This window comes from Saccharothrix obliqua (genome assembly GCF_019375475.1).
Lineage (GTDB): Bacteria > Actinomycetota > Actinomycetes > Mycobacteriales > Pseudonocardiaceae > Actinosynnema > Actinosynnema obliqua.
Map to the genome: position 1 here is coordinate 1 of NZ_JAHXGQ010000023.1, position 40,373 is coordinate 40,373.

34 protein-coding genes and 1 pseudogene are annotated in these 40,373 nt (G+C 73.9%); 22 read left to right on the forward strand and 13 right to left on the reverse strand.

Annotated features, from left to right (window positions below; all coding sequences use genetic code 11):
• Positions 1-354: pseudogene (locus KZQ38_RS35330) on the reverse strand (hypothetical protein); the annotation flags it as partial.
• Positions 355-654: 300 nt separating this feature from the next.
• Here KZQ38_RS35330 and KZQ38_RS35335 point away from each other — a divergent pair.
• Entirely contained in the window at positions 655-1,281 is a 627-nt protein-coding gene (locus tag KZQ38_RS35335) for a hypothetical protein (protein WP_219448390.1), read from the forward strand.
• 352 nt (positions 1,282-1,633) lie between these two features.
• A complete protein-coding gene (locus tag KZQ38_RS35340) occupies positions 1,634-1,852 on the forward strand; it encodes a DUF6343 family protein (RefSeq protein WP_219448391.1) in 219 nt (72 codons plus the stop codon).
• Here the strand turns inward: KZQ38_RS35340 and KZQ38_RS35345 are convergent.
• From KZQ38_RS35345 to KZQ38_RS35355, 3 genes are all read right to left on the reverse strand, one after another.
• A complete protein-coding gene (locus KZQ38_RS35345) occupies positions 1,849-2,523 on the reverse strand; it encodes a DUF6766 family protein (protein ID WP_219448392.1) in 675 nt (224 codons plus the stop codon). The genes KZQ38_RS35340 and KZQ38_RS35345 overlap by 4 nt on opposite strands.
• 82 nt (positions 2,524-2,605) lie before the next feature.
• Positions 2,606-2,962: a hypothetical protein gene (locus KZQ38_RS35350; protein ID WP_219448393.1), complete on the reverse strand. Its 357-nt coding sequence runs from the start codon at positions 2,960-2,962 to the stop codon at positions 2,606-2,608.
• Positions 2,959-4,131: a zinc-dependent alcohol dehydrogenase gene (locus KZQ38_RS35355; protein WP_219448394.1), complete on the reverse strand. Its 1,173-nt coding sequence runs from the start codon at positions 4,129-4,131 to the stop codon at positions 2,959-2,961. Before KZQ38_RS35355 ends, KZQ38_RS35350 begins: the two co-directional genes overlap by 4 nt.
• A gap of 121 nt (positions 4,132-4,252) precedes the next feature.
• Here KZQ38_RS35355 and KZQ38_RS35360 point away from each other — a divergent pair, with 121 nt between their 5' ends.
• Genes KZQ38_RS35360 through KZQ38_RS35370 form a run of 3 tightly spaced genes read left to right on the forward strand, consistent with a single transcriptional unit; the run spans position 4,253 to position 7,795 of the window.
• Complete coding sequence (locus KZQ38_RS35360; protein ID WP_308258742.1) at positions 4,253-5,437, forward strand: cytochrome P450; 1,185 nt, start codon at positions 4,253-4,255, stop codon at positions 5,435-5,437.
• Positions 5,438-5,472: 35 nt separating this feature from the next.
• Positions 5,473-6,939, forward strand: a complete 1,467-nt coding sequence (locus KZQ38_RS37405) for an aminotransferase class I/II-fold pyridoxal phosphate-dependent enzyme (protein ID WP_219448396.1) — start codon at positions 5,473-5,475, stop codon at positions 6,937-6,939.
• A 28-nt stretch (positions 6,940-6,967) separates the two neighbouring features.
• Complete coding sequence (locus KZQ38_RS35370) at positions 6,968-7,795, forward strand: SDR family oxidoreductase (RefSeq protein ID WP_219448397.1); 828 nt, start codon at positions 6,968-6,970, stop codon at positions 7,793-7,795.
• Positions 7,796-7,801: 6 nt separating this feature from the next.
• Here KZQ38_RS35370 and KZQ38_RS35375 read toward each other — a convergent pair whose 3' ends face one another.
• Both KZQ38_RS35375 and KZQ38_RS37410 read right to left on the reverse strand, forming a co-directional pair.
• Positions 7,802-8,512, reverse strand: coding sequence for a Crp/Fnr family transcriptional regulator (locus KZQ38_RS35375; protein WP_219448398.1), 711 nt, complete (start codon positions 8,510-8,512; stop codon positions 7,802-7,804).
• Between the two features lie 123 nt (positions 8,513-8,635).
• Positions 8,636-9,298, reverse strand: a complete 663-nt coding sequence (locus KZQ38_RS37410) for a TetR/AcrR family transcriptional regulator (protein WP_219448399.1) — start codon at positions 9,296-9,298, stop codon at positions 8,636-8,638.
• 261 nt (positions 9,299-9,559) lie between these two features.
• On the opposite strand from KZQ38_RS37410, the gene KZQ38_RS35385 reads away from it, so the two are divergent.
• Complete coding sequence (locus KZQ38_RS35385; RefSeq protein ID WP_219448400.1) at positions 9,560-10,759, forward strand: cytochrome P450; 1,200 nt, start codon at positions 9,560-9,562, stop codon at positions 10,757-10,759.
• Positions 10,760-11,005: 246 nt separating this feature from the next.
• On the opposite strand, the gene KZQ38_RS35390 is transcribed toward KZQ38_RS35385, so the two are convergent.
• From KZQ38_RS35390 to KZQ38_RS35400, 3 genes are all read right to left on the reverse strand, one after another.
• Positions 11,006-12,607, reverse strand: coding sequence for an alpha/beta hydrolase (locus tag KZQ38_RS35390; protein WP_308258739.1), 1,602 nt, complete (start codon positions 12,605-12,607; stop codon positions 11,006-11,008).
• A 191-nt stretch (positions 12,608-12,798) separates the two neighbouring features.
• Entirely contained in the window at positions 12,799-13,791 is a 993-nt protein-coding gene (locus tag KZQ38_RS35395) for an ABC transporter ATP-binding protein (protein ID WP_219448401.1), read from the reverse strand.
• Positions 13,778-14,773 carry an ABC transporter ATP-binding protein gene (locus KZQ38_RS35400; protein ID WP_308258740.1) on the reverse strand — a complete coding sequence of 332 codons (996 nt, stop codon included), beginning with the start codon at positions 14,771-14,773 and terminating at the stop codon, positions 13,778-13,780. The genes KZQ38_RS35395 and KZQ38_RS35400 overlap by 14 nt, the downstream gene beginning before the upstream one ends.
• A gap of 66 nt (positions 14,774-14,839) precedes the next feature.
• Here KZQ38_RS35400 and KZQ38_RS35405 point away from each other — a divergent pair, with 66 nt between their 5' ends.
• From KZQ38_RS35405 to KZQ38_RS35435, 7 genes are read left to right on the forward strand one after another with little or no spacing between them, the layout of a single operon-like run.
• A complete protein-coding gene (locus KZQ38_RS35405; protein ID WP_257902967.1) occupies positions 14,840-16,165 on the forward strand; it encodes a dipeptidase in 1,326 nt (441 codons plus the stop codon).
• The gene (locus KZQ38_RS35410; protein WP_219448402.1) at positions 16,165-17,754 is read left to right on the forward strand and encodes an ABC transporter substrate-binding protein; all 1,590 of its coding nucleotides are present in this window, start codon (positions 16,165-16,167) and stop codon (positions 17,752-17,754) included. The genes KZQ38_RS35405 and KZQ38_RS35410 overlap by 1 nt, the downstream gene beginning before the upstream one ends.
• Before the next feature lie 4 nt (positions 17,755-17,758).
• Positions 17,759-18,727, forward strand: a complete 969-nt coding sequence (locus KZQ38_RS35415) for an ABC transporter permease (RefSeq protein ID WP_219448403.1) — start codon at positions 17,759-17,761, stop codon at positions 18,725-18,727.
• Entirely contained in the window at positions 18,724-19,590 is an 867-nt protein-coding gene (locus tag KZQ38_RS35420; RefSeq protein WP_219448404.1) for an ABC transporter permease, read from the forward strand. The genes KZQ38_RS35415 and KZQ38_RS35420 overlap by 4 nt, the downstream gene beginning before the upstream one ends.
• A gap of 4 nt (positions 19,591-19,594) precedes the next feature.
• On the forward strand, positions 19,595-20,758 hold the full coding sequence (locus tag KZQ38_RS35425; protein WP_219448405.1) for a M24 family metallopeptidase: 1,164 nt from the start codon (positions 19,595-19,597) through the stop codon (positions 20,756-20,758).
• 3 nt (positions 20,759-20,761) lie between these two features.
• A complete protein-coding gene (locus KZQ38_RS35430; RefSeq protein ID WP_219448406.1) occupies positions 20,762-21,610 on the forward strand; it encodes an alpha/beta fold hydrolase in 849 nt (282 codons plus the stop codon).
• Positions 21,610-22,599 carry an Lrp/AsnC family transcriptional regulator gene (locus KZQ38_RS35435; protein ID WP_219448407.1) on the forward strand — a complete coding sequence of 330 codons (990 nt, stop codon included), beginning with the start codon at positions 21,610-21,612 and terminating at the stop codon, positions 22,597-22,599. Before KZQ38_RS35430 ends, KZQ38_RS35435 begins: the two co-directional genes overlap by 1 nt.
• A 102-nt stretch (positions 22,600-22,701) precedes the next feature.
• Here KZQ38_RS35435 and KZQ38_RS35440 read toward each other — a convergent pair whose 3' ends face one another.
• The 3 genes from KZQ38_RS35440 to KZQ38_RS35450 form a co-directional block, all read right to left on the reverse strand.
• Entirely contained in the window at positions 22,702-23,304 is a 603-nt protein-coding gene (locus KZQ38_RS35440; protein ID WP_219448408.1) for a class I SAM-dependent methyltransferase, read from the reverse strand.
• Positions 23,305-23,321: 17 nt separating this feature from the next.
• Complete coding sequence (locus KZQ38_RS37415; RefSeq protein WP_219448409.1) at positions 23,322-24,689, reverse strand: metallopeptidase TldD-related protein; 1,368 nt, start codon at positions 24,687-24,689, stop codon at positions 23,322-23,324.
• Between the two features lie 127 nt (positions 24,690-24,816).
• Positions 24,817-26,322: a TldD/PmbA family protein gene (locus tag KZQ38_RS35450; protein WP_219448410.1), complete on the reverse strand. Its 1,506-nt coding sequence runs from the start codon at positions 26,320-26,322 to the stop codon at positions 24,817-24,819.
• A 66-nt stretch (positions 26,323-26,388) separates the two neighbouring features.
• Here KZQ38_RS35450 and KZQ38_RS35455 point away from each other — a divergent pair, with 66 nt between their 5' ends.
• Positions 26,389-27,000, forward strand: a complete 612-nt coding sequence (locus tag KZQ38_RS35455; RefSeq protein ID WP_219448411.1) for a hypothetical protein — start codon at positions 26,389-26,391, stop codon at positions 26,998-27,000.
• Here the strand turns inward: KZQ38_RS35455 and KZQ38_RS35460 are convergent.
• Positions 26,973-28,187 (reverse strand): class I SAM-dependent methyltransferase, encoded by a 1,215-nt coding sequence (locus tag KZQ38_RS35460; RefSeq protein WP_219448412.1) that lies wholly within the window; start codon positions 28,185-28,187, stop codon positions 26,973-26,975. The two genes, KZQ38_RS35455 and KZQ38_RS35460, sit on opposite strands and share 28 nt — an antisense overlap.
• A 158-nt stretch (positions 28,188-28,345) precedes the next feature.
• Between KZQ38_RS35460 and add the strand changes: the two genes are divergently transcribed.
• The 8 genes from add to KZQ38_RS35500 all read left to right on the forward strand — a co-directional run bounded on the left by add (position 28,346) and on the right by KZQ38_RS35500 (position 40,296).
• Complete coding sequence (add, locus tag KZQ38_RS35465; RefSeq protein WP_219448413.1) at positions 28,346-29,470, forward strand: adenosine deaminase; 1,125 nt, start codon at positions 28,346-28,348, stop codon at positions 29,468-29,470.
• 377 nt (positions 29,471-29,847) lie between these two features.
• Positions 29,848-30,729 (forward strand): DUF1702 family protein, encoded by an 882-nt coding sequence (locus KZQ38_RS35470; RefSeq protein ID WP_219448414.1) that lies wholly within the window; start codon positions 29,848-29,850, stop codon positions 30,727-30,729.
• Between the two features lie 15 nt (positions 30,730-30,744).
• Entirely contained in the window at positions 30,745-32,643 is a 1,899-nt protein-coding gene (locus KZQ38_RS35475) for an ASPIC/UnbV domain-containing protein (RefSeq protein WP_219448415.1), read from the forward strand.
• Entirely contained in the window at positions 32,640-33,593 is a 954-nt protein-coding gene (locus KZQ38_RS35480) for an enediyne biosynthesis protein UnbU (protein ID WP_219448416.1), read from the forward strand. The genes KZQ38_RS35475 and KZQ38_RS35480 overlap by 4 nt, the downstream gene beginning before the upstream one ends.
• The gene (locus tag KZQ38_RS35485; RefSeq protein ID WP_219448417.1) at positions 33,590-39,052 is read left to right on the forward strand and encodes a type I polyketide synthase; all 5,463 of its coding nucleotides are present in this window, start codon (positions 33,590-33,592) and stop codon (positions 39,050-39,052) included. The genes KZQ38_RS35480 and KZQ38_RS35485 overlap by 4 nt, the downstream gene beginning before the upstream one ends.
• A 1-nt stretch (position 39,053) precedes the next feature.
• Entirely contained in the window at positions 39,054-39,479 is a 426-nt protein-coding gene (locus KZQ38_RS35490) for an acyl-CoA thioesterase (RefSeq protein ID WP_219448418.1), read from the forward strand.
• Positions 39,476-40,012 carry a hypothetical protein gene (locus tag KZQ38_RS35495; protein ID WP_219448419.1) on the forward strand — a complete coding sequence of 179 codons (537 nt, stop codon included), beginning with the start codon at positions 39,476-39,478 and terminating at the stop codon, positions 40,010-40,012. Before KZQ38_RS35490 ends, KZQ38_RS35495 begins: the two co-directional genes overlap by 4 nt.
• Complete coding sequence (locus KZQ38_RS35500) at positions 40,009-40,296, forward strand: winged helix-turn-helix transcriptional regulator (protein ID WP_219448420.1); 288 nt, start codon at positions 40,009-40,011, stop codon at positions 40,294-40,296. The genes KZQ38_RS35495 and KZQ38_RS35500 overlap by 4 nt, the downstream gene beginning before the upstream one ends.
• The last annotated feature ends 77 nt before the right edge of the window (positions 40,297-40,373 follow it).

The following is a 40,373-nucleotide window of genomic DNA, read 5'->3' on the forward strand; positions in this document are numbered from 1 at the left end:
CCCGAAGGTGCCGATGACGGTGCCGCTGCCGTTGAGCTTCCAGACGGAGACCTCGCCGGTGAATGCGTTGTACAGCACCAGGTCGTTGTGGCCGTCGCCGTTCATGTCGCCGTTGCCGACGATCTTCCAGTCGCGGGCGCAACCCGATGCCGCGTCGCAGCGGCCGGTCAACCCCAGGGTGCCGATGATCCTCCCGTAGCCGTCCGACCTCCAGACGGAGACCTCGCCCGAGGTCGCGTTGTACAGCACCACGTCCGCGGTGCCGGCGGCGGCGGTCGCCTGTCCGACGTGCGTGGTGAGCGAAGCGATCACAATCGCGCAGCCGGCGACGAAGACGCGTGCCAACCGACCCATCAGCCCTCCTCGATCCCGGTGGGTGTCCGTCGAAGAATCCTGGCGAAATCGCACGTTACTCGGGTGGAAACGGTTCTCCGTGCCGCCGAACAACGCATTCCACCGCGTCCGGAGGTTGGCGCAGAATGCTTCTACCTGCGGAGATAGTCCCGAACTATGGGCGTATTGTCGCTGCGACTTGGACGACCGCACGGGTGTCGCCGGACACTGGGTCGGCGCGACCGGCGCGCGTGCCGAACGTCGCGACGAAATCGCGCATTCCGCCGCTTGGAATCCGGTACCCGGTGAAGGGGGAAGTGGATGAGGAATGCGTTCACGGCGCGCGGTCGGCTCGGCGCGCTGCTCGCGGCGCTCGCGGTGGTCGTGCTGGCGTCATCGGCGTCCCAGGCGTTGGCGACCGGCCCGGAGCCCGCCGCGGGGACCATCACCGGCTGCTACGACGCGGCCGGGACGTTGCGCGTGGCGGACGTCCGGGCCGGCCGGTCGTGCGCGCCGACGGAGACCAGCGTGACCTGGAACGCCATGGCGATCAGCGCGATCCGGTGGATCTCGGGCAACGTCGTGCCGCTGCCCCGCGGTGCGGGGGAGCGGGCGCTCGTCGCGAGCCACCCGGACAACCGGCGGCTGCCCGCCGGGTCGTGGATCGTCGGCGCCGACGTGTTGATCGCGAACGGCCTGGAGCCGCCCACGTCGTTCCGGTGCTGGTTGCAGACCCGGGCCACCCGCTGGAACATCGGCGGGCAGCTCCAGGACTGGGGCGGCGCGGGCGGCTGGCACCGGACCCTCACCGTGCGTGGTCTGGTGAACCTCACGGAGCCGGACTGGGTCGACGTGTACTGCTCGCACGACCAGGCCGTGCCGTCCGGAGGCGTGTTCCAGGCGGAGAGTGTGGACCTGATCGCGCACAAGGTCGACTCGGTCTTCTGAGCCCCGCACGCCCTGCTTCGCCGCCGACGCCACGAACCGCTCCCAACGCCGGCGGCGAAGCAGCCCACCCACCGCGGTCCGGCGGTGGGCAGCCGGCCTGACCAGGCGTCCGGCAGGGGAGCGGCCCGCCCGCCCCGGGCAGCCGGGGGTGGCGGTAGTCCGCCCTAGACCCGGGCGATGACCAGCCCCGCCCTGGTACCGGCAGCGAGAGTCCTCGCCGGAGCCACCCATCGCGCTGGAGGAGCGGGCACCGGCCGCGCTCATATTCCTCTGTCTGATCAATTATTTCAGTGTTGATCAAAACGAACCGTCGACCGGGTGTGCCGTCAAGCGGCACGGGTAGTCCAAAAGCATGAGCAACGAGCTGCCACCACCCGCGCCACCCCGCAGCGCGTTGACGTTGCGCCTGTGGCTGGCCGGCTTCGGTGTGGTGTTCAACGGCGTGGCGGCCGTGCTGCTGTTCCGCGCGGACCTGCCGGTGTTGGGTGTCCTGCTGGCCGTGGTCGCCGTCGCGGCGGCCGTTGATCTGGCCTGGGTGGCGCACCGCAAGCGGCGGGGGGATCCGGGTTAGCCGGAATCGGCGGTGGTGTCGTGGGGCGCGCCGACCGGTTTGGACTCGGGCGAGCCGCGTTGGCGCAGGTACACGCTGAAGACCGCCATCGAGCCGATGGCCAGGAACTCGGACTGCCAGTTCTGGAGCGACCGGTTCCAGAAGTCGGCGGACACCAGGTACTCCGGCCACGTCACCGGGTCCTGGAAGTCGGCGAGCTGCGCGGCGTTGTGGGCGCTGTGCCCCGCGATGGACTGCGCGAGCCACGACCCGAGGAACAACGCCAGCATCACCAGGCCCAGCGAGTTCGAGTACCACGACGTCCGCCAACCGCCGACGCGTGCCCACTTGGGCGAGTCCGGTCCGGCGTGGGCGCCGAGCCGCTGCCGCTCGTCGGACTCCGCGCCGATCCGGTCGACCGGTTTGGACTCGTTGGAGCCGCGCTGGACCAGCCAGACCGTGGCGATGATGAACAGGAAGAACTGGAGGTACTCGGACTGCCAGTTCTCGGCGACGTCGACCGCGAAGTCGGACGACAGCACGTAGGCCCACAGCCCGATCGGGTCGCCGCCGTCGGTCAGCCTGCGCTCGTTGAGGGCGGCGTTGCCGGAGAACGCCTGGCCGACCAGGGATGCCAGGAACAGCAGGCCGAACACGAGGCCCAGGCCGTTGTCGCGCAGGAACGCCTTCACCGGCCCATCGCCCCGATGACGCTGAAGGCGATCAGCATCCCCACGACGCCGACCAGGTAGGCGTAGAACACCCCGCGCCGCATCACGGGCCTCCGACCTCGCACTCGTAGGGCCGGTCGGGCACCGGGCGGCAGCCCGCCGCCGCGACGCGCCAGCCGGTGTTCAGCTCACGCAGGAACAGGGTGTCCCCGGTGGTGCGCACGAGGGCGGCGTCACCCCACACGGCCACGTCGACGACCGCGCCGGTGGGGACGCCGAGCGCGGTGCAGTCGACGTCCTCCCGGGCGCGGTCGGTGAGCAGCGCGCAGGCGTGGTCGGAGCCGGTGGCCGCGGCGGTCTCGAACTCCTCGGCGGCGTGCCGCGCGGTGTCGGCGGCGCCGGAGCCGCACGCGCTGGTGAGCACCGCGGCGAGCAGCAGCACCGGCCCGCCGGCCCTCATGGCTTGAGCAGCACTTTCACGGCGTTGTCCTGCTTGCGCTGGAAGATCTCGTAGGCGTGCGGCGCGTCGGTGAGGGGCAGGTGGTGGGTGGCGAAGTCCTCGGTGCCGAGCGGGTCGGCGTCGCCGAGGAGGGGGAGGATTTCGGGCACCCACCGCAGGACGTTGGCCTGGCCCATGCGGAGTTGGATCTGCTTGTCGAACAGGGTGAGCATGGGCAGCGGATCGGCCATGCCGCCGTAGACGCCGCTGATCGAGATGGTGCCGCCGCGGCGCACGATGTCGATGGCCAGCCGCAGCGCGTGGAGGCGGTCGACGCCCGCGGTGCGCATGAACGGCGCGGCGATGGCGTCGGGGAGCATCCCGACGGCCTGGTGGGCGAGCTTGGCGAAGGGCGCGCCGTGGGCTTCCATGCCGACGGCGTCGATGACGGCGTCGGGTCCGCGCCCGTCGGTGAGGTCGCGGATGTGGTCGGCGAGGTGGTTGTCGTCGAGGTCGAAGGTGCGGACGCCGCGGGCGCGGGCCCGGTCGCGGCGTTCGGGGACGGGGTCGACGCCGATGACGGTCTTGGCGCCCCGGTGGAGGGCGATGCGCGCGGCCATGTCGCCGATGGGGCCGAGGCCGAGCACGACGAGGGTGTCGGCGGGCCCCGCGTACTCGACGGCCTGCCAGGCGGTGGGCAGGACGTCGGAGAGGTAGACGAACCGGTCGTCGGACGGGCCGTCGGGGACCTTGATGGGGAGGGTGTTGCCGAACGGGACGTGCAGGTACTCGGCCTGCCCGCCGGGCACGCCCCCGTAGAGCCGGGTGTACCCGAAGAGGGCCGCGCCCGTGCCCTGCTCGCGGACCTGGGTGGTCTCGCACTGGGAGTGCAGGCCCTGGCCGCACATGTAGCAGGTGCCGCAGGAGACGTTGAACGGGATGACGACGCGGTCACCGGGGCGGAGTTCGGAGACGTCGGGACCGACGTCCTCGACGACGCCCATGGCCTCGTGGCCGAGGATGTCGCCCCGGCTGATGAAGGGTCCGAGCACCTCGTACAGGTGGAGGTCGGAGCCGCAGATGCCGGAGGACGTCACGCGCACGACGATGTCGGTGGGGTCCTTGAGGACGGGGTCGGGCACGGTGTCCACGCGGACGTCGCGCTTGCCGTGCCAGGTGACGGCCTTCATCAGGTGGTTCTCCTCTCGTCGGGAGAGGCGTTCCCGGTTGGCCGGGTGTCAAACCGGTTGGGGTGGCGACCGGCGGGTATTCCAGCTCATGCCTGTTGCGACGAGGGTTGACACGGTCCGGGTGTTGGCGAAGGTGCTGCTGCCGACGTTGGCGAAGGGCGTCATCGTGCGGCGGCCCGCGATGACGGCGCTGGCGGAGCGGTTCCAGGTGGACGCGTCCGCTGTGGACGTGATGCGGTCCTTGTCGGAGCGGTACGGCCCGGAGCCGCTGCGGTTGCGGGTGACGGGGCGCAGCGTGGCGTTGGTGCTCGACCCGGGTGACGTGGAGCGGTTGCTGGCGGAGTCGCCGGAGCCGTTCGCGTTGGCGACGCGGGAGAAGCGGGCCGCGTTGGAGCACTTCCAGCCGCACGGTTCGCTGATCTCGCGCGGTGCGGTGCGTGACCGGCGGCGTGCGTTCAACGAGGTGGTGCTGCGGCCGGAGCGGGTGGACGCGGCGGCGGTGGCGCGGGACGAGGTCGACCTGCTGGTGCGGCACGCGGCGAGCACGGGCGTGTTGGACTGGGACGCGTTCGCGCCGGTGTGGTGGCGGATCGCGCGCCGGGTGGTGCTGGGTTCCGGCGCGCGGGCCGACGAGCGGTTGACCGATGACCTGAAGACGTTGCGGGGCAACGCGAACTGGGCTTACCTGCACCCGCGGCGCGAGCGGGTGCGTGAGCGGTTCGAGCGGCGGTTGCGGGAGCACGTGGCGCGGGCGGAGCCGGGGAGCCTGGTGGCGCGCGGTGGTTCGGTGGACGAGTTCGTGGGGCAGGTGCCGCACTGGCTGTTCGCGTTCGACGCGGCGGGGATCGTGACGATGCGGGCGTTGGCGATGGGCGGTTCGGGTGCGGCGGGCATCCTGGAGTCGGCGCGGCTGTGGCCGACGACGCCGGTGATCCTGCGGGAGAGCACGGCGTTGACGTCGTGGCACGGGACGTGGTTGCCGAGCGGGACGACGTTCGTGGTGTTCACGCCGTACTTCCACCGTGACCCGGTGCGGTTGCCGCACGCGGACCGGTACGCGCCGGAGATCTGGCCGCACCCGGGTGATCCGGCGATCGTGCCGTTCAGCGGTGGTCCGGGTGTGTGCCCGGGGCGGGACCTGGTACTGACGACCGCGGGCGCGGTGTTGGACGGGATCCGGTCGGCGTTGGCGTACGAGCCGCTGTCCGAACCGCTGCCGGCGACGTTGGACCACTTCCGGTTGTCGTTGGCGGTGTCGTTGCGCAGTGCCGCGGAGGCCACTCGTGGGGGCGTCACGCGGTTGTAGGGTTTCGGTCGTTCGACGGGGTGGCATACGGGGCCATGGACCACTCACGAGCCCCGGTTTTGGATGCCCTTCAGGAGTACCGGAAGCGTGATCACCTGTCGTTCACCCCGCCCGGCCACAAGCAGGGCCGCGGTGTCGACCCGCGGGTGCTGGACGTGCTCGGCGAGGACGTGTTCCGCTCCGACGTGCTCATGATGAACGGTTTGGACGACCGGACCATGAGCGGTGGCGTGCTGTCCGATGCGGAGCGGTTGATGGCCGACGCGGTGGACGCCGACCAGGCGTTCTTCTCCACGTGCGGCAGCTCGCTGTCGGTGAAGACGTGCATCATCACGGTGGCCCGGCCGGGGGAGAAACTGCTGGTGTCCCGCAACGCCCACAAGTCGGTGGTGGCGGGGTTGATCATCAGCGGCGTGGACCCGGTGTGGGTGCACCCGCGGTGGGACGCGGAGTGGGAGTGGGCGTACCTGCCGGGGCCGGAGGCGGTGGCGGAGGGCTTCGCGCGGGCGCCGGGGGCACGCGGGATGCTGTTGATCACGCCGACGGACTACGGGACGTGCGCGGCGATCTCCGACGTGGCGGACGTGTGCCACGAGCACGGCGTGCCGCTGATCGTGGACGAGGCGTGGGGCGCGCACCTGCCGTTCCACCCGGGGTTGCCGTCGTGGGCGATGGACGCGGGTGCGGACCTGTGCGTGACCAGCGTGCACAAGATGGGCGCGGGCCTGGAGCAGGGTTCGGTGTACCACCTGCGGGGTGACCGGGTGGACCCGGGCGTGCTGTCCATGCGCGCCGACCTGCTGGACACCACCAGCCCGTCGTCGCTGGTGTACGCGGGCCTGGACGGTTGGCGCAGGCAGATGGTGGAGCACGGGCACGGCCTGCTGGACCGGGCGCTGGGGTTGACCGCGGTGGCGCGGGAGCGGTTGGGCGGTGTGCTGCGGGTGGTGGGCCGGGACGACGTGGTGGGCCCGCGCAAGGCCGACGACCACGATCCGCTCAAGGTGGTGATGGACGTGTCGGCACTGGGCTTCTCCGGGTACTCGGCGAGCGAGTGGCTGCGGTCGCGGCACCACGTGGACGTGGGGCTGGCGGACCACCGGCGGATCGCCGCCCAGATCACCGTGGCCGACGACGAGGGGACCGTGGACCGGCTGGTGACGGCCGTGGCGGACCTGGTGGCGCACGCGGCGGAGCTGCCGCGGTCCCGTCCGGTGGACATCCCCGCACCGGGTGAACTGGAGCTGGAGCAGGCGGTGCTGCCGAGGGCCGCGTTCTTCGCCGACGCCGAGCACGTGCCCGCGGCGGAAGCGGTGGGCCGGATCTGCGCGGAGACGATCAGCCCGTACCCGCCGGGCGTGCCCGCGGCGTTGCCGGGCGAGGTGATCACCCGGCCGGTGGTCGACTACCTGCGCAGCGGTCGGGCGGCGGGCATGTTCCTGCCGGACCCGACGGACGGTGACCTGGACACGATCCGGGTGGTCGCGCGCGGCGCGGTGTGACGGCCGCCGGCGGGGGTAACCGGGTGCCATGACCACCGCACCGCTTCCCGAAGAGCGCGTCGGCGCGCCGCAGCGCGCCATCGTGACCGGTTCCGACTCCGGCATCGGCCGGGCGATCGCCGTGGCCCTCGCCGGTGGCGGGGTGGACGTCGGCATCACCTACCACTCGGACGAGGCGGGCGCGGAGCGCACGGCCGCGCAGGTCCGCGACCAGGGCGGGGTGCGCGCGGTGGTGCGCCGCCTGGACCTGACCGACCTGCCGGGCGCGGCGGCGGTGGTGGACGAGCTGGCCGACGAGCTGGGCGGCGTCGACGTGCTGGTGAACTGCGCGGGCACGGGCACCCGGCAGAAGGCGCTGGAGATGGACTTCTCGACGTGGCGGGACGTGCTGTCGGTCGACCTGGACGGCGCGTTCCTGTGCTCGCAGCGCGCGGCGCGGCGGATGATCGCGGCCGGGAAGGGCGGGCGGATCATCAACATCACGTCGGTGCACGAGCACGCGCCGCGGGTGGGCGCCGCGCCGTACTGCGCCGCGAAGGCGGGGTTGGGCGCGTTGACGAAGGTGCTCGCCATGGAGCTGGCGGAGCACGCCATCACGGTGAACTCGGTGGCGCCGGGTGAGATCTCGACGCCGATGACGGGGCAGGGCGACGTGGACCCGCGGGACGAGCACCGGCCCGGCTACCCGCTGGGCCGGCCCGGTCACGCGGAGGAGGTCGCCTCCGTGGTGGCGTTCCTGGCGACGCCCGCCGCCGGTTACGTGACCGGGTCGTCGTACGTGGTGGACGGCGGGATGCTGTTGATGGGTCCGCAGCTCAGCGGCGTCCACGGGGACGACGCGTGGCGGGAGCCCTGACCGGGGTCAGGTGCGGCCGAGGGCGAGTTCGAAGGCCGCGGCGTCGAACTCGCGCAGGCGTTCCAGGTCGGGCACCAGCACGTCCCGCCGGACGCCGGTGACCACGAGGCCCGCCTTGCGCAGGTCGCGGAACGACTTCTCGGCGGTGCGGGGTTTCATGCCCGCGATGGAGGCCAGCTCGACCTTGGTCAGCGGGAAGCCGAGGACCCAGCCGTTGCGCTCCTGCCTGCCGTGCTCGCGGACGAGTTCGGCGAGGACGCGGGCCACGCGCGTGGCGGCGGGGCTGGGCATCTCGCGGCGGCGCTCGTTGGCCCACCGCAGGCGGGCCTGGCCGATGTTGACCAGCTCCACCAGGACGTCGGTGTGGCGGCTGAGGAACGCCGACAGCTCGTGCCGGTTGATGAAGCGGGCCTCGACCTCGCCGCAGGAGATGACGGTGGCGGACCTGGGCTTGCCGTCCAGGGCGGCCATCTCGCCGACGAGGTCGCCCGCCGCCTTCAGGCCGAGCAGGGCGGTCTCGCCGGCCTCGTCCACCACCTGCACCTTGACCACGCCGCGCAGCAGGAGCAGGGCGTGGCTGTCGTGGGCGCCCTGCCGCAGCACCTCGCGGCCCGCCGCGAAGCGGATGGGAGCGCCGAGTTCGAGCAGCTCCTGCCGGGTGGTCTCGCGCAGTCGGCCCAGGAGGCTGCGGTACGGCCATTCGGGAGTCACAGTCACCTCTGCGCTGTCGGAACCGTTCGGGTCACCCCTGCATACCACCGGCAGCGGCCGGGCGGAGCAGGCGTCCCGGACAGATTTTCCTCACCCGGTGGGACCGGCGTCCAGAGGCCGGTGTGTTTTTCACCGCCGTCGCGGTGCGAGGAGCAGTCCGGTGACGGCGTCGGTGAGGGCTTCGCCGACCATCGCCCAGTCGGCGGGCTCGCCGGTGTCGGCGGCGGCGCGCTCCTGCTCGGCGCAGGTGTGGATGATGGCGAGCCGGGAGGTCCGGCCGCGCAGCGCGGCCTCGGCGGGCGGCAGGTCGGGCACGTGGGACCACACGGCGGCCAGGCCCTCCTGGTAGTGCGGCGCGAACAGCGGGTCGGCCAGGACCTGGTCGGCGAACGCGGGGTCGGCGGAGATTTGCGCGGTGAACCGGGCGAACCAGCTCGGGGTGCCCAGCGCGGCGAGGTGGTCGGTGTAGGGGAGCACGAGGGCGGCGACGTGCTCGCGCGGGTCGGTCGAGCCGCGGGCCCGCTCGACCAGGACGCGGGTGCGGCGGGCGATCGGCTCGGCGTGGGCGCGGGTGATGGCGAGGATCAGGTCCGTGCGGGTGCCGACGTGGTAGGTGAGGGCGGAGTTGTTGGCCTGGCCGGCGGCTTCGACGATCTGCCGGTTGGAGACCTGGGCGAGGCCGCGTTCGGCGAAGAGGCGCTCGGCGGTGCTGAGCAGCAGGCCGCGGGTGGCTTCGGCCTGTTCGCGCCGGGGCGAGGGACGGGTGCGGGTCGGCGGCGGGTCGGTGTCCATGGCGGACATCCTGGCGGTTCCGGCGCGTCGCGCCGAGCCCGACTTGCCGGGTTGGTCGGGTGTGCCGCCCAACGTGTGCCCGGTGCGTGACCTCGGAGTTCCGCAGCGTGATGAGACAAGTGTCTGACTCATTGCTACCGTGTTCATAAGAGAGCTGTCTGACTACGGGGCGTCATCGGCAGTCTCGGCGTGGGCCGCGGCGGCTCCCGGCTGGTGCGGTCCCGGTTCGGGCAGCACGACCACGAGTGGCGAGGAGCTGGGATGACCACCGCGGTGAGCTACCCGTTCGGCGAGCCGGCACGGCTCGACCCCGAACCCGAGTTCGCGACGCTGCGCGCCGAGCGACCGGTCAGCCGGGTCCGGCTGCCGTTCGGCGAGGAGGCGTGGCTGGCGACCCGCTACGAGGACGTCCGGACGGTGCTCGGCGACCCGCGGTTCAGCCGGGCCGCCGCCACGGGCCGCGACGAGCCGCGGCTGCGCCCGGCCGCCGTCGGGGTGCCCGGCAACATCATGGCGCTGGACCCGCCCGACCACACCCGGCTGCGGCGGCTGGTGATGAAGGCGTTCACCGTCCGGCGGGTCGAGCGGTTGCGGGTCCGTGCCCAGGAGATCGCCGACGAACTCGTCGACGCCATGGTCGCCCGGGGCCACGCCGAACTCGTCGAGGACTTCGCCGTGCCGCTGCCGACCACCGTCATCTGCGAACTGCTCGGCGTGCCGGTGGCGGACCGGGACGACTTCCGCGTGTGGTCCGACGCGTTCCTGTCGACCACCCGGTACACGCCCGACGAGGTCCGCGAGCACGTCGCGAGCCTGTCCCGGTACATGGCCGGGCTGATCGCGCGGCGGCGGGAGAGCCCGACCGACGACCTGATCGGCGCGCTGGTCGTGGCCCGCGACGAGGAGGACCGGCTGTCGGAGGACGAACTGCTCGCCCTCGCCATGGGGTTGCTGGTCGCGGGCCACGAGACCACCGCGTCGCAGATACCCAACTTCGTCCACACCCTGCTCACCCACCCCGACCAGCTCGCCGTCCTGCGTGCCGACCTCGACCTGGTGCCGCGCGCCGTCGAGGAGCTGATGCGGTACGTGCCGCTGGGTCTCGGCGCGGGCATCGCCCGCTACGCGGTGGAGGACGTCGAGCTGAGCGGCGTGCTGGTGCGGGCGGGCGAGCCGGTGCTGCCCGTGCTGGTGTCCGCGAACCGGGACGAGACCGCCTTCCCCGACGCCGACCGGCTCGACCTGCGGCGTGAGCCCCGGAGCAGCCACCACGTCGGCTTCGGGCACGGCGCGCACCACTGCCTCGGCGCGCCACTGGCCCGGATGGAGTTGCAGGTCGCCCTGGACACGCTGCTGCGCAGGCTGCCCGGCCTGCGGTTCGCGGGCGAGGTCCGGTGGAAGGAGGGCATGGCCACCCGCGGCCCCGCCCACCTGCCGCTCACCTGGGACCAACCCGCCTGACCGGCACCCGGCGACGCGGTGCGCGCCGTGCGCACCGCGTCCGGATCGGACCGCCCTGCGGGCGCTCGCGCAGCACCCGGACCGTCCTGCGGGCGCTCGCGCAACACCCGGACCGCCCTGCCGGCGCTCGCGCACAGCGTCTCGGGCTGTCCCGCCCGACTCGCGCGCAGCACTTCGGCGGGTGGTGCCCGCGCTCGCGCGCGGCGGCCCGGGCCGTCCTGCCCTCACTCGCGCGCAGCACCCGGATCAGCCGCCCGACCGCGCCGCCACCACCCGCTCGTACCGCTCCACGTCACCGGGCCGCCACCCCGGCGGGTCGAGGATCGCCGCCCACGCCGCCGCCGACTCCGCCGGACCGTAGTGGTGGCCCTGTCCGGCCGGCACGTCCACCGCGAACACCAGGTCGATGGTGAGCTGCCAGAACGTCACCGCCGGCAGCCACCTCATCTCCGGGCTCACGTCCGGCGCCAACGGCTCCTCCAACCACTCCGGGGGCGTGGTCAGCAGGTCCGGCGACCACCACACCACCGGGTCGGTGGCGTGCTGGAGGTACACCACCCGGCTGGGCCCCCACGGGCCCGGCAGGTCCAGGTCCGCCGGGCGGCTCGCGAACCGCACGGCCGCCCCGCCGCCGACCACCGGCAGGCGTTCCGGCGAGCCGGGTTCGCGGTCGGCGGTGATACCCGCCCACACCGCCGTCGAGTTCGGCGTGCCCACCCACAGCGCGCCCGACGTGCGGGTGGTCATGTCCTGGAGCCCGCTGAACGCCGCCTGCCCGCCGTACGCGCCCAGGCTCTCCCCGAACGCCACCAGTTTCGGTCTGCGGTCCGCCGGCCGCCGGTCCCACGCCGCGTACACCAGGTCGAACAGCTGCGCACCCGCCTCCTGCGGGCTCTCCCGGTCCGCCACGAACGCCGCCCAGCTCGGCAGGTACGAATACTGCACGGCCGCGATCGCCGTGTCCCCGCCCGCGACGTGCTCCAGCGCCTCGGCGATCGCCGGGTCCACCCAGCCGGTGCCGGTGGTCGTGGCCACCGCCAGCACCGACCGGTCGAACGCGCCCGTGCGCTCCAGTTCGGACACCACCAGCGCCGCGACGTCCGCCGGCGAACCCGCCGACGACAGACCCCCGTACACGCGGATCGGCGTCGGCGCGGGCCGCCCGGTGAACGCCGACAGCTCCCGCGCCGTCGGACCACCCGCCACGAACGCCCGGCCCTCCTTGCCCAACGACTCCCACGGCACCGGCGACGCGGGCGACCCGGACCGCTCGGGCGCGGTCGGCCGCACCACACCCGGCGGGTCGCCCCGGTCGGCGGTCGCCGCCACCCGGTTCACCACCTCCAGGAACCCGTTGACCAGCGCTCCGTTCACCACCAGCACGGTGAGCACGGCCACCACCGCCGTCGCGACCACCCGCGCCACCAGCACCGGCACGTACCGCGCACCCCACGCGGACACCCGCCGCGCCGCCGCGCGCAGCAGCCGACCCGCGTGCCGCAGCGCCAGGCCGACCAGCAACGCGATGGCGAGCACCAACCCGTAGTTCAGGGGCTGGTCGACCGGCACGCCGACGAGTTCCCGCACCTGCCGCTGCCAGTGCGCGCCGAGCACCAGCGCGACCGGCACGTACACCGCCGCCACGACCGCGAACGCGATGTCACCCCGCCGCCGCGCCCGTCGCGACCACCGGGGCCGCACGCCCAGCCAACGCGCCAGCCGCCCCACGCCCAGCCCCACCAGGTACCCGGTGGCCGAGCAGATGCCGGTCGCGACGCCCTGGAGGTACCACGGGCGGGGCAGCAGCGACGGCGTCATCGACCACGCGAAGAACACCAGGGCGAACACCAGCCCGACAGTGCCGAACGTCCGCCGGTAGCGGACGAGCGCGGCGCGGGCGGAACGCCGGCGCGGTGCCTCGGCTGCCGTGGCGAACCTCCCCGTCCGCGAGCCCGGCGACCGCCCGGCCCGGTGTCGACCGAATCCTAAGCCGGCTCACGGGTGTCCGCTGTGGACGCACCAGGTGTCCACCATGGACACTACGCGCGGGACAACGCGGTCTCCGCGAAGTGGCACGCCGCCACCCGCCCGTCGCCCAGCTCGCGCAGCACCGGCGTCTCCGCACCGCACACCTCTCGCGCCAGCGGGCAGCGGGTGTGGAAGCGGCAGCCCGCGGGCGGCGTCACGGGACTGGGCGGGTCGCCGCCCAGCACCTCGCGGTCCGGGTCGCGCTCGCGCGGGTGCCGGATCGGCACCGCCGACAGCAGGGCACGCGTGTACGGGTGCGCGGGCGCGTCGTACACGGTGGACACGTCGCCGACCTCGGCCAGCCGCCCCAGGTACATCACGGCGACCCGGTGCGACACGTGCCGCACCACGGCCAGGTCGTGCGCGATGAACACCAGCGCGATGCCCAGCTCGCGCTGCAACCCGGCCAGCAGGTTCACCACCTGCGCCTGCACCGACACGTCCAACGCGGACACCGGCTCGTCGCACACGATCACCGACGGCTCGGTGGCCAGGGCGCGCGCGATGCCGATCCGCTGCCGCTGACCGCCGGAGAACTCGTGCGGGTACCGGTTCATCATCTCCGGCGCCAACCCCACCAGCTCCAGCAGCTCCGCCACCCGGTCGCGGCGGGCCGCGCCCCTGGCCAGCCGGTGCACGTCCAGCGGCTCGGCGACCAGGTCCAGCACCGGCAGGCGCGGGTTGAGCGAGGTCAGCGGGTCCTGGAACACCATCTGCACCCGGCGGCGCAACGCACGCGCCTCCGCGCCCCGCGCCCGGCCCAGCCCGCGGCCCGCGAACCGGACCTCGCCGCGGTCGGGCCGCTCCAGGCCGACCAGCAGGCGCGCCAGGGTGGACTTGCCGCAACCCGACTCGCCGACCACGCCGAGCGTCTCGCCCGCGGCCAGGGTCAGGTCGACGCCGTCCACGGCGCTGACCCGCGCCCGGCTGCCCAGGCTGCGGCTGGCGCGGTAGGTCTTGTGCAGTCCGGTGGCGGTCAGGATCGGTTCGTCAGAGGGCGACACGGCGCAACTCCTCGGCGTGGTGGCAGGCGGCGGTGCGGGCGTCGGGGAACGGCCGCGCACCGGGTCGGTCGGTCCGGCACACGTCGGTGGCGCGCGCGCACCGCGGGTGGAACGCGCACCCGCCGGGCAGCGCCAGCAGGTTCGGGGGAGTGCCGGGGATCGCACGCAGCTCACCGCCGGCGGCCTGCGCGTCGGGCACCGAGCCGAGCAGCGCCTCGGTGTAGGGGTGGTTCGGCGCGTCCAGCACGTCGGCGGCGCTGCCGGTCTCCACCACCCGGCCCGCGTACATCACGGCGATCCGGTCGGCGATCTCCGCCGCCACGCCCAGGTCGTGAGTGATCAGCAGGACGCCCATGCCCAGTTCGGTGCGCAGCCGGTCGAGCAGCCGCAGCACCTGCGCCTGCACGGTGACGTCCAGCGCGGTCGTCGGCTCGTCCGCGATCAGCAGCCGGGGCCCGAGCGCCACGGCCATCGCGATCAGGATGCGCTGCCGCATCCCGCCGGAGAACTGGTGCGGGTAGTCGGTGACGCGGCGGTCGGGCGCGGGGATGCCGACCAGGCGCAGCAGCTCCACCGCCTCGGCACGCGCGGCGCGCTTGGCCAGCCCGCGGTGGACCCGGAACAGCTCGCCGATCTGGTCCCCGATCGTCAGCACGGGGTTCAGCGCGGACAACGCGTCCTGGAACACCAGCGTCATGTCCCTGCCGCGGCGGGACCGCAGCTGCTCGGGCGACATGCCCAGCAGGTCGTCGCCGGCCAGCGACAGCTCGTCGGCGGTCACCGCGGCGTTGGGGTGCAGCAGGCCCATGACGGCACGCGCAGTGACGGACTTGCCGGAACCGGACTCGCCCAGCAGCGTCACGACCTCGCCGGGCGCGACGTCGAGGTCCACCCCGGCGACGGCGGGCACCGGCCCGCGCGGGGTGGCGAAGGTGACCTTCAGACCGCGGACCCGCAGGACGGGCGCATCGGGAACGGACACACGGCTCTCCCTCGGTGCGACGGATTCGTGCGCTGAATCAAGGATCTGCGCCGAAGTTGTTTTCACATGTTGACACTTGCGCTGAATTTTGACAACGTCCCGTCCATCCTGCCGATGACGTCCACCCCGCCGCCCGATCCCGCCGGATTCGTGCGCGGCCAGGGGATCCGAAGGGGTGACCCCGTGCTCGACCGCGCCCAGCGCTACACCGGCTACCAGTCCTACGACTACCTGGAGGCGGGTGTCGACTACCGCGAGTTCAAGTTCGCGCCCGAACTGGACCGCGTGCCCGCCTACACCGGGCTCGACCTCACCGACGCCCAGCGGGCGCGGGTGACCCGCCTGCTCACCGACAACATCGTGGTGTCGCTGCACGACCACCCGACGCGGTTCCCGGAGAACATCTCCGAGACCATCGACTACAACCGCACCGGCCGCCAGCACACCGGCTTCGAGGGCCTGGCCCGCTCCGGCATGACCGCCGTCTTCGACAACTTCATGGACGGCACGTGCTGCGTCACGAGCCAAATGGGTTGGAAGTGGACCGACGTCATCGCCGACATCGGCACCCGGCTGGCCGACCTCGCCCACCAGGACTACGTCGTCGTCGCCCGCGACGTCGCCGACATCCGCGCCGCGCACGCCGACGGCCGCATGGCGCTGGTGGTCGCCACCGAAGCCGCCACCATGATCGAGAACGAGGTGGACCGCCTCGACATCCTCTACGGCTTCGGCGTCCGCCAGATGGGCATCGCCTACAGCGAGGCCAACACCCTCGGCGGCGGCCTCAAGGAGAAGCGCGACGGCGGCCTGACCTACTTCGGCGAGAAGGCCGTGCGGCGCATGAACAAGCTCGGCATCGCCATCGACGTCTCCCACTCCGGCGACCAGACCTCGCTCGACGTCGTCGAGCACTCCACCAAGCCGGTGTTCATCACCCACGCCGGCGCACGCGGCGTGTGGCCCACCAACCGGATGAAGCCCGACGAGGTCATCCGCGCCTGCGCCGAGCGCGGTGGCGTGATCGGCATCGAGGCCGCGCCGCACACCACGCTCTCGCCCGACCACCCGCGGCACAACATCGAGTCCGTCATGGACCACTTCACCTACTGCGTGGACCTGGTGGGCATCGACCACGTGGCGTTCGGCCCCGACACGTTGTTCGGCGACCACGTCGGCCTGCACGACGCGTTCGCCCAGCACCTGTCCATCGCCCAGGCCCACGGCCACGTCGACCACCCGCGCGTCGACTACGTGGACGGCCTGGAGAACCCGGCCGAGTGCTTCTGGAACATCGTGGCCTGGCTGGTCCGCCACGACTACTCCGACGACGACATCGCCAAGGTCCTGGGCGGCAACGTCATGCGCGTCCTAGAGGAGGTCTGGTACTGATGCGACCGGTCACAGCGAGAAGGGCGGTCCGCGGGCTGGCCGCGGTCCTCGGCGCGGCGGCGCTGGTGGTGTCCGCCGCGGCCTGCGGCGCCGGCGGCGCCTCGGGCGGCAAGTCCGCCACCCGGATCGTCATCGGCACCACCGCCGACGTCGTCAACTACAACCCGCTGGTCGGCAACAGCCGCACCGACTCGTGGGTCACCAACCTGATGTACCCCAAGCTGATGTCGATGGACATGGAGGGCAAGCGGGTCCCGCACCTGGCCACCTCCTGGGAGTACGCCGAGGGCGGCACCAAGGCCCGCGTCAAGATCCGCGACGACATGAAGTGGACCGACGGCAAGCCGGTCTCCGCCGACGACGTGGTGTTCACCATCGACGCCGTCGCCAAGGAGAAGATCGGTGTCGTCGCCGGCCTGATCTCCTCCTACGGCTCCGCCAAGGCGCTCTCGCCCACCGAGGTCGAGTTCACGCTCACCAAGCCCGACGGCACGTTCCTGGACAACGTCGGGTTCTGGATGGCCGTCGTGCCCGCCCACGTGTTCGGCAAGGCGCCCAGCGTCGCCAAGTTCGCCAACGACTCCGACTGGGTCTCCGCCGGGCCGTACAAGCTGACCAAGGTGGAGCGCGGGCAGCGGTACGTGCTCGACCGCGTCACGCCCTACCCGCTCGCGCCCGACAACACCCCGAACCTGGAGCAGGTCGTGTTCCGCGTCTTCGGCGACGTGAACACCGAAGTCCTCGCGCTGCGCAACGGCGAGATCGACCTGGTGGCCAACGCGCTGCCGCCGACCCTGGCCAAGTCCGTGCAGAACGACAACAAGCTCAAGACCGTCGAGATCCCCTCGCTCGGCTGGGCCCACATGCAGTACAACGTGCAGCGCGCGCCGCTGGACAAGCTGGAGGTGCGGCAGGCGCTCGCGGCGGCCGTCGACTACGAGGCCATCCGCAAGTCCGCCCTCCAGGGCGCGGCGGTGTCGTCCGACTCCTCGGTGCTCACCCCCACGCTCAAGCAGTGGCACGACCCGTCGGCCCAGGAGTACCGGCACGACGTGGCCAAGGCCAAGGAGCTGCTCGCCAAGGCGGGCCACGCCGACGGCCTCACCCTGAGCATGATCTACGACCAGGCCGACCCCAACATCGCCAAGTGGGCCCAGCTGGTCCGCGACGGCGCCAAGGAAGCCGGCATCGAGATCAAGCTGGAGGGCCTGGAGCGCAACACCTACGTCGCCAAGGGCAGCAACCGCGACTTCGACATCTACGCCGGTTCCTGGGCGATCATGGACAACCCGCCCGCGAACCTCGGCCTGGCGTTCAAGTGCGGTGGTTTCATCAACTACGCCAACGTGTGCGACCCCGAGCTGGACAAGCTCATCTCGCAGGCGCAGGAGCAGACCGACCCGCAGGCCGCCAAGGACCCGATCCAGCGCGCGGCGCGGATCATCTCCGAGCAGGTGTACGACAACGTGCTGTACGTGGAGAAGTTCACCTTCGCGCACGGTGCGAAGTGGACCGGGTTCGAGCAGCGGCCCAGCGAGCTGCTGTCCATCGTCAACCCGGAGTCGCTGGCCAAGGCGAAGGCGAACTGACGCCATGTCCACTGCCGCCGTCGGTTTCGCCGCCCGCAGGGTGCTGCGCGGTCTGCTCACCATGTGGTTCGCGGTGACGGTCACCTTCTTCCTGCTCCGGCTGCTCCCCGGCGACCCGGCCCTGGCCATCGCCGACCCGGGCATGACCGAGGAGCTGCGGGCGAACCTGATCGCGAGCTACGGCCTGGACCGGCCCATCCTGGTGCAGTATTGGGAGTACCTGGTCCACCTCGTCCAGGGCGACCTCGGCGTGTCGTTCCGGCAGAACCAGCCGGTGACCACCGTGCTGCTGGAACGCCTGCCCTGGACGCTGCTGCTCGCGCTGTCGGCGGTCGTGGTCACGGTCGCGGTCGGCATCCCCCTCGGGGTGCTGGCCGCGACCAGGGCCCGGTCGTGGGTCGACCGCGTCGTGCAGGTCGGCGGGGTCACCGCCCAGTCGATGTTCGTGCCCAGCATCGGCGTGCTGCTGCTGTACGTCTTCGGCGTCACCCTGGGCTGGCTGCCCATCGGCGGCGCGATCGACGAGGACGTCACCGGCCTGGCCGCCGTGGGCAGCGTCGTGGCGCACCTCGTGCTGCCGTGCCTGTCGCTGGTGCTCATCCAGCTCGGGTCCTACGTGCTGACGCTGCGCACCACGCTCATCGAGACGCTGGGGGAGGACTACGTGTCCCTCGCCCGCGCCAAGGGCGTGACCGCGCGCAAGGTCGTGTGGAAGCACGCCCTGCGCAACGCCCTGCTGCCCACCACCACCCTGATGGGGCTCCAGTTCAGCCTCCTGGTCGGCGGCGCGGTGCTCACCGAGACCATCTACGCCTACCCCGGCGTCGGCCGGGCGATCTTCGAGGCCGTCGGCCGCCTGGACTTCCCGGTGCTCCAGGGCGCGTTCCTGGTGCTCGCGTTCACGGTGATCATCGCCAACCTGCTCACCGACATCGCCTACGGCCTGCTCGACCCGAGGGTGAGGACGTCATGAGCGTCGAGACCGCGACCGCGCTGCCCCCGTCGGAGAGCACCGCCGCGCAGACCTGGCGGGCGTTCCGCCGCAACCCACTCGGCGTGGCGGGCGGCCTCGTGCTGGTCGCCCTCGCCCTGGTGGCGATCGCCGCGCCGCTGCTGGCCGACTACCCCAGCGGCAGCAGCGACGACGTGCTGGTCGGCCCGTCCGCCGGGCACCCGCTCGGCACCGACGACCTCGGCCGCGACGTGTTCGGCCAAGTCGTGTGGGGCACCCGGATGAGCATCGCGGTCGGGTTCGCGGCGAGCGTGCTGGCCATCATCGCGGGCACCGCCATCGGCGTGGCGGCGGCGTACTTCAAGCGGCTGGACACCGCGCTGGGCGTGCTGGTCGACCTGTCGCTGTCGCTGCCCGTGCTGCCGCTGATGATCCTCATCGCCGCCCTGGTCGGGCCGAGCGCGACCACGCTGATCATCGTGATCGCCGCGTTCAGCTGGCCGGAGGTCGCGCGCGTCGTGCGGTCGCAGGCGATGACCGTGATGCCGCAGCAGTTCATCGCCGCGGCCAACGTGATCGGCGGCTCCAACACGTGGATCATCCGCAAGCACGTGCTGCCCGGCGTCGCGCCCGTGGTCGTGGTGTCGGTCGTGATGACCACGTCCCGCGCGGTGCTGTCCGAGGCCGGCCTGTCCTTCCTCGGCCTCGGCGACCCGGACAACTGGTCCTGGGGCACCATCCTGCACAACGCCCAGCAGTCCGGCTCCCTCACCACGGCCTGGTGGACCACCCTGTTCCCCTCGGTGGCGATCCTGCTCCTCGTGGTGTCCACGACCCTCCTCTCAGTGGCGTACAACGACGCCCGCAACCCGAAGACGAGGTGATCCGGTGGCCTTCACCCAACGGCTGCCCGCGACGTTCCACACCGACCTGCGTGCCCGGATCGGCGCGGCGCTCGACGCCGAAGGGCTGGACGGCGTGGTCCTGGACGACGCGCTGGACGTCGCCTACACCACGGGCTTCAGCCATTTCCCCAACGAACGGCCCGTGGTCGCCTACGTGCCCCGCGTCGGCGACGCCGTGCTGCTGGTGCCGGACCTGGAACGCGAGTACGCCGCCGCCCAGGACGTGCACGCGCAGGTCCTGGCCTACCCGGAGTTCCCGGGTGAGCGGTCGCCGTTCGCCGTGCTCCGCGACGCCGTCGGCGCGCCGGCCCGCCTCGGGCACGCCGGGTCCACACCGGTCGCCCGCGCCGCGGAGCTGGCGGACGTCTTCGGCCGCACGCGGTGGTCGGTCACCGACGTGGTGGACCGGCTGCGCCGGGTGAAGACGCCCGAGGAGATCACGCTGCACCAGGAGGCCGCGCGCATCGCCGACGCGATGCTGGCCGAAGGGGCGCGGCTGGTCGCCGAGAGCGCCGAACCACCCACCGAGGCCGAACTCGCGCGTCACGTCACGGGTTTCGGCGCGGCCCTCATGCACGCCGAGCACGACGACGTCGTCGTGGTGCCCATGCTCACCGGCGGCCTGGTGTACGGCGGCGCGAACTCCGCCCAGCCGCACCGGATGCCCGGCGGCGACCGGCTGCGTGCCGGTGAGCCGTTCATGCTGTCGCTGGGGTGCGCGGTCGGCGGCCGGTTCGTGGAGAGCGAGCGCACGTTCATCCTCGGCGAGCCGACGCCCGAGCAGCGCCGCTACTACGAGGTGGTGCGCGAGGCGCAGCACGTCGGCACCGAGGCGTTGCGGCCCGGCGTGCGGTGCGCCGACGCCAACCGGCGCTGCCTGGACGTCATCCGCGCCGCCGGGCTCGGCGGGTTCCTGCGGCACCGCCAGGGCCACGGCATCGGCCTCGGCTTCCACGAGCCGCCGTGGGTGTCCGAAGGCGACGACACCGTGCTGCTGCCCGGCATGGTGCTGTCCAGCGAGCCCGGTGTCTACGTGCCCGGCCACGCCGGCTACCGCATCTCCGACACCGTCCTGGTCACCGAGGACGGCCCGCGCCGCCTGACCGGGTACCCCCGCGACATCGACGACATCGTGATTGGACGCTGAAACATGCTGGTCGAGATCAACGGCAACCGGCTCAACGTCGAGGTGCTCGGCGACGAGCCCGGCAAGCCCACGATGATCGTGCACCACGGCGCGCCCGGCCTCGGCTCGCTGGCCGAGCCCCGCGGTTCGTTCGGGCCGTTCGCCGACCGGTACCGCGTCGTCGTGTTCGACGCGCGCGGGTCCGGCAAGAGCGAGGGCAACCCGCCGTTCACCCACGAGCAGTGGGCCGCCGACGTGGACGGGTTGCGTGCCTGGCTCGGTGTCGAGCGGGTCGTCATGGCGGGCGGTTCCTACGGCGGGTTCATCGCCATGGAGTACGCCATCCGCTACCCGGACCGGGTGTCGGCGCTGGTGCTGCGGGACACCTCGGCCGACAACGCGAACCAGGAGGCCGCCAACCGCAACGCGCTGGAGTCCTCCCGCGTCGAGGTCGACCGCGCCAAGCTGGAGCGGATCATGACCGGCACCGTCCGCGACGACGACGACCTGCGTGACTGCTGGCGGGAGATCCTGCCGCTCTACGACCACGACCTGGACTGGGCGAAGGTGGACGAGGTCGTGGCCCGCACGCCCTACCGCTACCGGACCCACAACTTCGCGTTCGCCGTCAACCAGCCCGCCTACGACATCAAACCGCTGCTGCCGGGGATCACCGCGCCCACGCTGGTCACCGTGGGCCGCCACGACTGGATCACCCCGCCCGCCTGCTCGGAGACCATCGCGGAGCTGATCCCGAACGCCGAACTCGTGGTGTTCGAGCGGTCCGGCCACTCGCCCCAGGTCGAGCAGGCGGACGAATTCCGGGCCGCGGTCCGCGATTTCCTCTCCCGGGTGGACCAGCCTGCGGCATGATGTCCGGCGACATGGACGAACTCGACTCCCTCGACCGCCGGATCGTGGCCGCGCTCCAGGTCAACGGCCGCGCGAGCTGGACGGAGATCGCCGCGCTCGCGGCCACCTCGGTCACCACGGTCGCGCGGCGCGCCCAGCAGCTGTTCGCCCGGGGTCTGATCCGGGTGGCCGCCGTGCCGCAGCAGTCCGGCGCGACCGAGCTGCTGATGGTGCGGCTCCAGTGCGCGGCGGGCACCCAGATCGAGGTGGCGCGGGCCATCGCGACCCGGCCCGAGGTGCGGTTCCTCGCCCTCGTGACCGGGTCGCACGACCTGATCGCCGAGGTGCTCGTGCCCAAGGGCGCGGCGCTCCAGGCGCTGCTGGTCGACGGGTTGCAGAACATACCCGGCATCCAGCGCAGCGTCGCCGACCTGGAGCTGCACACCTACAAGTCCAACCACGAGTGGAGCCGGGCGGTGCTCGGCGACGGCGACTTCCCGCTGCCCGAGCCGCACGTGTGCGCCGCCGACGACCTGGACGACCTGGACCACCGCATCCTGGCCGCGCTCAGCGCCGACGGCCGGGCCGCTTTCCAAGCCGTGGCAGGGGAACTGGGCGTCAGCGAGAGCACCGTCCGCCGCCGCTTCGAGGCCGCTCTCCACCGCGGCTGCGTGCAGGTGATCACCCTGGTGCCCGCCGCCGCGCTCGGTTTCGAGGCGGAGATCATCTACTGGCTGTCGGTCGCGCCCGCCCGGTTGCAGGCCGTCGCGGAGGAGCTGGCCGCCCACCGCGGCGTCCGGTACGTGACCGCCATGCTCGGGCAGGAGTCGTTGATGTGCGAGGTGATCCTGCCGACCAACGAGGACGTGCTGCGGTTCACCACGGAAACCCTCGCGGGCCTGGACGGCGTGCAGGCGTGGACCGCGAACGTCGAGCTGCTGACCCTCAAGCGGGGCTTCGTGCGCACCCCGTGGTCGGCGGCCCAGCTCTCCGGGGCGACCGCGTCGTAGGCAGGTGGTGGGCGCCCGGGTCGCCCGGTCGCGCGGGCGCGGCGAGCCGCCGCAGGTAGGTCGCCTCGTCGTCGGGTGACATGGTGTCGGCCTCCGGTGGGGTCACGGGGTGCGGACGCAGCGGAACAACGCCCAGCGCGGTGCGTGCGGCGGCTCGGCGGGCGGTGGGTCGAAACCGACCTCGCCCGGCTTGCCCTCGGAGAACTCGTCCAGCCGGAAACCGCAGTGGCGCAGGTCCCGCAGGTAGGTCTCCAGGCTCCGGTGGTGTGCCGGCCGACCCGCCCACGCCGGTAGGCCGGTGCGCTCGCCCTCGGCGAAGTAGCCGGCCACGCCCGCCGTGGCGCACGGGTGGTCGACCAGGAACACGAACCGGCCGCCCGGCGCGACGTGGTGGTGCAGGGTGCCCAGCAGCCGGGCCAGGTTGCGGACGTGCTGCGGCGCGGTCACCGAGACGACCACGTCGAACCGGCCCAGCCCCGCGCCCCACCAGTGGTCCAGGTCCGCGACGCGCACCTCGGCGGTGGCCGGCACGGCGGCCCGCGCCGCCGCGGCCAGGAACTCGTCCCCGGCCAGCCCGACGTAGTCGCGCGCCCGCCCGGCGGCCCGGCGCGCGACCTCCGGGTCACCGCAGCCGAGGTCCAGCACGGACCGGTCGCGCACGTCGCCGAGCAGCGCCCGCACGTGGTCGGTGCCAGCGGTGGTCAAAACCCGGCCTCCTGTCGTCATGCGGCCGGACCCGCCACCGCGAAGTCGGCCACGCGCAGCGGCGGCATCGCGGTGCGGGTCCGCTCCTCGTCGTCCCGTTCCCGGGCGGGCGCCGGGGTCGTCCGACCCACCTCGGTGACCCGGTCCAGCAGGTGCAGCGGGCTCTCGTCGAACCGGAAGTCGTCCACCGCGGCCACCACCTCGCCGTCGCGCACCAGGTGCACGCCGTCGCGGGTCAGCCCGGTGAGGCGCAGCGTGCGGGGGTCGACCTCCCGCAGGTACCACAGCGAGGTGAGCAGCAGACCGTCCGCGGTGGACTCGACCAGCTCGGTCGTCGACCGCCCGCCCGGCGGCCCGTCCAGGACCAGGTTGCCCACCCGCGGCGTCACCGCCACGCCCGCCCGGTCCGCCGACGCGCGGGTGTGCACCAGGGCGGTCAGGACGCCGTCGGAGATCCACGACGTGGGGCGCAGCGCCAACCCGTTGTCCGAGACCGCGGTGTCCGCGCCGGAGGCGCGGGCGACCACGAACGGTTCGCACGCCACCCCGGGCTCCACCGGGTCGCTGCGCAACGTCAGCGGCAGGCCGCTCAACCGCGTGCCGAGCTTCCCGCCGAACGCGCCGCGCCCGGCGTGCGCGTCACGCGCGCCCGCCGCCTGGTACAGGTGCCGCATCAGGTCGGCCGCGCACGACGGCGGCAGCAGCACCTCGTGCCGCCCCGGCCGCGCCCGCACCCGCCGGGCGCTCAGGTCCAGCCGCCGGTCGACGTCCGCGAGCAGCCCGGCCAGGTCCAGCCCGGCCGGGTCGTCCACCTCGGCGGACGCCCAGCTCGACGCGCCCAGCCGGTCGTCCCGGCCGGTCAGGTCGACCAGGGCGGTCGGCCGCACGTGCCGCAGCCGCAGCCCGGTGGTCGTGCCCAGCAGCGTGGTGCGGACCTCGTGCTCGGCGTACCCGTGCAGCACCCGGCCACGCGCGGCGGCGCGGCGGGCGGCGGTCGCGACCTCGGCGGCGAGCCTGCCCAGCGCGCCGGGCGGCGCGACGACGGGCGGGTCGTGCCAGTCCGGCGACGGGGGCCGGTCGGCGGCCACCAACGGCGCCGCGCCCGCCTCCGCGCCCGATCGCCGCGCCGCCGCCGCGGCGTCGGCCACCAGGCCGCGCACGGCGGTGACGTCCAACGCGCCGCTCGCCGACACGACCCCCGCCGTGCCGCCCGCGGTCACCACCGCCACGTGGACCCGGCGGTCCAACACGTGCCCGGCGCTGGTCGCCGCGTCGCCCGACCAACGCAGGTGTGAGCGAGCGGTCTCGTCCACGACCACCACCACGCCGTCGCCACGCGACGCGGCGGCGAGTGCGCGTTCCACGACCTCGTGCGCGGGGATCACCGATCGGCTCCCCGGTCGCGCGGGTCGGGTGCGGGGCGGGGGAGCCGCGGGCGCGTGACACCGGAGCCGCCGGTGCGCGTGGACCGCCCGACCAGCTCTCGCCGGGGGCGGACCGGGACGCGGGGGTTCACCCGGCACCGCCGACGTGGCGCACCGGCACGCCGCGGAACAGGGCGGACGGCACGGCGTGGCTCGTCGCCGCCGCTTGCGCCGGCCTGCCCTTGCCGCAGAGGTCCGCGCCGAACGACGTCACCGTGCTCGCGTCGCCCAACCCGGCCAGCGACCGCCAGAACTCCCGCGTGCTCCACTGGTACGCCACACCGGACAGCGGCTCGGCCAGCCGACCCGCCCGCACGCGGTGGCAGCGCTGCGCGGTGAACTGGAAGTTCTCCCGGCGCGAGTCGATCGACCAGCCGGCCGAGCCCGCCAGGTACACGCCGTCGTCGACACCCGCGACCAGGTCCTCGGTCCGGCAGGGCGTCGGCGACGGCGCGAGCGACACGTTCGGCATCCGCGCCAACGGCTCGTGCGACGACGATTCCGCGTACGCGCACCCGGTCGACCGGTCCGCGCCGATCACCGCCGCCGTGCCGCGGTCGGTCTGGAACCCGGTGAGCACACCGCCCTCCACCAGGGACCACGACTGCGCCGCCACGCCCTCGTCGTCGTAGCCCGTGGTGGCCATGCCGTGCGGTGTGGTGCGGTCCGCGGTCACGGTCATCAGGTCGGACCCGTAGCGCAACGAGCCCAGGAGGTCCGGTGTGGCGAACGTCGTGCCCGCGTACGACACCTCGTGCCCGAGGGCGCGGTCCAGCTCGGTGGCGTGGCCGACCGTCTCGTGCACGGTCAGCCACAGGTTCGAGGCGTCCACCACGAGGTCGTACCGGCCGGGTTCGACCGGGCGCGCGCGGAGCTTCGCCGCCAACCGCTCGGGCATCGCGGCGACCTCACCCGCCCAGTCCCACCCCGCGCCACCCGCGTACTCCCAGCCACGCGCGGTGGGCGGTCCCTCGGAGCGCAGCGCCTCCACCACGCCGGTGCGCGGGTGCGCGCCGGCCACCAGCACCTGCGGGTGCACGCGGACCTGCTGCTGCGTCGTGGTGGTGCCCGCCAGGTCGGCGTAGAAGCGGTCCTCCTGCACGGCGGTGAACTTGGCGAGCACGGACGACACGTGCGGCGACGCCAGCAGTTCGGCACTCCACCCGGCGAGCACCGCGGCGCGGTCCTCCTCGGGCACGTCCAACGGGTTCACCTCGTAGGCGGAGACCCACACCGCGTCGTCGTGCACGGGTTCGGCGGCGAACGGCGCGTCGACGCCGAGCGGCGCGCAGGCGCGGGCCACCTCCCACGCGCGGTCGGCGGCGTCGGCCGCGGCTTCGGGCGTGAGCCGGGACGTGGCCGCGAAACCCCGCCCGCGCGTGGTGACCAGGCGGACCGACAGCGCGGTCCGCTCGGTGTCGGTGGACGCGGTGGTGTGCCCGTCGTTCAACAACACGTGGGCACGCCGGGTGCGCACGACCTGCACGGCGGCGTGCCGGACCCCGGGGCCGCGGGCGCGGTCCAGCGCGGCGTCCGCCAAGGCGCGCAACGGGAGGGAGAGGAACGCCAGGTCCACCCGAACCACCTCGCTCACGTTCGACGCCCGATCCAGACTACTATGTCAAACTAAAGCTAATGCAAGCGGCGAAAGGGCGGTGCCGTGCGCTGGACGTGGCTGGGCGCCGTGGCGGCGCCGCACCACGGCGTCGACCCGGCGGGCGCGGTGGCCGCGACCGGCGGGTGGCTGCGGCTGCTCACCGTCGCCGCGCTCGTCGTCGTCGCGGTCGTGGCACTGGTGCGCCCGGTCGCGGGTCTGGGCGCGCGGGCCCGTGCCGTCGCCGTGCCGGCTTCCGCCGCGGCGGTCGTCGGCGAACTCGCCCTGGCGCCCGCGCGGGTCGACCCGCGCACCGCGGTGCTGCCCGTGGTGCTCGCGACCGGCGCGCTCGCCGTGCTGCCGCTGGTGGCCTGGGCACGTGGCCCGGCGGTCCGCCTGCTGCCCGCCGCCGTCGGGATCGCCGCGCTGGTCGCGGGCACCGACCCGGCCGCCGCGGACCGGGTGTCGGTCGGCGACTGGACCGCGTTGCGGGCCAGCGCCCTCGCCTGGGTGGCGGCGCTGGCGTGGTTCGCGCTGAGCGCGCCCGCCGGCCGGACCGCCACGCGGCTGGTCACCGCGACGGCGTGCGTGGTGGCCGTGGCGGTGGTCGCCGCGCTGCCCGGCTTCGTCGCGGCAGGCGAGCACACCGCTCAGACCACGCGGACCTCCGGCACGTAGCGGATCCACCGGCCGCCGGCCTCCGTGAAAGCCCGCTCCTTCGCCATGATCTCCTCCGCGTGGTTCCACGCGAACAGCAACGCGTAGTCCGCCCGGCCCGGTCCGAACGCCTCCGGCGGCCGGACCGGGATGTGCGTGCCGGGCGTCAGCCTGCCCTGCTTGGCCGGGGTCGTGTCGATGACCGCCGACACCAGGTCCGGCCCCAGCCCGCAGTAGTTGGTGACCGTGGCGCTCTTGGCCGTCGCACCGTAGCCGACCACTCGCGCGCCCTCCGCGCGCAGGCGCGTCAGCAACGCCACCAGGGCACGGCGCCGATCGGCGGTGCGCGCGGCGAACGCACGGAGCCGAGCCGGGTCGTGCACGCCCAGGGCCTCCTCCTCCGCCAGCAGTTCCGCCACCGCGGGCGACGCCGGCACGCGACCCGCGTGCGCCGCCCAGAACCTGATCTGCCCGCCGTGGACGGGCAGGCGCTCCACGTCCACCAGTTCCAGACCCGCCCGCCGCAGCGGGCCGAGCACCGAGCGGGCGCCGAAGAACAACACGTGCTCGTCGATGACCTGGTCGAACGCGGTGTTGGCCAGCACCGCGCCCAAGTAGGGGTCCTCGAACACGAACACCCCGTCCGGCGCGAGCAGCGCCGCGACACCCCGGAGGATGGAACCGAGGTCGGGGCCGTGGCTGACCGTGTTGGCGGCGAACACCACGTCGGCCGGTCCGTGCTCGGCCAGCACGGACCGCGCCAGCGGCTCGGCGAAGAACGCCACCCGCACCCGCACGCCGAACCCGGCGGCGACCCGCGCGGCGTCACCGGACGGGTCGATGCCCAGGTGCCGGACCCCGCGCTCGACCGCGGTCCGCAGGAACGCACCGTCGTTGCTGCCGATCTCCACCACGAACGGGTCGACGCGGTCCGCGAGCAGGCGCTCGGCGACCCGGGCGAAGTGCTCCCGCATCACGGTCGAGCCGGACGACCGGTACGGGTAGCCCCGGTGGAACATCCGCGCCGCCGGCGGCACCTCGGTGAGCTGGACCATGGCGCAGTCCGCGCACCGGCCCAGGGCCAGCCGGAAGAAGTGCTCCCGCGCCGGGTCCGCACCGGGGGCGGGGAAGGCGTCGGAGAGGGGCTGCCGACCCAGGTCGAGGAACTCCACCACCGGGCCGGTGCACACGAGGCAGGACTTCGCCATTTAAAAAACGATAGTCAATCACCGGCGGGTGGACAACCTGAGCAGGTGTCACCACCACGAGGCTTGACAGTCGCGGGCGGCTTGCTGCTAGAAACGATAGCAGCCGCTCGAACCCGCCGAGCGACGCGCACCACGGGCCACTGGGGGTGGTTGTCGTCGTGAGCACCCACCGCCCCGGGTGGACACCCGAACTGGCGGCCCACGTCGCCGGCCTGCCGAAGGCCGAGCTGCACGTCCACCTGGAGGGCGCGCTGCGCCCCGCCACGCTGCTCGACCTCGACCGGCGCGACGGCGGCCGGTTCACCGGCCTGGACGAGCGGTGGCTCGCCGAGCGCTTCCGGTTCCGGGACTTCCGCCACTTCGCCGACCTCTACTCGACGTGCACCGACGTGTTCCGGGGTCCGGCGGACTTCGCGCGGGCGGTGGTCGAGCTGGCGGAGGACCTCGCGCCACAAGGGGTCCGGTACGCCGAGGTGACGTGTTCGGCGATCACCCACCACCGGGACCGCGGCCTGCCGTTCGACGAGATCGTGGACGGGCTGTGGGCGGGCGCGTGCCAGGCCCTCGACGGCAGCGGCGTGGTCGTCCGGTTCGTGCTCGACCACGTCCGCGACCTGTCCGCCGAGGACTGCCTGCGCACGGCGGAGTGGTGCGTCCGGGGACGTGGCCGCGGCGTCGTGGCGCTCGGTCTCGGCGGCTACGAGCCGGGCCGCCCGGCGTCGCTGTTCGCCGAGGCGGTGCGGTGGGCGGCCGAGCGGGGCGTGCCGTTCGTGCCGCACGCGGGCGAGGCGGCGGGCGCGGGCGCCGTCCGCGACGCGCTCCGGTTCGACCCGCCGCGGCTGGGGCACGGCTTCCGCGCCGCCGAGGACCCGGCGGTCGTGGACGCCCTGCTCGACCGCGGCGTCGTGCTGGAGGTCTGCCCGACCGGCAACCTGCGCACGGGCGTCGTGGCGGACCTGGCGGAGCACCCGGTCCGCCGGCTGCGCGACCGCGGCGTGCGCGTGGTGCTCGGCTCCGACGACCCGCTGCTGTTCGGCTCCACCGCCCTGACCGAGTACCGCCAGGCGTACGAGCACCTCGGCTTCAGCGCCGACGACCTGGCGGCCACCGCGCGGGAATCACTGGGCGCGGCCCTGCCGGACGGTGTTCCCGGCGTGGTGCGCGTGCCGGGCGACGACTGGCCGCCCGCGGCGCACGGCACCCCGGGCGACAAAGGCGTGGCGACCTCTCGGCCGACCGGCGCACCTCCGGTCGGCGGGATCGCCACAGGGCAATCCCGGTGAATTAGCGAGCGGTGCCGGGCTAATGGCGCAAGGCGTGCCGGCCGGTGCGCCGTAGCGGCGTCACCGGGAATTGTTGATGTTTCCTGGGAACTGCCCGAGAGACGTCGAGTTAATTATCTTGACCTACTTCCCGGATGCGTCAGGCAGCCATCTGCGACGATCGTGTGAAGTTCCCGACCCGCCTTGATGTGCCGTGGTAGTGCTGGTAGACACGGCACTCGGGGCAAAGAGGGACATTTTGTCCCCGTCCGCTCCGGGGGAGGAGACCGCTCCGGAGGACCTGCGCGACGGATGGAGTGCCGGTGCGGTCGTTCAGCGGGGGTTCAACTCCGGTTTCGCGTTCCGGATTCATTTCGAAGATCACGCTACCGCTGTCGGTGGCGGATTTCGGGGCACGCGGATTCCGCACCGACCGACCGGTCGCGCGCGCGGTGCTGGAAGAGCACGCGCGTATGTTCCTCACCGGTTTCAACATCGGCGCGGCGCACTGGCGCGCACCGCACGCGGAACTGGCCGGCCGCGTGCCCGACGCCGAGCGCGGCTTCGCCTACGAGGGCGCGGGCATGTTCGCGGGGCTGCTCGACCTGGCCACCGCCGGCCGCGCGCGTGCGGTGCGGCGGCTGCTGGCCGGACCCGGCCACGCCTACACCCACCTGGTGCACGTCGGCGCGGGCTGGCTGCTGTCGCCGCTGCGCGTCACCGCCGTGCCCCGGGTGCCCGCGACGCCGCTGCTGCGGTGGCTCGCCGTCGACGGCGCGGGTTTCGGCGAGGTCTACTTCGGCGGCACGCCTGCGCTCGTCCGGCGTGCCCACCGCCGGCCCGACCCGCGCTGGGAGGCCCGGCTCGCGGGCTGCGGGCGTGCCCTGTGGTTCGCCGAGTCCGCCGACGTGGCGGGCGTCGCGGCCGTCGTCGACCGCGCCGCCCCGGCCGCCCGGCCCCACCTGTGGGCGGGTGTCGGCCTCGCCGTCGCCTACGCCGGAGCCGCCGACGACGCCGCGTTCGACGCGCTGGAACAGGCGGTCGGACCGCACTTCGCCCACTTCGGGCAGGGCGTGGTGTTCGCCGCCGCCGCGCGTCACCGCTCCGGGGTCGTGCCCGCGCACACCGAGCGCGCGGTGGCGAGGTTCCTGGGCGTGGGGGTGGCCGAGACCGCCGACTGGAGCGAGGCCGCCGCCCGCGGGCTGACCGACGCGCCGGACCTGCTCGCCTTCCTGCGGTGGAAGGCCAGGCTGCGCGCGACCGTCGACGCCCGCCGCTGACCGCGAAGGAGACCCATGCGCAGCAACGCACGACAGGTCCTGGTGTCCGCCGTGATCGTCGCCCTCTGCGTCGCGTCGGGCGTGCTCGTCGCACGACCCGTCCCGGGTGACGCCGAGGCCGCCGCGCTCGCCGCGCGGTTCGGCTTCGCGGCCGAACCGCTCAACTCCGCGCCCGCCGACGCGCGTCGCGAACGGGTCGTCGCACCCGACCTGCACAAGATCCGGGGCTGGATTTCCTCGGTCGGCGCGGCCGCCGCGTTGTCCGACCTGCGTGGCCAGGGCTGGGCGGGTGACCTGTGCCTGGTCGACCCGCGTGACGACTCGGTGACGGTGCGCCCGGTCCGGGCGGCGGACCCGGGCGGCTACCCGCCGGTGCGGCTCACGCCGACCGGCCTGCCCTTCGACCGCACCATGGCACCGATGGGCTGCGTCCCGCTGGACGTGGACGTCGACGGCGACACCGACCACGTCGTCCACTACTGGGGCCGTTCGCCCGTGGTCTTCCTGAACACCAGGGGTCCGGGCGCGCCGGTCGCCGGCGGGCACCGCGCCGTCGAGCTGATCACGCCCATGGCCGTGTGGAACTCCGGCACCTTCAACGTCGGCGACGTCGACGGGGACGGCAACCTCGACCTGCTGGTCGGGAACTACTTCCCGGACGGCGCCCGCGTCCTGGACCCGACCGCGACCGACGAGACGCGGATGCAGATGCAGGACTCGATGTCGTTGGCGCGCAACGCGGGCACCAACCGGCTGCTGCTCGGCAAACCCACCGGCCGGCCCGACGAGCTGCCGACCTACACCGACGCGAGCACCGCGTTGTCCCGCGCCGCGGCCGGGTCGTGGACGCTGGCCACCGGCTTCCAGGACCTGACCGGGGACGGGCTGCCGGAGCTGTACCAGGCCAACGACTTCGGCCCCGACCAGCTGATGGTCAACCGGTCCACGCCGGGCCACGTGCGCTTCGCCGAGGTCCGCGGCGAGCGGGACATGACCAGCCCCAAGTCCACCGTCCTCGGCTGGGACTCGTTCAAGGGCATGGGCGTCACGTTCACCTACGACGGCGACGCGCCGCTGCCGACCGTCGTGGTCAGCAACATCACCACGCCGTTCGCGTTGCACGAGAGCAACTTCGCGTTCACCCCGACCGGCACGCCGCAGGACCTCGCCGCGGGCGTGCTGCCGTTCGACGAGCGCGCGGAGGAGCTGGGCCTGGCCCGCGCCGGCTGGTGCTGGGACGTGCGCGGCGGCGACTTCGACAACGACGGCGTGGACGAGATCATGCAGGCCAACGGTTTCCTCAAGGGCGAGGTGGACCGGTGGCCGCTGCTCCAGGAACTCGCCATGGGCAACGACGACCTGTTGCGCCACCCCGCGTTCTGGCCGAACTTCGCGCCCGGCGACGACCTGTCCGGCCACGAGCCCAACCGGTTCTGGGTGCGCGGGCCGGACGGCCGCTACGCCGACCTCGCCGCGCCCACCGGCATCGCGACCGGCGACAACACGCGTGCGCTCGCGCACGGCGACGTGGACGGCGACAACCGGCTGGACGCCGTGGTGGCGAACCAGTGGGAGGACTCGGTGCTGCTGCGCAACACCGCGTCCACCGGCCCGGCCGCGGACCTGCGGCTGGTGCGGCCCGCGCCGGCCGGTCGCGACGCGGTGACCGACGTGATCGGCGCGCAGGTCCGGCTGCACCACCCGGACCGGCCGCAGCGCACCCAGCTCTACCCGGCCAACGGCCACACCGGCGTCTCCGCGCCGCTGGCGCACCTGGCCCTGCCCGGCGGCGGCACGACGCCCGCCACCGTCACGTGGCGGGACGCGGCGGGCCTGCACGAGGCGACCGTGGACGTGCGGCCGGGCCACGGCACCATCCTGCTCAAGAGCGACGGAACGGCGGTAGCCCGATGACCACCACGGCCTCACCCGACCTCGCCCAGCGCACCACGCCCGCCGGGCCGGCGGTCGAACCCGCCGCCGTCCTGTCGCCCGAGGTCAAGCGGGTCCGCGCGCTGGCGCGCTTCGCCACCACCATCACCGTCTTCAACGTCCTGGGCCACACCGTCCTCGGGTTCGAGCAGGCCCCGATCACGCCGATCGCCGCCGCCCTCACCAGCTACGCGACCGTGCTGCTGTTCGAATCGCTGGACGCGTGGGCACGGGGCCGCCGACCCGCCTACGCGGGCGGGTTCCGCCGGCTCGTGGTGTTCCTGCTGCCCGCCCACATCACCGGCCTCGCGTGCGGGATGCTGTTGTGGGGCAACACGTCCCTGTGGCCGTACCTGTTCGCGATCACGGTCGGGAACGGCAGCAAGTACCTGGTCCGGCTGCGCGTGAACGGCAAGCTCCGGCACCTGCTCAACCCGTCCAACACGGGTATCGCGGTGGTGCTGGTGCTGTTCCCGTGGGTCGGCATCGCACCGCCCTACCACTTCACCACCTTCACCACGTCCACGTTGGACTGGCTGATCCCGTTGGGCGTGCTGATGTTCGGCACGGTGCTCAACGCCCGGCTGACCGGCAAGATGCCGCTCATCCTGGGCTGGCTGGGCGCGTTCGTGCTCCAGGCCGTGCTGCGCGGGTTGCTGCTGGACCACTCGGTGCTCGGCGCGCTGGTGCCGATGACGGGTCTGGCGTTCATCCTGTTCACCAACTACATGATCACCGATCCGGGCAGCACCCCCGGGAAACCACGCAACCAGGTGGTCTTCGGCGTCACGGCCGCCGTGGTGTACGCCGTGCTGGTGTTGTCGGGTGTCACCTTCGGGCTGTTCTTCGCCCTGGTGATCACCTGCCTGCTGCGCGGGGTGGTGCTGCTGGCGGCGCGGTGGCGCGCGACGACGGCGAGCGGTGCCTCATGAGCGGTACCGGCGGTGTCGCGGTGGTCGGCCTGGCCTGCCGCTACCCCGACGCCGACGCGCCCGGTGAGCTGTGGGAGACCGTGCTCGGTCGGCGGCGCGGGTTCCGCAGGCTGCCCGAGCGGCGGTTGTCCGCCGACTACCTGGGTCCCGCCGACGACCCGGACCGCACCTACGTGACGCACGCCGGCCTGCTGCGCGGGTGGCGGTTCGACCGGGAGCGGTTCGGCGTGCCCGGACCGCTGCACCGCGCCGCCGACCACGCGCACTGGCTGGCGCTGGAGACCGCCGCGGACGCCCTGGCGGACGCCGGGTTCCCGGACGGGGGCGGCCTGGACCGCGACCGGGTGGGCGTGGTCTTCGGCAACACCATGACCGGCGAGTTCTCCCGTGCCGCGCAGCTGCGGCTGCGGTGGCCGTTCGTGCGCCGCGCGGCGGTCGCGGCCCTGGCCGGCGCGGGGGTGGCCGCCGACCAGGCGGAGCGGGCGCTCGCCCTGTTCGGCGACCTGGTGCGCGCGCCGTTCCCGACACCCGGCGACGAGACGCTGGCGGGCGCGCTGTCCAACACCATCGCCGGCCGCGTGTGCAACCACTTCGACTTCCACGGCACGGGTTTCACCGTGGACGGCGCGTGCGCGTCCAGCCTGCTCTCGGTCACCGCGGCGGCACGCGCGCTGCTCGGCGGCGAGCTGGACTTCGCGCTCGCCGGCGGCGTGGACCTCAGCCTGGACCCGTTCGAACTGGTCGGGTTCGCCCGCACCGGCGCGCTCGCGGTGGACGAGATGCGCGTCTACGACCAGCGGCCCACCGGTTTCCTGCCGGGTGAGGGCTGCGGCGTGGTGGCGTTGATGCGTGCCGAGGACGCCGAACGGCAGGGCGTGCGGACCTACGCCGTCCTGACGGGCTGGGGCACGTCGTCGGACGGCGCGGGCGGGTTGACCCGGCCACGCGCCCACGGGCAGGGCCTGGCGATGGACCGCGCCTACCGGATGGCCGGCGTGTCGCCGCGGGCCGTGGAGCTGGTGGAAGGGCACGGCACCGGCACGCGGGTCGGCGACGAGGTGGAGCTGACCGCGTTGCGCGACGTGCGTGGCGCGGGTTCGCCGCGTGCCGCGCTGGGCTCGGTGAAGGCCAACATCGGGCACACCAAGGCCGCCGCGGGCGTGGCGGGGCTGATCAAGGCGGTGCTCGCCGTGCACCACCGGGTGCTGCCGCCGACGACGGGCGTGGAGAGCCCGCACCGGCTGCTGCGCGACCCCGACGTGCCGCTGCGGCTGCTGGACGAGGCCGAGCCGTGGTCGACGCGCACGCCGTTGGCGTCGGTGTCGTCCATGGGTTTCGGCGGCATCAACGCCCACGTGGTGCTGCGCGGTCTGCCGGCCCGCCCGGTCACGGCGTTGCCCGCGCACGTGGCGGCGCTGGGCCGACCCGCGCCGAGGCACGACGTCGTGCTGCTGGACGCCGCCGACCGCACCGCCCTGGACGACCGGCTCGCGGCCGTCGAAGCGCTGGCGCCCGCCCTGAGCGCGGCCGAGCTGCACGACCTCGCCGCCACCGCGCACGCCGAGCGGCGTGGTCCGGGCGCGGTGCGCTGCGCGTTGGTCGCCGACACCCCGGACCGCCTGCGTCACGCCGCGACCGCCGCACGCGGCCTGCTGCCCGCCTGGACGGGTGCGGTGCTGGTGGACGAACCGGCGGGTGTCGTGCTCGCCGCCGGGCCGCCACGCCGGGTCGGGCTGCTGCTGCCCGGCCAGGCCGCGCCGGTCCGCGCGGAACTCGACCCGTGGGCGGCGGGGCTGGACGTGCCCGACGCGGGCGTGCCGGTGGTCGACGGCGCGACCGGCACGGACGTCGCGCAACCCGCCGTGGTGCGGCACTCGCTGGCCGCGCTCGCCTGGCTGGAGGCGTGTGGCTGCCACCCGGTCGGCGCGGTCGGGCACAGCCTCGGCGAGATCACGGCGCTGGCGTGGGCCGGTGCGCTGGACCACCGCACGGCGCAGGCCGTGGCGGTGGCCCGTGGCCGGGTGATGGCCGACCACGGCGCGCCTGGCACGGCGATGGCGGGCGTGGCGGGCGACGAGGAGATCACGCGTGCTGTGGCCGATGGCCTGGACGTCGAGATCACCGGCTACAACGGACCGGCCCAGACCACGGTGGGCGGACCGGCCGACGCGGTCGCCGAGTTCGTCGCACGAGCCCGCCGGCGCGGCGTGCGCGCGACCGGGCTGCCCGTCTCGCACGCCTTCCACAGCACCGCGATGCGTGATGTCGTCGAACCGCTGCGGGCGGTCCTGGCCCAGGTGCCGTTCACGCCGCCGGTCCGGCCGGTCTTCTCCACGGTCACCGGCCACGCGCTGCCGGCCGACGTCGACCTGGTCGGCCTGCTCGCCGACCAGGTCACCCGGCCGGTCCGGTTCACCGAGGCGCTGGCGGGCCTCGCCGGGCGCTGCGACCTGCTGGTCGAGGCCGGGCCCGGCACCACGCTGACCGACCTGGCGCGTGCCGCGGGCGCGACCGCCGTCGCCGTGGACAGCGGCGACCCGCGACGGCACGCGTTGGCCACCGCCACGCTCGCCGCGTGCTCGGCGGGCGACCTCGGCGCGTGGTTCGCGGGCCGCGCGCACCGCCCGCTCGGTCCCGACACGCGGATCGAGCTGCTGGCCAACCCGTGCGAGGCCGACCTGCCGGACCACGCCGCGCCCGTGCCCGCCTTACCCGGACCGCGACCGCTCACCACCGACACCGACCCGCTCTCGGTGGTGCGCGCGCAGCTCAGCCGCGTGCTGGAACTGCCGCTCGCCACCGTGCGGCCGGACAGCACGCTGCTGGGCGACCTGCACCTCAACTCGCTCCAGGCGGTCCAGGTGGTCGGGTCGATCGCGGACCTGCTCGGTCGCCGGCCGCCCGATGGCGCGTTGTCCAACGTGGACACCACGGTCGCGGACGTCGCGGAGCTGCTGGCCGCCCGACCCGCCGCCGCCACCGCCGACGACCGACCACCGCCCGGCGTCGCACCGTGGGTGCGGGTGTTCGAGCACCGCTGGACGCCGTTCCCGACACCGCCGGCCGCGCCACCCGGCGGCACGTGGGAGTTCGACGCGCCGCCGGACCACTGGCTGCGTGCCGTGCGCGGCCTGCCGGGTGCGGCGGGTGAGCGGAACCTCGCCGTGTGGCTGGCCGACGAGCGGCCCGCGGCCGTGGCCCGCGTGCTCGCGCTGGTCGGCGCACGCCGGCCGCGTCGGCTGGTCGTGGCCCACCGCGGTCACCCGGCCGCCGCCGCCATCGGTCGCGGCGCGGCCGTCGAGCTGGACGGGTGCGCCGTCACCGTGGTCGACGGCGACACCCTCGACCCGGCCCTGGTCGCCGCGACCGGCTACCGCGAGCTGCGGGTGCGGCCCGGTGGCGTCGCGCAGGTGACCACGCACGCCCGCCGCCCCGTGCCCGGCGGCGGGATACCGCTCGGCCCCGGCGACGTCTGCCTGGTCACCGGCGGCGCGAGCGGCATCACCGCCGAGTGCGGCGCGGCACTGGCCGCCCGCACCGGGTGCGTGCTGGTGGTCGTCGGCCGGTCCGCGCCCGACGCGCCGCACGTCGTGGCGGCGCTCCACGCGCTCCGCGAGCGGGCCGACGTCCGGTACGCGCGGGCCGACGTCACCGATCCCGCCCAGGTCACCGCCGCGGTGGCCGCCGCCGCCCGGGTCGGCCCGGTCCGCGGCCTGCTGCACGGCGCGGGCGTCAACCGGCCCCGCCTGCTCGGCGCGGTGACCGCCGAGACGTTGCACGCCACCCTCGAACCCAAGGTGACCGGCCTGCGGCTGCTCCTCGCCGCCACGCCGGACCTGCGGCTGGCGGTGGCGTTCGGCTCGATCATCGGCCGCCGGGGACTGCCCGGCCAGGCGGAGTACGGCGTGGCCAACGACTGGCTGCGCGCCGAGCTGGACCGCGCCGAGCGGCCCGGCCTGCGGCGGCACTTGGTGGAGTGGTCGCTGTGGGACGGCGTCGGCATGGGCGAGCGGATGGGCGTCGTGGCCGGGCTCGCCGCCGCGGGCATCACCCCGATCACGCCGCAGGACGGTCCACCCGCCCTGCTGGACGTGCTGGCCGACCGGGACGCGCCGGTGACGGTGCTGATCACCGGCCGCTTCCCGGAAGGGCCCACGCTCGCCATCGCCGGACCACCGCCCGAACCGCTGCGGTTCACCGAGGACCTGAGGGTCCGGTTCGCGGGCGTGGAGGCGGTGGCGGACGCCGAGCTGTCGCTGGGCCACGACCCGTACCTGGGCGAGCACCGGGTGGCGGGCGTGCCGGTGCTGCCCGCCGTGCTCGGCCTGGAGGCCATGGCGCAGGCGGTGGTGGCGGCGGTCGGGCGGCGGCGGGCGTGGGCGTTCGCCGACGTCGACCTGCGCAGCCCGGTCACCGTGCCGGACCGCGGTGTCCGGACCGTGCGGTCGGCGGCGCTGGCCGAGGGCGCGGACGCGGTGCGCGTCGTGCTCCGCGACGACGCCGACGGTTTCGCGACCGACCGGTTCACGGCCGTCGTGCGGGCCGCGGCCGAACCGGGGTCGGGCGGCCCGCCGGACGAGGCGGCCGTGGAGCGACCCGCCGACACCCACGCGTTCTACGGGCCGCTGCTGTTCCACCGGGGCCGGTTCCGCCGGCTGCTCGGCTACGACCGGCTGTCCGCGTTCGAGGTGCGGGCCCGGGTGCGTGCCGAGCCCGGCACGCCGTGGTTCTCCGAGTTCCACCACCGGCGGCTGCTGCTCGGCGACCCCGGTGCGCACGACGCCGCCCTGCACGTGCTGCTGGCGTGCGTGCCGCACCGCCGCGCGTTGCCGGTCGGTGCGGACCGGTTCACCGTGTGGCGCCCGCCCGAGGGCGTGCTGCGCGTGCACGCCGTGGAAACCACGCACACCGCCGACGACTACGTGTTCGACGTGGACGTGCTGGACGCGTCCGGGGCGCCGGTCGCCCGGTGGGACGCGCTGCGGCTGCGTGCCATCGGCCCGGCCCGGTGGGCGGAGGCGCTGCCCGCGTCCCTGGTCGGCCCGCTGCTCAGCCGCCGGCTGGTGGAGCTGGACGTCGCGCCGCGGGTGGACCTGGTCGTCGCCGGTCCGGACGGCGCCGCCGGGCACACCCTGCACGCCGCGGCCGACCACCCGGTCGGCGCGGTGTGGGGCGCGACCGCCGCGCTGGAGCCGTTCGCGGCGACCGACGCCGACACCGCCGCGGTCGCCGCGCGCAAGCTGGACGAACCGATCGAGGTGGCGGCCGGTCGGGTCACCGCGGGCCGTGCCGCCCTCGGGCGCGCCGGGCTGGACCGCCGCGTGCCGCTGGAGGTCGCCGAGGTGACCGATGACGGCCTGCTCGTGCTGCGTGGCGCGGGCACGGCGGTCGTGGTCGCCCGGCCCTCCGTCGCCGGTGTCGGCGAACCCGTGGTCGCGATCGCCGTGGAGGTGGGTTGACGTGCGGGAGTACGTGCTCCGGCACCGCGTGACGTTCGACGAGACCAACGTGGTGGGCAACGTCTACTTCGCCCACTACCTGCACTGGCAGGGGCACTGCCGCGAGGCGTTCCTGGCCGACCACGCGCCGGGCGTGCTGGGCGAGGTGCGGCGTGGCGAGCTGGCGTTGGCCACCGTCTCCTGCGCCATGGAGTTCTTCGCGGAGTGCTTCGCGCTGGACGAGATCGAGGTGGCGATGACGTTGCGCGGCCGGCGCGGCAACCGGGTGGAGATGGACTACGAGTTCCGCCGCGGTGGTCGGCTGGTGGCGCGTGGCGGCCAGGTCGTGTCGTGCCTGCGCCGCACGGCGGACGGCGTGCTGCCGGTCCGCGTGCCCGAGGAACTGGCCGCTGCCCTGGCCCCGTTCGAGAAGGAGTCCGTGTCATGACCCACGTGCTCGACCTGCCCGTGCTGCGGACCCTCAACACGACGCGGCACCGCGTGGCCCTGCTGCTGTTCATGGTGGTGGTCGCCGCCCACTGGGCGGAGCACCTGGCGCAAGCCGTGCAGATCTACGTCCTGGGCATGTCGCCCGCCGAAGCACGCGGCGTGCTGGGCGTGCCGTTCCCGTGGCTGGTGCACTCGGAGTGGATGCACTACGGGTACGCGCTGGTGATGGTGGTCGGGCTGCTCCTGCTGCGACCGGGTTTCGCCGGCCGGGCCCGCACCTGGTGGACCGCCGCCCTGCTCATCCAGGTGTGGCACCACTTCGAGCACCTGCTGCTGCTGGTGCAGGCCACGGCGGGCGCGAACCTCGGCGGCCGGCCCGTGCCCACCAGCGTGCTGCAACTGGCGCTGCCCCGCGTGGAGCTGCACCTGTTCTACAACGCGATCGTCTTCATCCCGATGGTGGTGGCGATGGTCAAGCACAACGACCCGGCGGCCGGTGCGCGCTGCGACTGCGGCGTGGTGAGGCGGTGACCGGCGTGCGCCAGTTCCACGCGCTGGCGGCCGGGCTCGACGCGTTGGGCGACATGTGGTCGGTCCTCGTGGTCCGGGAGCTGCTGGTCGCGCCCGCCACCGAGGACGAGCTGCTGGCGGGCGTGCCGGGGTTGGACCGCGAGCTGCTCGCCGCGCGCCTGGAATCGCTGTGCGCCAACGGGGTCGTCGAGCCCGGCCGGGAGTACCGGCTGACCCGGTTGGGCCGCGGCCTCCGGGAGCCGCTGCTCGCCCTGGCCGGCTGGGGCCGAGCCCAACACCGGTAACTATATAAAAGTATAGCCTCTTGCTACCCTCGTCGTGCCGGGTGTCGCCGGGCTCCGGTGTGGGAGGAGGGACGGGG

Bases quoted from the DNA above. Each gene is read 5' to 3' on its own strand.
- KZQ38_RS35385 (WP_219448400.1), top strand. From the start codon at position 9,560: ATGACCACCGCGGTGAGCTACCCGTTCGGCGAGCCGGCACGGCTCGAC.
- KZQ38_RS35335 (WP_219448390.1), top strand. From the start codon at position 655: ATGAGGAATGCGTTCACGGCGCGCGGTCGGCTCGGCGCGCTGCTCGCG.
- KZQ38_RS35410 (WP_219448402.1), top strand. From the start codon at position 16,165: ATGCGACCGGTCACAGCGAGAAGGGCGGTCCGCGGGCTGGCCGCGGTC.
- KZQ38_RS35350 (WP_219448393.1), bottom strand. From the start codon at position 2,962: ATGAGGGCCGGCGGGCCGGTGCTGCTGCTCGCCGCGGTGCTCACCAGC.
- KZQ38_RS37410 (WP_219448399.1), bottom strand. From the start codon at position 9,298: ATGGACACCGACCCGCCGCCGACCCGCACCCGTCCCTCGCCCCGGCGC.
- KZQ38_RS35435 (WP_219448407.1), top strand. From the start codon at position 21,610: ATGTCCGGCGACATGGACGAACTCGACTCCCTCGACCGCCGGATCGTG.
- KZQ38_RS35460 (WP_219448412.1), bottom strand. From the start codon at position 28,187: ATGGCGAAGTCCTGCCTCGTGTGCACCGGCCCGGTGGTGGAGTTCCTC.
- KZQ38_RS35480 (WP_219448416.1), top strand. From the start codon at position 32,640: ATGACCACCACGGCCTCACCCGACCTCGCCCAGCGCACCACGCCCGCC.
- KZQ38_RS35405 (WP_257902967.1), top strand. From the start codon at position 14,840: ATGTTGACACTTGCGCTGAATTTTGACAACGTCCCGTCCATCCTGCCG.
- KZQ38_RS35355 (WP_219448394.1), bottom strand. From the start codon at position 4,131: ATGAAGGCCGTCACCTGGCACGGCAAGCGCGACGTCCGCGTGGACACC.
- KZQ38_RS35430 (WP_219448406.1), top strand. From the start codon at position 20,762: ATGCTGGTCGAGATCAACGGCAACCGGCTCAACGTCGAGGTGCTCGGC.
- KZQ38_RS35370 (WP_219448397.1), top strand. From the start codon at position 6,968: ATGACCACCGCACCGCTTCCCGAAGAGCGCGTCGGCGCGCCGCAGCGC.
- KZQ38_RS35495 (WP_219448419.1), top strand. From the start codon at position 39,476: ATGACCCACGTGCTCGACCTGCCCGTGCTGCGGACCCTCAACACGACG.
- KZQ38_RS35475 (WP_219448415.1), top strand. From the start codon at position 30,745: ATGCGCAGCAACGCACGACAGGTCCTGGTGTCCGCCGTGATCGTCGCC.
- KZQ38_RS35485 (WP_219448417.1), top strand. From the start codon at position 33,590: ATGAGCGGTACCGGCGGTGTCGCGGTGGTCGGCCTGGCCTGCCGCTAC.
- KZQ38_RS37405 (WP_219448396.1), top strand. From the start codon at position 5,473: ATGGACCACTCACGAGCCCCGGTTTTGGATGCCCTTCAGGAGTACCGG.
- KZQ38_RS35340 (WP_219448391.1), top strand. From the start codon at position 1,634: ATGAGCAACGAGCTGCCACCACCCGCGCCACCCCGCAGCGCGTTGACG.
- KZQ38_RS35420 (WP_219448404.1), top strand. From the start codon at position 18,724: ATGAGCGTCGAGACCGCGACCGCGCTGCCCCCGTCGGAGAGCACCGCC.
- KZQ38_RS35415 (WP_219448403.1), top strand. From the start codon at position 17,759: ATGTCCACTGCCGCCGTCGGTTTCGCCGCCCGCAGGGTGCTGCGCGGT.